This window comes from Tenacibaculum sp. AWR4_210 (assembly GCF_056160945.1).
Map to the genome: position 1 here is coordinate 115343 of NZ_JBSWYF010000010.1, position 47847 is coordinate 163189.

The 47847-nt window shown below is 35.7% G+C and carries 38 protein-coding genes and 3 tRNA genes (1 of these 41 running past the window's edge); 8 read left to right on the top strand and 33 right to left on the bottom strand.

Going from position 1 to position 47847, the window contains the following annotated elements; translation table 11 throughout:
* The 3 genes from ACXAG7_RS16910 to ACXAG7_RS16920 all read right to left on the bottom strand — a co-directional run.
* A protein-coding gene (locus ACXAG7_RS16910) for an APC family permease (RefSeq protein ID WP_476667558.1) crosses the window boundary here: on the bottom strand, positions 1-1032 show its 5' portion. 264 nt of this gene lie to the left of the window's left edge; the window shows 1032 of its 1296 coding nt (coding positions 1-1032); it begins with the start codon at positions 1030-1032; the stop codon falls past the left edge of the window.
* A 247-nt stretch (positions 1033-1279) separates the two neighbouring features.
* Positions 1280-2191: a hypothetical protein gene (locus ACXAG7_RS16915; RefSeq protein WP_476667559.1), complete on the bottom strand. Its 912-nt coding sequence runs from the start codon at positions 2189-2191 to the stop codon at positions 1280-1282.
* Positions 2181-3437 (bottom strand): hypothetical protein, encoded by a 1257-nt coding sequence (locus ACXAG7_RS16920; protein ID WP_476667560.1) that lies wholly within the window; start codon positions 3435-3437, stop codon positions 2181-2183. The genes ACXAG7_RS16915 and ACXAG7_RS16920 overlap by 11 nt, the downstream gene beginning before the upstream one ends.
* A 210-nt stretch (positions 3438-3647) precedes the next feature.
* Between ACXAG7_RS16920 and ACXAG7_RS16925 the strand changes: the two genes are divergently transcribed.
* Both ACXAG7_RS16925 and ACXAG7_RS16930 read left to right on the top strand, forming a co-directional pair.
* Positions 3648-5723, top strand: a complete 2076-nt coding sequence (locus tag ACXAG7_RS16925; RefSeq protein WP_476667561.1) for a hypothetical protein — start codon at positions 3648-3650, stop codon at positions 5721-5723.
* Between the two features lie 141 nt (positions 5724-5864).
* Complete coding sequence (locus tag ACXAG7_RS16930; protein WP_476667562.1) at positions 5865-6545, top strand: HAD family hydrolase; 681 nt, start codon at positions 5865-5867, stop codon at positions 6543-6545.
* Positions 6546-6598: 53 nt separating this feature from the next.
* Here the strand turns inward: ACXAG7_RS16930 and dmpI are convergent, their stop codons facing one another.
* Positions 6599-6796 (bottom strand): 4-oxalocrotonate tautomerase DmpI, encoded by a 198-nt coding sequence (gene dmpI, locus ACXAG7_RS16935; RefSeq protein WP_408044740.1) that lies wholly within the window; start codon positions 6794-6796, stop codon positions 6599-6601.
* 234 nt (positions 6797-7030) lie between these two features.
* Between dmpI and ACXAG7_RS16940 the strand changes: the two genes are divergently transcribed.
* Entirely contained in the window at positions 7031-7810 is a 780-nt protein-coding gene (locus ACXAG7_RS16940; protein ID WP_476667563.1) for a nuclear transport factor 2 family protein, read from the top strand.
* On the opposite strand, the gene ACXAG7_RS16945 is transcribed toward ACXAG7_RS16940, so the two are convergent.
* From ACXAG7_RS16945 to ACXAG7_RS16955, 3 genes are read right to left on the bottom strand one after another with little or no spacing between them, the layout of a single operon-like run.
* Positions 7778-9253 (bottom strand): FAD-binding protein, encoded by a 1476-nt coding sequence (locus tag ACXAG7_RS16945; RefSeq protein ID WP_476667564.1) that lies wholly within the window; start codon positions 9251-9253, stop codon positions 7778-7780. The two genes, ACXAG7_RS16940 and ACXAG7_RS16945, sit on opposite strands and share 33 nt — an antisense overlap.
* Positions 9253-10089 (bottom strand): TauD/TfdA dioxygenase family protein, encoded by an 837-nt coding sequence (locus ACXAG7_RS16950; protein ID WP_476667565.1) that lies wholly within the window; start codon positions 10087-10089, stop codon positions 9253-9255. The genes ACXAG7_RS16945 and ACXAG7_RS16950 overlap by 1 nt, the downstream gene beginning before the upstream one ends.
* Positions 10086-11105: an L-tyrosine/L-tryptophan isonitrile synthase family protein gene (locus ACXAG7_RS16955; protein WP_408044744.1), complete on the bottom strand. Its 1020-nt coding sequence runs from the start codon at positions 11103-11105 to the stop codon at positions 10086-10088. Before ACXAG7_RS16955 ends, ACXAG7_RS16950 begins: the two co-directional genes overlap by 4 nt.
* Positions 11106-13972: 2867 nt before the next feature.
* On the opposite strand from ACXAG7_RS16955, the gene ACXAG7_RS16960 reads away from it, so the two are divergent.
* A complete protein-coding gene (locus tag ACXAG7_RS16960; protein WP_476667566.1) occupies positions 13973-14791 on the top strand; it encodes an RluA family pseudouridine synthase in 819 nt (272 codons plus the stop codon).
* Between the two features lie 615 nt (positions 14792-15406).
* The gene (locus ACXAG7_RS16965) at positions 15407-15832 is read left to right on the top strand and encodes a hypothetical protein (RefSeq protein WP_476667567.1); all 426 of its coding nucleotides are present in this window, start codon (positions 15407-15409) and stop codon (positions 15830-15832) included.
* A gap of 115 nt (positions 15833-15947) precedes the next feature.
* Here the strand turns inward: ACXAG7_RS16965 and add are convergent, their stop codons facing one another.
* Together add and ACXAG7_RS16975 are read right to left on the bottom strand one after the other, a co-directional pair.
* Complete coding sequence (gene add, locus ACXAG7_RS16970) at positions 15948-16934, bottom strand: adenosine deaminase (RefSeq protein ID WP_476667568.1); 987 nt, start codon at positions 16932-16934, stop codon at positions 15948-15950.
* A gap of 222 nt (positions 16935-17156) precedes the next feature.
* On the bottom strand, positions 17157-17291 hold the full coding sequence (locus ACXAG7_RS16975; protein ID WP_476667569.1) for a hypothetical protein: 135 nt from the start codon (positions 17289-17291) through the stop codon (positions 17157-17159).
* 69 nt (positions 17292-17360) lie between these two features.
* Between ACXAG7_RS16975 and ACXAG7_RS16980 the strand changes: the two genes are divergently transcribed.
* The gene (locus ACXAG7_RS16980; RefSeq protein ID WP_476667570.1) at positions 17361-18008 is read left to right on the top strand and encodes a Crp/Fnr family transcriptional regulator; all 648 of its coding nucleotides are present in this window, start codon (positions 17361-17363) and stop codon (positions 18006-18008) included.
* Between the two features lie 354 nt (positions 18009-18362).
* Here the strand turns inward: ACXAG7_RS16980 and ACXAG7_RS16985 are convergent, their stop codons facing one another.
* The 23 genes from ACXAG7_RS16985 to ACXAG7_RS17095 all read right to left on the bottom strand — a co-directional run bounded on the left by ACXAG7_RS16985 (position 18363) and on the right by ACXAG7_RS17095 (position 44520).
* The gene (locus tag ACXAG7_RS16985; RefSeq protein WP_476667571.1) at positions 18363-19328 is read right to left on the bottom strand and encodes an NmrA/HSCARG family protein; all 966 of its coding nucleotides are present in this window, start codon (positions 19326-19328) and stop codon (positions 18363-18365) included.
* Between the two features lie 15 nt (positions 19329-19343).
* Positions 19344-19754: a hypothetical protein gene (locus ACXAG7_RS16990; RefSeq protein ID WP_476667572.1), complete on the bottom strand. Its 411-nt coding sequence runs from the start codon at positions 19752-19754 to the stop codon at positions 19344-19346.
* Complete coding sequence (locus ACXAG7_RS16995) at positions 19754-20251, bottom strand: VOC family protein (RefSeq protein WP_408044752.1); 498 nt, start codon at positions 20249-20251, stop codon at positions 19754-19756. The genes ACXAG7_RS16990 and ACXAG7_RS16995 overlap by 1 nt, the downstream gene beginning before the upstream one ends.
* Before the next feature lie 17 nt (positions 20252-20268).
* Positions 20269-21360 (bottom strand): alkene reductase, encoded by a 1092-nt coding sequence (locus tag ACXAG7_RS17000; protein ID WP_408044753.1) that lies wholly within the window; start codon positions 21358-21360, stop codon positions 20269-20271.
* Positions 21361-21467: 107 nt separating this feature from the next.
* Positions 21468-22382, bottom strand: coding sequence for a helix-turn-helix domain-containing protein (locus ACXAG7_RS17005; RefSeq protein WP_408044754.1), 915 nt, complete (start codon positions 22380-22382; stop codon positions 21468-21470).
* 499 nt (positions 22383-22881) lie between these two features.
* The gene (locus ACXAG7_RS17010) at positions 22882-23751 is read right to left on the bottom strand and encodes an alpha/beta fold hydrolase (protein ID WP_476667573.1); all 870 of its coding nucleotides are present in this window, start codon (positions 23749-23751) and stop codon (positions 22882-22884) included.
* A gap of 292 nt (positions 23752-24043) precedes the next feature.
* A complete protein-coding gene (locus ACXAG7_RS17015; RefSeq protein WP_476667574.1) occupies positions 24044-24748 on the bottom strand; it encodes an SDR family oxidoreductase in 705 nt (234 codons plus the stop codon).
* 14 nt (positions 24749-24762) lie between these two features.
* Positions 24763-25053 carry a putative quinol monooxygenase gene (locus ACXAG7_RS17020; RefSeq protein ID WP_408044757.1) on the bottom strand — a complete coding sequence of 97 codons (291 nt, stop codon included), beginning with the start codon at positions 25051-25053 and terminating at the stop codon, positions 24763-24765.
* Positions 25054-25058: 5 nt separating this feature from the next.
* A complete protein-coding gene (locus tag ACXAG7_RS17025; RefSeq protein ID WP_476667575.1) occupies positions 25059-26816 on the bottom strand; it encodes an ankyrin repeat domain-containing protein in 1758 nt (585 codons plus the stop codon).
* A 365-nt stretch (positions 26817-27181) separates the two neighbouring features.
* Positions 27182-27610, bottom strand: coding sequence for a MarR family winged helix-turn-helix transcriptional regulator (locus tag ACXAG7_RS17030; protein WP_408044759.1), 429 nt, complete (start codon positions 27608-27610; stop codon positions 27182-27184).
* 129 nt (positions 27611-27739) lie between these two features.
* The gene (locus ACXAG7_RS17035) at positions 27740-28639 is read right to left on the bottom strand and encodes a helix-turn-helix domain-containing protein (RefSeq protein ID WP_408044760.1); all 900 of its coding nucleotides are present in this window, start codon (positions 28637-28639) and stop codon (positions 27740-27742) included.
* A 116-nt stretch (positions 28640-28755) separates the two neighbouring features.
* The gene (locus ACXAG7_RS17040; RefSeq protein WP_476667576.1) at positions 28756-30216 is read right to left on the bottom strand and encodes an efflux transporter outer membrane subunit; all 1461 of its coding nucleotides are present in this window, start codon (positions 30214-30216) and stop codon (positions 28756-28758) included.
* Positions 30217-30294: 78 nt separating this feature from the next.
* Complete coding sequence (locus tag ACXAG7_RS17045) at positions 30295-33435, bottom strand: efflux RND transporter permease subunit (protein WP_476667577.1); 3141 nt, start codon at positions 33433-33435, stop codon at positions 30295-30297.
* 84 nt (positions 33436-33519) lie between these two features.
* Positions 33520-34698 carry an efflux RND transporter periplasmic adaptor subunit gene (locus ACXAG7_RS17050; RefSeq protein ID WP_476667578.1) on the bottom strand — a complete coding sequence of 393 codons (1179 nt, stop codon included), beginning with the start codon at positions 34696-34698 and terminating at the stop codon, positions 33520-33522.
* 485 nt (positions 34699-35183) lie between these two features.
* Positions 35184-35696 carry a hypothetical protein gene (locus tag ACXAG7_RS17055; protein ID WP_476667579.1) on the bottom strand — a complete coding sequence of 171 codons (513 nt, stop codon included), beginning with the start codon at positions 35694-35696 and terminating at the stop codon, positions 35184-35186.
* 897 nt (positions 35697-36593) lie between these two features.
* Positions 36594-37121, bottom strand: a complete 528-nt coding sequence (locus tag ACXAG7_RS17060; protein WP_476667580.1) for a DEAD/DEAH box helicase family protein — start codon at positions 37119-37121, stop codon at positions 36594-36596.
* A gap of 72 nt (positions 37122-37193) precedes the next feature.
* Complete coding sequence (locus ACXAG7_RS17065) at positions 37194-39974, bottom strand: DEAD/DEAH box helicase (RefSeq protein WP_476667581.1); 2781 nt, start codon at positions 39972-39974, stop codon at positions 37194-37196.
* A 2-nt stretch (positions 39975-39976) separates the two neighbouring features.
* On the bottom strand, positions 39977-41002 hold the full coding sequence (locus ACXAG7_RS17070; protein ID WP_476667582.1) for a Hachiman antiphage defense system protein HamA: 1026 nt from the start codon (positions 41000-41002) through the stop codon (positions 39977-39979).
* Between the two features lie 97 nt (positions 41003-41099).
* Positions 41100-41888 (bottom strand): phage integrase SAM-like domain-containing protein, encoded by a 789-nt coding sequence (locus ACXAG7_RS17075; protein ID WP_476667583.1) that lies wholly within the window; start codon positions 41886-41888, stop codon positions 41100-41102.
* A 206-nt stretch (positions 41889-42094) separates the two neighbouring features.
* Positions 42095-42168, bottom strand: a tRNA-Arg gene (locus tag ACXAG7_RS17080).
* 6 nt (positions 42169-42174) lie between these two features.
* Positions 42175-42249: transfer RNA gene (locus ACXAG7_RS17085), tRNA-Pro, on the bottom strand.
* Positions 42250-42272: 23 nt separating this feature from the next.
* Positions 42273-42355, bottom strand: a tRNA-Ser gene (locus ACXAG7_RS17090).
* A 101-nt stretch (positions 42356-42456) separates the two neighbouring features.
* The gene (locus ACXAG7_RS17095) at positions 42457-44520 is read right to left on the bottom strand and encodes an HD family phosphohydrolase (protein WP_476667584.1); all 2064 of its coding nucleotides are present in this window, start codon (positions 44518-44520) and stop codon (positions 42457-42459) included.
* Between the two features lie 106 nt (positions 44521-44626).
* On the opposite strand from ACXAG7_RS17095, the gene ACXAG7_RS17100 reads away from it, so the two are divergent.
* Entirely contained in the window at positions 44627-45802 is a 1176-nt protein-coding gene (locus ACXAG7_RS17100) for an acetyl-CoA C-acyltransferase (RefSeq protein WP_408044770.1), read from the top strand.
* A 21-nt stretch (positions 45803-45823) separates the two neighbouring features.
* Positions 45824-46591 carry a C40 family peptidase gene (locus tag ACXAG7_RS17105; RefSeq protein WP_408044771.1) on the top strand — a complete coding sequence of 256 codons (768 nt, stop codon included), beginning with the start codon at positions 45824-45826 and terminating at the stop codon, positions 46589-46591.
* Positions 46592-46666: 75 nt separating this feature from the next.
* Here ACXAG7_RS17105 and ACXAG7_RS17110 read toward each other — a convergent pair.
* A partial coding sequence (locus ACXAG7_RS17110) for an AAA family ATPase (protein ID WP_476667585.1) occupies positions 46667-47847 on the bottom strand: 1181 nt, incomplete at its 5' end.

Genomic DNA, 47847 nt, shown 5'->3' on the forward strand with positions numbered 1-47847 from the left:
ATAGGTCAATATGGCTTCAAAAGAACCTGTGACTACCATCAAAACTGCCATTACTGTTTGTAAAACCACAGCACGTAGCGGTACTCCTTTCTTGTTATTTTTTTCAAATACGGACCATACGGCAAAATCTTTTGCCATGGCTCGCGTCACTCTTGGCCCCACCCATACCATGGCACTGATACTGGAGATGAGCATCAATGCAATTCCTGCACTCATCAATCTTCCGCCGTTTGAACCAAAAACTCGATAAGCCACTAATTCGCCTACTTCTAAAGTTCCTCGTAAGGCCGAAATCGGGGCTTGTTTTAAGAATACTACTTGTAACAGCACATATAAACTACTGACAACCATTGTTCCCCCAATCAATGCCCTAGGTAGGTTTTTACGTACCTCCTTTATTTCATCGACAATATAAGCCGCTGCATTCCAACCAGAATAAGCATAGCTTACGTATACAAAAGAAACTGCAAAAGACGGAAGCACTATCTCCGCTGTCCAATGAGCGCTCCAATCCAAGGCATTTATGCTAGTATCTTCCCAAAGTCCAATGATGATAAAGACTGTGATAAGGACTAGCTTAAACGCTGTGGTTACTAACTGAAATCGGCTACTTTTTCTAAGATCGAACAGGTGGACGAGTCCTATCATTCCAATTAGCAAGCAGGCTATAACTCGTGAATTAACAGTGGTAAACTGTTGTAAATAAACGCCTGCTGCCATGGCTGCCAAGGCTATAGGAGCAGCAAATCCCACCGTTAAAGAAACCCATCCGGAAAGATACCCTATGTATCTATTGTACATTTTAGACAAAAAATGATACTCTCCGCCCGATTGCTGCATACTAGTTCCGAGCTCAGCGTAGGAAAAAGCACCACACAGGGCCATTACCCCTCCGAGTCCCCACAAAATCAAAATACTCCACGTATTCTGTAGGTATTCTAATTGAAACCCTAAACTCGTAAATACTCCAGTACCAATCATATTGGCTATCACCACGGCCATAGCCGTATTTTTAGATATTTTTGTCTGCATCTAACCACTCATAAATTCGTCCCAAAACTAATAATCGGTCCTAAGCCTACTTGTGGACAATAGATTGATTTTACTGGACAAAAGGACACCTCTTTTCTCTACAGTTCACCTTTCCTCCCTAATGAGCACAAAAAAAGTCCTGCATCATTGCAGAACTCTTTCAGAATAATCAAAACTCTGGGTACAGTTTTGCTATTACCCAATACTACGCCCCCTTAAATTATTACGTTGTTTTAACCCTAACGAACTATTGAAATTGATTTAGTTTTTCTAAAAGTTGTCTCGATGGGACTTTCATTATTTTTCCAACTGTGGTATCTACCAACTCAAATCCCATTGGTAGTTGGCGCTGTAGATCCTTACGAGTTTTTAATTTCCACTCATCTTCATCAGGTCCATACGTTTCCTGTATATTCCAATAGGTAGAAATTAGCCAATAAGCAAATTCCTGTACTACTACCCGTTGGTATATATTTTTCTCGCCCTTCATAGCTTCATAGCTCCCCACATCGTAAAAACCTTTAGCTATAGCCTCTTCCATTACTTTGTGTATGCTAGCATTTTTATCGGTAAAAGACCATTCCTCAGGAAATGCGTAATGCAAGCCGATATCCGATACGAAATGCAATAAATGCTCAACCACCTCCATAGTTTGCAAAGGCACCTGATACATGATAACATCACAAACGCTGCAGGTAGGTTCGTACAATTCTTGTAACTCTTCCATAACCTTTTCAGGCATCTCATCGTGATGACCTTTAATAACTGGTATAGTTGCCTTGTACTGTGCCAAATAGGTCAACACCTCATGTTGTTTCTTCAAATTGACCCCTTCTTCTTGTGGAAACATCTCTTGCATTGTCTTTCCTACCTCCGTTAAAAACTCATCGGAAACCGCTTCCATGGCAATAAAACTCATTCCATAAACAGTCATTTTCTTAGCAAAAGCCCCTTCAAGTTTTTCAATTTCAATTCGACCATTATTCGGTTTTACTTCCACGGTATTCTGAGGACTAACAAAAACACATCCTCCTAATTTGTTCGGTACTACCTCGGTCATTGTTTTAGTTGTTTTCGACGATACGTTCTCAGAAGTCACCTTACATCCGAGAACTGCGAGCATTACGCATAATCCTGCAACTATTGTACTATTTTTCATTTTTATATGATATTTTGGCTACAACCACCTTCTTATTGTTAAACACTAAGAACTCTATATTTTTTAATCGGTCTACCCCGTCTCTATCCGCATGGGTGTCGGTTACGACCACCCATTCACCTTCTTTACGGAGGGTGTATTCATCATCATTTCCTTCAAACACTGCTGAATCTGTACCTTCCCTACCATCAATGCTATCATTTCCTTTTCCTCCCTTTAGCCAATTTTCATTGGTGTTCCCATTCAAGGTATTGTCAAGCTCGTTTCCGTAAATACCGGCAACTTCATTTCCTGTTAAACTTAAATGTTGTAAATACTGTGCTTTAGCAGTATAGGCTTGAGAGGAATCTCTGTTCATATTAAAAATTCCCGTAAAACCAGGATCGACATCCATATTGACGTTGATAAACGGTGAAAAAAACTGTTGTACCACATGGTAACCCGCGGGATCTTTTAAGGCAATCTCCTTTCTCGTTTTGGCAATATACAAGCCCCACATACCTTTATCACTTATTTCCCAAGGCTCCCACAATCCGTAATAACTATCGATAACTGCTGCCAGGTACTCTTGTGACAAGCTGTTTTCTGCTTTTAACTCCCGCCTCCAATCAGCCACGGAAGGATGGTACAACATAGGCCAAATATCTCGTTGCTCTGCTAATTCTTGCGCCTTCCGAATTTCTTGTTGGTACGCAGGCAATACTCCATGACGACTCGGAACTCCTTCTTGGTCAACACCAATTCCCTTATCGTGCACCAAATGTAAAATTTCTTCAAAAGTGGCATCTCTGTGTTTGTAATCATTTGAAAGGTACCAGGCATCTCCCTCTACTACAATTTCATTTTTATACAAGGGTTGTGCATCAATCATCGGTGGGTTTCCATCATCACTCCCGTTCAACAACATTAGTATCGCATGATTATTGGCCATGGCATTGGCCACTGCTATTTTATTAGCTCCGTATTTACTCCCCGAAACGGGTGCTAGATAAAAACGTAAAACGTTTCTACAACGAAGTATTTGAGCAATTGAAATATCGTTTTGAGCCAATATATGTATAGCCTTTCCATTTGGAGCTGTGACTTTTGTATATTTTACAAAACCCGCCTTAACATACCGTGTCGCCATCGAGGTTGGCAACGGAATAATTCCATTCTTCGCCACGGAAACATCAATAGTATCGGGGATTTTTGGAGTACATCCCCCCAAGAGCGCAACTATATAAATTAAATAAAAGAATCGCATACAGTAAAATTTAATGCCCAAAAATGAGCAATCGCATGCAGAACAAAAAAAAGAACCAGTCCGACAAACGGTTACTCGGACAAATACGATACAATCGAGACAACTCAACACCTCAATAACCCTCTCATAATCAAAAAAGTAAAATCCACCTCTAAAAATCAATTATAATCCTATATTTGCTCGGCTATAAAATTTAACAGTATTCAACACATGAAAAAGTACCTCATTTTCATCCTTCTTCTAACGCTTCAGTTCGGTTATGCCCAGAAGGTAAGTTTATCAAAAAAAAGAGCTGCAATTTATTATGTACAGCTTCCGACAGATCCCATTTCAAATCTAGACGACCGTAATTTTTCAATTACAACCGATCATTGGTTGGTAAAAAAAAGAATTAATATTATTGGATTTACTAAACTAGAAAACGGAGGATCAATACAGATCAAAATCTCCAATGGTGAATTGTTAGCATCACCGGCTGTCGTTTCAAAAAGTGTAGAAGAGAAAAAGGACAAAAATGGAAAAGTGCTTACCACTAGTACTTTTTACCAAGCTACCAAAACTATTGCCCTCAAAGGGAAGTGGAGTTATCAAAAAGCTGGTGGCCCAGTGCGCACCTTTCCTATTACCATAAAAAAGAAATACGAAAGTAAAAAGTCGAGTAGTCATGACTATGCCAAAGAATATTTTAAAAACAATAGTGAACAACTCACCACCAAGCTCAGAGAGGAATTTCACAAGAAATTGATTTTTGAAATTAACGACTATATAAATCCCTTACACGGCTATCCTACTGAGTTGAAAGAAGTTCCTTTTTACATATTGGACCACAAGAAAAACCCAGATACTAAAGACTACAAGCGCCAGTTAAAACGCATTCGTGAAGCCTTTAGTCGAATGAAATCACACACGCGAATTACCAATACTCAAACGCAATACCTCGACGATTTCGAACGCTACTTTACGCTTATTGCCTCGCGTTATCCTGAAGACAAACGCAAGCATCGAAAAATGCGCTTTTCTTGTTACTACAATTTAGCAACATTGTACTATTACTTTGACCAACCGGACAAAGCTATCGAATACGCTCAAAAAGTTATTGACAACGATCACAAAAAATCACAAGGAAAAAAGATTATCAAAAAAGCAACTGCCCTCAAAGAGCTATTTGCCCTCAACAAAACGAACACCACTCATTTCCCTGTTAAGAGTATCGATCGCGTTAACTACCCTGAAAACACTGGAAAAAAGGCGACACCCTCTCCCGTAAGTTCTTCGCCATCAGAAAGCTCAACAAAAAAAGTTGCTAGTAATCCAAAAGATACCAAGAACCCAGATTGGTATACGCTGAGTAATGACATCGATAAAGACAATAAGGTTATCGAACAGCTGATTCGCGATGTTGAAGATGTATATAAAGGTATTGACAAAACTGGATTGAAATTACCTATTGCTTACATTCGAAAAGACGGCCGTATTACAGGTAAAACCTATTACTCTTTGGATCATGATAAGCTTCAAGAACTCAAAATCAACCTCAAAGACCAACAAATTAGCAGTGTAGATTTTAATAGAGGCCTTATGGAGTTGCGCTTTGAAAACAACCTACTTACAAACGTTACACACAACAATGGGAAATACGAACTAAAGCGCTCAAAAGACAAACGCATTAGTAACATCATTCACCATACCTTTTATGGAAAAGTAGAAAAAATTGACTTTGAACGCAACGGAACACAGCTTTCAAAGATTACGAAACGCATCAAAAAGTTTGGAAAAACAGAGATTGAACACCTAGAAAACACCGCCACGCGTCATCGTTCTATTTATGCAGAATACGATAAGGAAGGTAAACTTAAGATCAAAATTGAATTTGACTGCAAACTCGTTACTCCGAAAACTATTCAGTTCGATCAAACCTATACCTATCACACTCTTGAAAAAGCAATTACTAAACGAACCTTGGAGTATACTGACTTTGACAAAATCTTAAAAAAACACTTACATAAAGTAGACATTCACAACAATAGTTTTAAAGATATCAACACTTTTCAGTACGAGGGTACAGAGCTTACGAGGACGGTTTTTACAGCACTAAAAAACAAAAACCTAAACCACAAAAACATCAAAATCTACAGCGATATAGCGCCCAAAACAAAAGATGCCCCAGAATACGAATGGAAAAAAGGGTATTATCTATTTAACGAAAACGACGAACTCTACCAGGTTACGCGAGATGGTAAGACCAAGAAAAAGGTAAACGGTATATGGACTAAATGGAAAAAATAATCCGTTGTAACAAGCTCGACAAACTCGTATTTGTCGAGCTTGTTTTTTTATGACAACTGTCCTTCCTATGCCCGCTAATTAGTACTTACCACATAGGCTAATCCGCAAGGCTTTTCACTATATTTGTTACAAACCCTTATTATGTCACAAAAATTTGAAGCCGTCATTTTTGACTTGGACGGAACGCTACTCAATACTATCGGCACCTATCGTCATATTATGAACGAGCTGCTAACAGAACGCGGTTTTCCTAACCACGAGTTGGACAGTTACTGTCGATTTATAGGAAATGGCGCTCAGAACTTTATTCGATTATCGTTACCTGAACCTGAACGTAGCCCGCAACAAATCAACGAAATACTCTGTGATTTCCACCGCATTTATAAACAGACCTACTCCGAACATTCTCAACTATACACAGGCGTGACTCCCCTCTTAAAAAACCTTCAAAAAGGAGGTATTAAAATGGCGGTCTTATCGAATAAGGCCCATGATCTCACCCAAAAATGTGTAGCTCATTACCTTGCAGACATCCATTTTGAAACAGTTATTGGACAATCGGAAAAACACAAAAAGCCTGATCCCAGTGGGGTATTTGCCCTCGTTAAACAATTTGAACTCCCCATTGAAAAAATCGTTTTTGTTGGGGATACTGAAGTGGACTTAATCACAGCTGCTAACGCTGGAATGAGTAGTGTGGCAGTTACCTGGGGATATCGTTCTAAAAGTATTTTAGAAAATCACAATCCCAACTTTATCGTACAGCACCCGAATGAGCTGTATGCACTTTTTAATACTCCTGTAGTTCAACAAGCTCAATAGCACATGAATTAAAAAATGAAGGCCGTTAATTTCAGGCCTTCATTTTCTAGTTGTTACTGTTGGCTCACTTTTATTTCAGCCACTGTTCGGCCGCCAACAGCGACATTATGATCTGGGAACTCTTTGATGGAAACCATAAAGAACTCTTTAGGTATCCCTGTGACTTCAACGGATACTTCCGTCAATTTTTGAATGAGTTCACGTTTAACATCGGCGTTCAAACTTCCAGTTTCAAAAGATATATAAGGCATAATACGAATGATTAAAAGGTTACATGATTAGCGTTTCTATCACATAAGAAATTCACGTGACGTTACTTCATGCTACAGTTCCTTCGTTGCTCCTTTAAAAAATACTCCTAAAAACAAAACTAACAAAAATACGGCAAGTCACCAGGTTTGCCTTGCTTATAAATCTCTCCAAATCATTTCTATTAGTCTCTTCAAAATAGTACCTTAGTGAGCAAATCTAACCCCCTATAACCCATGATTAATTACAAACAAAAAGCAAAAAATTACCATACCGCAGTCAGTGAATACGACGTACCTACCATAGAAGAGATGGTAACCGAAAGTTATATTCAACACAACCCAAAAGTACCTACAGGACGAGCGGCTTTTGTTTCATTAATACCCAAATTAGCATCTTTCGGTAGTAAAATAAAAAATATACGTATGCTCAACGATGGACAACACGTAATTATGCACCACCAGTGGGATAATGCTACGCCTTTTGGATTTGATACTACCGCTGCCTTTCACATAATTCGTTTTAACGAACAGGGCTTTATAGCAGAACATTGGAACGTTATGACGGCACTAGGTGCCCCTAATACGTCAGGAAGAAACCTTATTGATGGTGAAACCACCATTGATGACTTGGACAAAACCCTCCAAAATAAAGCGAAAATAAGGGAGTTAGGCCACTTGCTATGTATTCAAAAGAATACCGTGATTGGCGCTGAACTCCCTCGTTTTTTCCACGCTGAACTGCAGCAACATTCACCGAATTTCGGTGATGGTCTTACTGCCTTACAAACTGTAATTGGCAGTGAGGAAATTTTTCCTTCTTATCATAAACAACACGCAGTTTTTGGCGAAGGTAACTTTGTACTCTCTATTAGTGAAGGTACTTATAAGCAAAGTCCTACTGCCATTTACGATTTGTTTAGACTTAGAAACGAACGCATTGAAGAGCATTGGTCTATCTATCAGGAAATTCCTTCAGAAGGACTAGCCAACGACAACACTATGTTCAACTTTTGAGAATTTAGAAACTAAGGCATCTATCAATAGTTGTGCTTGACCTAGATGCCCCATAGCCTCGATATACGAATCAGGACGCACAAGTAGTACCTGATTTGTATAATGGCTTGCTTCCGTCCAAAAATCATCGCGACTTTGTGTGCTCTTCACTTTTAGTACTGTCACATAGGGAGGCAAAATAAGCTCGGGTACATCTTCACCAAAATACAACAAAGTAAACTTGCTGTAGTCTAGTAAGCTATACAAACGTAGCTGCTCAGTTCCTTTAATCAATAAGCAATCAAATAGGCGTGTTCCTACAACTCCGGTACTTCCGTAACGAATTCCCATTCCCGTAATATTTCCTGCACGTTGTTCTACAATTTTTACATAATCTTTTGCATGGGTCCCCGTTTTTGAAAACTTGGTTGAACGAACGAGTTCTCCTGAACTCTTGATGACACTCAGTGCCACAGGCTTTCGCTCCTGTTCATAGGACTTTAAGAAAGATGAATTTGCTCCGTGATTCTCGATCATATGTAATTTCCAGATGAGATTAAAAGCATCTGAAAGTCCTGTATTTAACCCTTGTCCTCCATTTACAGAATGGATATGAGCCGCATCACCTGCCAGCAGTACCCTATTTCCAATTTGAAACTGCTCGGCTACAGACTCTTTGACTGAAAATTGTGAAAACCAAACCAACTCCTTAATCGTAATCGTATGAGGAGCCATAGCGATGTTAATGCGCTCCATGGCTTCTTCCAAACTAAAATCCTTTCGGTCCATACGAATATAAAATCGATCGATTGCTCCTTCTCTTGGAATCCAAGCTACATCGGAAGTTTCGGCTTGAAAGACGATGATTTCCGGTACGCGTTCAAAATCAGTCTCGAATACTGCATCAATCACTGCCCAAACAATTTGAGGACGTGTAATTTCAAAAGGAATCTCAAAATGATTACGAACAAAGGAACGTGAACCATCTGCTCCAATAATATATTTAGATCTTATGATGTCACCATTTTTCAACACACTGCGACACCCTTCGCTACCAACCTCGATGGTTTCAATTTCCGTGGTTCTCAATACTCCCGCTCCAGCAGCGGTTAACTTTTTATCTATCAGCTGCTCCACATAGGCTTGTCCTAACATCAAAAAATGTTTATGAAAACAACCTTCCAAAGCATCCCACCAAGTGGATTGTCGTGAAACAAACCTACCATTTTCCCAAACGGAACTCGTATTACAGGGCACCCCTAAAGGATACAACTCTTCAAATAAATCAGCGAGTTCTAATAACTGCAAAGTTCTTCCATTCAGTGCGTCTGCACGTCCTACCTCTAAGGGACCTTCTGACTTATCAATAATTACGGTTTGTAAACCGCAACGCTCGGCAAGATAGGCTGCTAATAAACCTACTGGTCCTGCTCCTATGATAAATATATCTGTTTCTTTAGTCATTATTTCGTATATATTAAATGAGGATTATCTAATGGTTTTTTACCCAACAACTGCACCCTTCTAATGTGACGGGGAGCATCTTTGGTAAACGATTCTCTTCCGTGTAACAGGGTGTGATTATCTGAAAAAACGACATCTCCTGTTTCCCAACGGTGGGTATACAAATTATCATCGGCATACAAAATGGCATTCAGGCCCTCTACGAACTGGGTCGCATCTTCTTTAGGAACTCCGCTAAGCTCAAAACCAGGATGGTTAATAAAAGAGGCATCATTACTAGTTGGTGGTTCACAATAGCGGATTACGTCATACTCTTTATCGGGGTGTTTGGTAATTAATGGAGCTTGAGTTTTACTGTCGTAATACTCCATTTTTCGAGTATAGGTACAGCTAATATCCGATAGAGAACTCACGTAATTCTCGGGCAATTTTTCCAATACTTGTTTGGTATTTACAAAGGTAGTTCCTCCTCTATGCTCTTTTCCTGGTGCACTAACGCAATGAAAGACCTGAGTGGCAGGCACCTGTGATCGATACATCCCATCCCAATGCAATGGGATATACGAGTTGTCGAAAATATGATCTTTAGGCGTTTCGTGGACTACCAATTCCAATACTTTTCCAAAAGGCCAAACACTTATAGCACTAAACTCCTCACAGTAGCTTACAAAATCGTCCGAATCACGGAAGCTCTTAAATCCTCTCAAGACAACTAAATGTTCGGTATCGATCAAACGTTCTAGGTATTCTTTGTTCACTGAAGTAATCACGGTATTGACCTCAACGGGCTCTACCAATAAGCCAAAAGGCTTCAATTTTGTCAATTTTACATTCATCTTGATTGGATTTCTGATGGTTCTACTAATACGTAATGACTGGGGCGTCCTTGTGCGTCTGCTACTAAATTCACCGCGAGCTCCTGAACTTCTTTGTGCTTCATTAGGACATAGTGTTTTCCGGTATTCAAGGCTACTCCATGCCAAGGAGTCATCCAGGTTTCTACGCCTAATAACTGAATTCCTATCTTTCTAGAACCGCAAATTTGTGGATGGATGGACAAGCGCAACGCCTCGGGAAATTTCTCTGCTATGAGATCCGTCCAAGCATTGCTTCGAATAATAGCCTGATAAGCATTGCGCTTACATTCTTTTTGAATGGTTGTTCTACTTTTAACTTGACCAGGATACATGGCATCTTCTACTAAAAAGCGAGTAAGTCCGAGGTACATTCTATTCGCTTCTTTGGCATCGGCATCGGCCGACTCCTTGCTCCCTCTTTTTACCTTTTCTTTTAAAGCCTCTAAATTTTGTCCGTAATTGGCCATCAAGTCTGCTCGGGCAGTTTCAAAACTAACATCGAGGTACACATCATCTAAATTAAATGTGGAGAGCGCTGTTAGCTCCAGCACTGAGATTAACCTATCAATTTCTGCCTGATACGCAGAAATATGTGCTTCACTAATACCGACAACGTCACTAAAAACTCTACCATCGGAACAAATCACCACCTTGGCTCCAGGTTCGTAAATAGCTTGAATTTGTTTGCATAAATTATTCAAAAAGATAAGGGCCTGTTTTTCTGCCATGTCGGGCATTACGCCTAGAACTTTAGACGGGTTGGGGGATTTTCCGGGAAAGGCTGGCAACACAAACTCTATGGGTTTTTGGGCATTAATGGCACGAATCACTTTCGCCAAATGCGGGCTATGACAGTGCGTACAGGAAGCTAGGCACTTCTCTTCACCTTCCATCATCCGGCGAAAATGCATTACCGTAGTAATGATACTTCTGGCGAGCAGTACTGTCTGTTCAGAATTACTAGCAATAGCTAGTTCTTGGTTCAATGTATTCATTGATATCAATTTTAGGGATTAGATACACTACAATGGGAACTGGGGTAGTAACCGATTTACGGTTTACTAGCTCAGTAATTAAAAAGTGTGCTATACAGCACAAAGGATAGCCGTCCTTTTCCGTACTTTACGGATAAGGATATTGAAGAACGAAGTGTAGGCACTTCTCAAAAAAGACTCTGAAGAATGGTTGAACGCGAATGCATCACTATATCATTAAAATCGCTGCAACTAGTTGCTCACGACATTTCGTTTTTCTTCGCTGTTCATTTTTCACATAAATTTCGGGGGCAAAAAACGGAGTATTTAAGAAAATCAATACTCACGAGAACTCAACATATTTTACAAGAGTCGATTCAAAACTATCGAATAATAGAGGCAGGCTACTTATGAAAAAACGACAAAAACGTATTAATTTGCGACCAAGGACTGGCGATGACTAGGGTGGTACTACAATACTTTGACGGCATTCCTGTTCACTAGTTTTAGCTCTTAGAGGATTATTCTTTCTTTATCCTACTGATTTACAAAAGCGTACTACCGTAACTAAAATACCTTTCGTATAGGCAGATACTATATCTCCAACTAGGGGAATGCCTAAACAAGATGAATAATCGATTTTGGAATTTTAGTTTTGTGATACAGGGGGAATATATAAAACCCACTATTACAAATTCATGGGCACCAGTACCAAGTAATTGTTATTTTTTCATCTGAATAGAATAGTTTCAACAAAAAATCGGGAATGAATATTCTTTTGACAACTTATGCCCTAAAAAAAAGGCAAACTCAAGAAAAGAAAGAAATGTATATTCTTTTGATAAACTGTACCTAAACTTGAAACTACTATTACAAAATGACTGACATCGCTAACAATCTATTATGCTCCATCATCTTAAAAAAGTAGTTTCAACAGAAAATCGGGAATGAATATTCTTTTGACAGCCTATACCCTTTATTGAACGATTAACACGAAAAAAGACAAGAATATATTCTTTTGATAAACTGTATCTATACTTGAAACTACTATTACAAAATAACTGACATTGATAACAATCCATTATGCTCCATCATCTTAAAAAAGTAGTTTCAACAAAAAAAGTCATGAATGAATATTCTTATGACAGCCTATGTCCTTGAAAAAAAGTTAGCTCGAAAAAAGACAGGAATGAATATTCTTTTGATAGCCTATGCCCTTGAATAAAAGGCCAACTCAAGAAAAGAAAGAAATGTATATTCTTATGATAAACTGTATCTATACTTTAAACTACTATTACAAAATGACTGACATCGATACCAGCCCATTATACTCCTTCATCTTAAAAAAGTAGTTTCAACAAAAAATCGGGAATGAAAATTCTTATGACAGCCTATACCCTTGAATAAAAGGCCAACCCTATAAAAGTCAGGAATCTATATTCTTTTGATAAACTATATCTATTCTTGAAAACTACTATTACAAATTCATAGGCACCAGTACCCAGCAATTGTCATTTTTCATCTCAATAGAGTAGTTTCAACAAAAAAAGTCATGAATGTATATTCTTTTGACAGCCTATGCCCTTGAATAAAAGGCCAACCCTATAAAAGTCATGAATGTATATTCTTTTGATGAACCACATCTATACTTAAAACTACAATTACAAATTCATGGGCACCAGTACCAAGCAATTGTCATTTTTTCATCTCAATAGAGTAGTTTCAACAAAAAAGTTGGGAATGAATATTCTTTTGACAACTTGTGCCCTTAAAAAAAGGCAAACTAGAGAAAAGACTGAAATGAATATTCTTTTGACATGTCATACCCTTTATTGAACGATTAACACGAAAAAAGACAAGAATATAATCTTTTGACAGCCTATGTCCTTGAATAAAAGGCAAACTAGAGAAAAGACTGAAATGAATATTCTTTTGACAGCCTAAGTCCTTGAATAAAGGCCTACTCGAGTAAAGAAAGAAATGTATATTCTTTTGATAAACTATATCTAAACTTGAAACTACTATTACAAAATGACTGACATCGATTACAATCTATTATGCTCCATCATCTTAAAAAAGTAGTTTCAACAAAAAATCGGGAATGTATATTCTTTTGACATGTCATACCCTTGATTGAACGATTAACACGAAAAAAGATGTAAATGTAAGTTCTTTTAATAAACTCTATCAAAACTTAAAACTATTATTACAAAATGACTGACATTGATAACAGCTCATTATGATCCATCATCTTAAAAAAGTAGTTTCAACAAAAAATCGGGAATGTATATTCTTTTGACAACTTGTGCCCTTAAAAAAAGGCAAACTCAAGAAAAGAAAGGAATGAATATTCTTTTGATAACTATATCTATTCTTGAAAACTACTATTACAAATTCATGGGCACCAGTACCAAGCAATAGTTATTTTTCATCTCAATAGAGTAGTTTGAACAAAAAATTGGGAATGAATATTCTTTTGACATGTCATACCCTTTATTGAACGATTAACACGAAAAAAGACAAGATGTATATTCATAAGACAGCCTATGTCCTTGAAAAAAAGTTAGCTCGAAAAAAGACAGAAATGGATATTCTTATGATATGTCATTCCCTTTATTAAACGATTAACACATAAAGAGCCAGAAATGTATATTCTTTTGATACCTAATACTCCTAAATGTATAGCCTTTTAATAAACTGTCACAATTCAAAACTTTAGTGTCCCAAAATTAGTAGTTCCCCGCTCCCCAAAAAAAAGAAGTACCGAATCCAACAATAAAACACTATTCTATGCCTGCGATTGCTTAATTTTGAGCACGTTTTAATAATTATACAGATAGCCATTGATACAGATTGCTTCACATACCTCGTCCACTCAAAACCCTCCTGTGCGAATTCAAGAATATGCCGTTGGAATTTTTGATACACTCCCTACTAAATCAGCTTTGAAAAAAGCTATTAAAAAAGGACTGGTATATGTCAACGGAATCAAAGCGAATACAGGAACCTATATTTATGGAAATGAAACCATAAGTTTGTACGCTTTGGCGCCTACCTCCAAGCCTTCTAAAACTTTCGACCTAGCATTGGAAGTTCTTTTTGAGGACGAATACTTAGCCGTTATCAACAAACCTGCAGGAATTGTAGTGAGCGGAAATTCCTTTGCAACCATCAACAATGCCTTACCACAAAACTTAGAAAAAAGTACACTTACTGACGCCACTGTTCCCAGACCCGTGCACCGTTTAGACTATCCGACCAGTGGAGCGCTCTTAATTGGTAAAACAACCTCAAGTATCATTCAGTTAAATGCTTTATTTGAAAAAAAGAACATTCAAAAAACCTATCATGCCATCGCCATTGGCAGCTTAAATAAGCAAGGAATTTTTGAAGCTCCTATAGATTCGAAAAGTGCTGTTACTCAATACCAGGTACTTCAACATGTAGCCTCTCAAAAATTTAATCGATTAAACCTGGTGGAACTTCGACCAAGTACAGGGAGAAAACATCAATTACGAAAACATCTCTTTGCCAACAAGACTCCTATTCTGGGAGATAAAACCTATTTTTTAGACGGGTTACTATTAAATGGAAATGGACTCTATTTGCATGCCTCCACGCTTGAATTCATCCACCCCTTCACCTCCAAACCAATCAAAATAACAGCAAAACTCCCTAAAAAATTTACTCGGATATTTCCAGTGTAAATGAAAAACATAGAGGTTTGCTTCCTTAAAAAACAACAACATAACATATAGAATTGAATTTAGAGAAGAACCAATGATTTTAAATGAATATCTCAGCCTCATTGATGAAATCATTCTTCAAAAATATTTTGCGCTGTATAAAGTTACTTTTAACAGTAATCTAAAAATAATACAGCTTAAACAATTTAGTTTTTTCAATAACAAAATTGATGTAGAAATTCGAAAGGTCCTAAAAATTACTAAATTGAATAATTACGAAAAAGGAATAAAAAACAGAGTTCCAGAAAATACCAAAATGTTGATTGGCATATTTTACTATAAAGCCCAAGAAAATAATTCGAGTTTTATTTCCAACTTTTATCTTTAACGTCTAGGATAAACTTTAAAATGAGTTCAAATCAACAGTCAACCGCATAAGCCGAAAAAAAACGAAAACGGGTATAAAAATTCAGGTAACCATGAGTGTATTAAAAATTTTAATTTTCGTAGTTACCATATCCTACTTCTCTCAAAAGAAAGCAGAATATGTCTATATTATTCTAAATCAAGAAGACGAGAATTATTTTTTATTTTCAAATGGCAAAAAAGTCAAAGACTTAAAAAAATTAAAACGGAATGAAAAACTCAGAAAAATATTTGACACAAAAAATACGATTATGTGTATTAGTAGTATCCTATTTTATATGTACTAATACATTAGTAGCCCAGGAAACAACTAAAGACCTTACAAAAGTATCCTCGATCCTTTTCAAAAAATTAAAAGAATCACCCAAAGGAATCGACTATGTACTTTACAACAAAGACAAATCATACAAACTAATTTCTTATGTTGAAAAATGCAGTATTATAACACTTCCATTGGATAAAATAGAGGCCTCATCTAATTTGATTGCAAAAGGTAAAGACCTTAATTTCATTGCTAAAACAGTAAAATTCATCAACAAAAATGATGGGTTTGCTCTAATAAAAAGGCATAAAGGCCTCTACTATTCATTCTTTTTATCTAATACGGAACCAGTTGCGCCAACACCTAAAAATTAGAACTTAAATCATGAGTGACACAGCGAAAACATCGAGAATAATTTCAGTAATAATAAATTTTAATTCAGTTTTTTACAACTCCCTAAATTTAACAACTACAATTCCAATTGCTATCTTATTTTTGATAAGCCTCAATAAGTTTTGATTTTATTTCTGCCTTAATCTCATTCGAGGTAAAAGCGTGATCTATTGCTTCCATATTACATTTAAAAAAATGCATTTTGGTCCAACCAAACTTATCTTTTAAAATAGTGTATTCATTTTCAAGCGTTGTATTAGAAATTGTACGAGCATCAGTATTAACACTCATTGAAAGTCCTTCGTTGTATATTTCGTTTATTTTATGATCTTCAAGCCTATCATATACATTGGTTTGGATATTACTAGTTGGACAAACTTCTAAATGAATATTCTTCTCTTTTAAAAAATTGACTAGATTTTTATCTTCGTAACTTCTAACTCCATGTCCTATTCTTTTTGGATACAAATTGTTTAGAGTTTCCCATACACTTTCTGGGCCCTTTGCTTCTCCTGCATGTGCTGTGCAGGAAATATTTTTTCTTTTTGCTCGTTGAAATGCAGTAACATGATTAGCTATAGGAAAACCTGCTTCATCTGCTGCTATATCAAAACCTACGACATTGGTCCCTTTAAATTGCTCTACCAATTTAATTGTACGCATACTTTGTTCTTCTGAAAAATGCCTGAGTGTACAAAGGATAAGGCCTGCTTTAACTCCAGATGTTTCCATACCGATTGTCATAGCATCATTAACTGTTTCAACTACTTCTTCTGGTGTTAAACCTTTATCTAAATGAATCAATGGTGCAAATCTAATTTCTGCATAAATCACGTTATCTTTTTTTAATTGATCAAAAAGATCTAATGTTACAAGCTTTAGTTGCTCCTTAGTCTGCATTAATTTTACTCCGCTAATAGCTCTTTCAATATAATCTGCTAAATCTGTACATTTTGGAGGAGCTATAAATGAAGCTTTATAAACGTCTTCCGTAATGTTCGGGGCTATTTTTTTGACGATATCATAACTCAAAGAACAATCTAAATGCAGATGTAATTCTATTTTTGGTAGCGTATTGCTCATATTGGTTCGGTTTTTATTTGATTGACAAGACATTATTATAAAAAGAATAGCCAAAACCTTGTAATCTCTTAATAATAAACTCATTAAAACTATTACTCTAGTACAAAATAAGGTTAAGTACATTTATAAATTTCTCTCTTGATACTGATTGAATTAACGATTCACTAGGTTACTGCTGACGTAAGTTATTGTTGTTATCAATAACTATTTGTCGGTATGTGGTTACGGTACTACTATCAATAGCTCCCCTACAAGAACCCTCGTGTATATTCTGTGCTTTTTTTTATCTTTCCTTGCTGGTAATAATGCAACAGCTCCATCTGAAGTCGCATCAATATCAAATATAGAATTCATCATCTTATATTTTTTTAATTAATTTGTAGTCAATATAAGACACTGTCAAGGACAATTGTCCAAGTTTAAAGAATGATAAAAACGAATATTACTTTACTTAATTATATCGAGAAACTTTACACTACCGGGAAATATGGTCTTGGGATAAGAAAAGAAAAATTTTCAAGAAATGAGGTGCTACTGTACAAAGACGATTCCTTAAAAAGAATTTACGTCATTATTCAAGGGTTGACGAAATGTTTTATCACGGAAGAAAATGGAAAAGATTATCTATTAGAATTTTTAGGAAAAGGAGAACTTGTTGGCGAAATCGAATTTTTGATTAAAGAAGACAATTTATCATCTGTAGAAACACTATCTACTGTTGAAGCTTTTAGTATTGATAGCGTATTATTCGAGAAATTAATTCAAACTGATCGTGAATTCGTCAATATTATTTTAAAAGAACTGGCTACTCGAATCTTCAGAACCGCAAAGAGAGCCTCGTTTCAGCAAATTTATCCTCTCAAGTTCTCAATAATAAAAATAATCCTAGCATTAAATCTTACCGATGAACGTATATCGAAGCAAGACTTAGCAAGCTATCTAGGAATCTCAATTAGGGTATTAAACAGAATTCTAAAAGAATTGATCAATGATAATTTAATAACCTTCGAGAAAGGCGTTATAAAGGTTAAAAGTCAAAATACACTCGAAAATTATATACAGTCTCTTCATTAATTATTCCGTTCAAGCAAAAAAATTAGTTCAAAATTCATCCCTTTTAAAGTTTGATTATTAATTTCATTAAACAATTACTATTCCTGGAAACGTTCCCGGTTTACACCTGAAGTCATACAAAGCTCACGGTGGTTTTTTATCTTCTTTTCTTATTAGAGATAGATGGATATGTATTAAATTCATTCCTTTATTCTAGTGAATAATCAATTAAATATAAAACAGATAAACGAGCTAGTTTTTCCAATGGAAAAGGAATAAAGAAATGATAATAGTTCCTATTATTTTTAACCGTTTTATTTGTCCACCGTAAGGATATTCTTAGCCTACTCTATGGTGGATTAACTTGATACATTTTTATTCTGCTAATTTCTTTTGAATTAGCCTTTGTTCTCCTTTCCATTGTGTTTTTTGCAACCATGAATCAAAACTCAACAACTCAGGATGTAACTTTTTTAAGGAATCAAAATTTCTTTTCATCCCTATTTCTCTATGAAACTTAAAATGATTCAAAGCATCATGAGCAGGTCCTCCTAGTTTTAAAAATTCTTCATCTGAAATAGGTTCGTACACTGATTTTATACCTGTAACACTTTCAAACTTTTGAGCAATTTCATTGCCAGATACGGTATCAGAACCAATAACTAGAGTTTTTCCTCCGTATTGGGACCTACGGTTTAAAATATAATTAGTAAACCATCCAATATCATCCAAAGCTACCATAGAAAACTTCCCATTTTCCCCCAATGGAAGCTTAAATACGATTTCATCTTTTCCTTTGTAAACTCTTTTTTGAGGAACAAAGAAAGACATCAAATTTTCAAAATAAGGAAGTGTTCTAAGCACTGTAACACTGGTAGAATAAAATCCTTTTAGTTGCTTGAAATGGTCTAATGAACGCTGCCAGTTTATCTCTTGTTCTACTATCGCTTTAGAATCAAAATGAGTAACTGGGATTTCTCCATTAGATAAGGTCATGCAGTTTTCTAACGAAGAAAATACAACATGCGCTATATTCTTTTCTTTAGAAATTTCTAAAATCCTATGCATTTGTATTCTTTCGTTTTCTGGATTGTTCACATTAGTCCAAAAATCGGTATTACAAAAAACTGCATCTACACCATCAATAGCACGTTTTAAATCGTCTACATTATCTGTATTCCCTTGAAAAAGTTCTAAGTTTCCATGCGCTAAAAGTGCTTGTGCTAAAGGTGAGTTTTCATTTCTTGTAAACGCTCTAACAGACCAACTTTTTTTATCTAAATTGGCAATTATGTATCTCCCCATTGCCCCTGTTGCGCCAAATACTACTATTTTTTTCATGACTGTTTTAATTTTCTAATTTGATAGGGTCTCTCCAAACCATTTAAAATATGCATTATCAGCTACTCTATTCACCAACAACAACTTCCCTTCTTTGTTTATTACAGCTTCGTCACCAAAGTGGCCTTCTCGAACCTCTCCTGTCTTTTTGCTTTTAACTCGAAGATATTCATGATAAAAAATATGTCCTGAATGCACTTCGACTACATGGTTCGCTTCAGCTTTTAAAAACCTTACTTTACTAAAAATAAAGCTCCATGTTTCTTCTTTGCACAAATCTGCAGCTCCTTCTCTTACTTCATCGTTGACGATATACGAAAGTCCGCTATGAAATAGACGTGCCATACGCAGAGCATCAGCATTTATTAATCCTTGTGCATATTCGTATAAAAACTGTTTACCAATAGAATTTTCTGTGATATTCATTACTCTTTTGTTGCTTTTATCTCCTGTAAAAATTGAATCATGTTCCCTTCTGGGTCTTTAATAAAGAAAAATTTCACTCCTAGTTCTTTATTTTGATATTCCCAATCAACAGCAACACTCTTGTTTATTAATTCTCGCTTTACCTTTTCTAAGTTTGCTGTTATAAAACAAAACTGTGTTTGTCCCCAAACTCCAGTATGCCTTTGAGGTGCTTTAGGATTTGTAATTTTCGGCACCGCCTCATAATCTTTAATCAGCTCCACTCGATAACCGTTTAATTCTAGAAATATTAAGTAGGTGTTAAATTCAGGGTACTTTTTTTCTTTTAGCTTTTTAAACCCTAATTTACTCTGATACCAATCTGTCATTTTCTCAATACTCGCTACAGAAAAAGTAATTGAATAAGGTTTTATTTTTGATAATTCTGAATTGCCTTGAGAAAACGATGTATTAATCGTAATGAAGAGAAAAAGCAGTATGTATAAGTATTTTGACATTTGTCCGATAGAATTTTCTAATTGTAATTTGAGTAACTTGTATACCCCTCAGCACCTCCACCGTAAAATGTTTGAGCCTTATCAGCACTAACTTCAGTTAATGGATGGTTGTATTTCATACGCTTTACTAAATCTGGATTGACAATAAATGGTCTGCCAAAAGCTACCATATCAGCATATTTCTTTTCTATAAGTTTATTAGCAATCTCTTTTGTTAATTGTCCACATATCATAATTGGATTCTGATAGACTTCTTTTACTTTTTCTCTAAATGAAGTTGCTACTGGTCTAAATGTAGCTACATTTTCCGACAAGTGAACAAATACTAAATTATGTCGATTGAGTTCTTTTAATAAGGCTATAGTTGTTTCGGGCATTTGAGAATCAAGCTCCGGAGCTTCTGATACAAAAGGAGACAATCGAATTGCAACTTTATCCGCTCCTATAGCTTCAATTACATCTTCTACTGTTTCAATTGTAAAACGAATTCTGTTTTTAATACTACCTCCGTAATCATCTGTTCTTTGGTTCACATCCGTTCGCATAAATTGGTCGAACAAATAACCGTGAGCCCCATGAATTTCTACCCCATCAAAACCTGCTTCCACAGCATTTTTTGCTGCTTGAACAAAATCCTGTTTAGTGCGTTCTATGTCTTCTAAAGTCATAGCTTTGGGGATGTCTGTTTCAACCATACCTAGGGTTCCATCTTGTAAAGGACCATAAACCTTATCGGATATCTTTACAGCAGAAGGGGCCAAAGGCACAGTTCCTTTTGTTGTACCTTTAGTTGCTCTTCTACCTACATGCCATAGCTGAATGAAAATCTTCCCTTTGTTTTCATGAACAGCTTGTGTTACTTTTTTCCAACCTGCAATTTGCTCCTCTGTATAAATTCCTGGTGTCATACTATACCCTCTAGCTTCTTTAGAAACGGGAACACCTTCGGTAATTATAAGTCCAGCACTTGCTCTTTGAGAATAGTATAAAGGGGCTAACTCTGTAATGACATCATTCTCATTAGACCTAGCTCTAGTCATGGGAGCCATAACTATTCTATTGCTAAGTTTTAACCCATTAAAAGAAAAGGGACGAAATATAGGATCCATAATCGTATAAGTTTTTTAATTATCTGCTCTATTATCATGAGCAAAATTAACTGACTTATGATTGTCTAAATCTTTGATTTCAAATTGAAAATATCAGATTTCAAAGACTACTTATTTTTCCTGTAGGTAATTGGAGTACTACCAGTATGCTTTTTAAAAAAAGCACCAAAATGACTTGGAGAATCAAAATGCAGTTGATAGGCAATTTCTTTAACACTTTTAGCTGTTTGTAACAGTTCTGCTTTTGCTAATTTAAGAATATGAGTATGTATCGTATTTAAAGCTGTCTGCCCTGTAATCGACTTAACTACTGCGTTTAAATGGTTGGGATGAATATTTAAAATACTTGCATAATACGATGGTGAATGAAAGTTCACTTGACCAACTATTTTAGTATCTGGATAAAAACTTTCTTTTATATGCTTTTGAAATTGCGATAATAATTTCAAATCTGTTCTATGAATGCGTTCATTGATTCTGTCAACCTCTATTTTTTTATTGAATAATCGTTTAATTTGATTCAGTAATTGTAATACATATACTTGAATAAAATCAAACTTATCTTTATTGTCACTGGTATACTCTTCTTTAATTTTTTTATACAAGGCCATGACCTCTGGTAAATCGTTCTTGCCAATCTTGATAGGAATGGATTCGTCTATTTTTAAAAATGAATAATCGTCTAATAACCTATCAAAATGAAAGGAAGACGCTATAAAATCCTGAGAGAAAATAATATAAAAACCCGACCAATCTTGAGAATGATCCCATGATATAATTTGAAAAGGACTATTGAAGAAAATCGTGATTCCATCAGGAAGGTCTGGGTTGTGCCCTAGAAGAGTTTCCCCCTTGCCTTCAATTTTAACAGCGATAAAATAGAATTCATGACGAAATGGTTCCATTTTTGAAAACACAATCCCCATATTTTCTTCAAAACTTTTTACATCAAATTGAGAATGTTTGGGTACTGACAAACCAATGGCTTTGTAGTAATCCGAAATTGTTTTAAAATGCTGCAATGTTTAGTAAATTGATTAGCTCTAATTAATCTTCTTAAAAAATAGTCTTTTTTTAACAAACCACATCTTAGGATTCCGTTATAACAGTTATTCTTCTGAAAATTTTAACACAAAACTTACTTCCCTAAAATTTCATTCCTTTCCTCTTCTTACTCCATTTCTTATAACCTTTCTCAAAAAACAGTGTTCCATTTTTAACAACTCTGTAATCTTTAATTTTTGTTTCTTGCTCGCCCCTACTTTGCTATAAGATTTTAGTAATTTATCACCTACTCTTCTATTGACTAAATAGGAGTATTGTGCATCTCTATCGCTGTAATAGACGTGGTTATTATATTAAAACAGTTAGAAATTAACGCTGTTTCCATAATAAACTCAGCATGGGATATTTTGAAACTATTCATACCGATTCTATCTTCACGCTAAACCGAAAGTACAAGCAGAGTGTCCATCGCCAACTAAAGATATTGAAGTACAAAGCATTCCTTCTAGGTAGCTCCTATCCAATTCTTTCCGTAATTAACTGTACGTAATCCTTTGTTCTTTCTAACTCCGGAAAATGTCCACAGTCATTAAATTCAATAATCTCGCAGTTGTGAATATGCGTCTTAATAGAATTCTTATCCGTTTTACGGTGTGTAAAATCTGCACCTCCCCAAACCAACGTCGTGGGAACTTCATTTAAATACAATTCTGTATGCCTGTCTTTTTTTAGTTCTTGAACTAAAGATGATAAACAAAAGCACCCTCCTTTATGGATAGAAGTTTGTGCTATCTCGGTAAAATTAAATCGAGAAGTACTAGATTTAGGCAAGGCATATTGGTACCAGATTCCAGCAAATTTCTTTGCGTATATTGCATTGGCCACCTGACCTATCAAAGGCGTTTTTATTAAACTAGGAATAGATTTTTCGGTCCATGTTAATAATCCTTCAGCAGAGGGAGTTTGGGATAAAAAAATATGACGGAAACGTTCGGGATTATTCATCGCTGCTTTCATGGCATAATAACCATTAGAACATGAAAATAGTAAGGATACTCTTTCAAGCTCTAAAATATCCATTATTTGATTCAATAAATTTGCACCACTCTCAAAGGAATAATCGTATTTACTATTGGGAAATGAAAAACCCAACCCCGGGTATTCAAAACAAATAACTCTATAATTCTTTGCTAAATTTTGAATTAATGTCGCTTGATGTTCAATGACATTAGGTCCGTCTGGGACATTGATAATAATGGGAAGATTTCCCTTAGTATCAAATACTCTAATTTTCCCATAATCTGTATCCAAATAGCAAAATCCTTCTCCAAATTTAGGAGGTGTTTTCCATTTGTATCTCAAATTGTCGATACTAGTTCCCGTCATACTTTTTTGTAAATTAAATTGAATTATTAATCGATTATTACTATTTGACTTTTAGGTACCGTAAACGCCATGCCTAAAATATTACCTCCAGTTTCATAGATCTCTATACCATTGATTGACCTCCACATGAAACAAGTCTACACAATTTACATTTCCAACCTGAACTCCTCCTACTTTTGTATTTTCTTCTGTAAAAAATTTTCTTATCTGTACCCTATTTACCTTAAACAATCAACACTTCTAGTACGAGTATCGATACCAACACTACAAAGGCTTTTTCAACACCTTACAGTTAAAAAGGTATTTCTTCTCTATTTCTAAAAAACTTTCCTGTGGGATCTCCATTTTCAAATAAAGCTACCCATACGATTGTATCTGCTCCTTCTTCCGGACTTTTAGTCGCACTATCTCCTCCCATGGCAGTTCGTACCCAACCTGGGCACACTGAATTTACCAAAATATTATAGGGTTTCAATCGATTAGCCAATTGCAGTGTTAAACCATTTAATGCTAACTTAGATAAACTGTAACCAGGTGTTCCTCCTGTCTGTGAACTCAATGATCCCGCTCCGCTACTCACGTTTACAACACTGGCACTGGTTGCTCTTTTTAATAAGGGTAATAAGTTTTGCGTTAGTTGCCAAGGGGCTAAAAAATTAGTTTCTAATGTTTCTCTAACTTCTATTAAGTCAGCATCTTCAACAGTCTGCCAAGTATCATAATTTATACCAGCATTGTTTACCAAAATATCCAACTTTCCATAAGTCGATTCAAGAAAATGGTAACAATCCTGAATATTCTTTGGATCGTTTACGTCTAATTGACAATAGACAACATTTCCAAAAGCGGAAAGTTTACGTACCGCTGCTTTTCCTGTTACCTCCGATCTACTTGTAGCAATCACGGTATGTCCCTTTTGCAGCAAACCTTTGGCTATGGCAAAGCCAATACCTCTATTCGCTCCTGTTACTAAGGCTATCTTACAATTTGATTTCATTAACTATATCAAATTTAGTATCGTTGAACTTCATAAACTTTCATTGCTGTTTCTTGAACAAACCAAGGTTCAATTTTTTTAAAAAAAGCAATCATATGTGCTGTTTGTATATGATTTTCTTGTGCTTCTTTGGATTCCCAACGCTCAAAAAGAAACAAATCATTCTGATTCCTAGTGCTTTGATGCAGTTCGTACTCCAAACAGCCTTCTTCTCTATGTACTTCATCAACTATTTCATGAAAAGCATTAATAAAGTCTTGCTTGTGTTCTTGGATTGGTCTTGCTTTTACAGTAAGTATAATCATAAGTATTAGTTAGCGGAGTTCTTTGCTATATACCTAACAATCTCTTGATAGTTATAACGCTTTGCCAAATCTAAAGGTGTATCACCCTCGTAGGTTTTTAAATCTAGTCTAGCACCGGCATCGATTAATAGTTTGGCAGCCTCAGTATTCCCGTGCCAAATAGCATCGTGTAAGGGTGTATATCCATTGTTCAACCCTTGATCATTGATGTATTTTTGAGCATCTTTATGAGCAACCAACATCTTCATAATTTCTGCATTCCCCATGTATCCAGCTTTATGAAAGGCAATCGCATTCATTAAATATCCTCGTTGCCCAATAGCTGCTCCTGCCTCTAGTAATACCTTTACGGTTTCTGGATAGTTATTACGTGCAGCTACTAATAATGGGGAATGTTTATCGTTACCGCTACCAACAATGTACGATTCGGTATTTACTGACTCACCTGAGGCAATCAGTGCCTTGATCTTTTCAGATTTTTCGTGATCAGATAATTTATTGTCTATGACTACTTGATAGACTTTTTGATTTTCAATCTTCTCCTTTAGTTGTTTTTCGTATGCATCAAAAATAGCAGTAAGTACTGCATAACGCTGTTTTTCCTCCTCCGTTTGGTTTTGGTCAAATCCGCCTATGACATCTCTTGCCATTCTGCCTCCAAAAGGTGATTTTGCATAGATATTGATGTCTTTGGCCTTTAATAACTCTTTGATGTTTTCTGCTTTAGAATACCAAGCTGCCACCATTAATGGCGTATGTCCTGCATGTGGTGTATGTAAATTGACAAAAGCACCGTTATCGATTAAAATTTTAATCATTTTCGGATTATCTAACTGAGCGGCTATATGCAAAGGCGCATTTCCCATTCGTTTATCTAACTGATTGATATCAGCTCCATTTTTAATCAGTTCAAGTACTTTTGCTTCATCATTTTCTATTATAGCCTGATGCAAATCAGGTAATTCATTCACCAGCTCTAAGTTTTTAAGCTCTTGTAAAATGGCCTTTCCTACTCCATGTGCAGATTGCGGATTTTGACCTGTTACTACTCTTTGGTCAACGGTGACATGAGCTTGCCAAGGAGCTGAAAATTCAAATTTCGCACCTCTTTCCTTCAAAGCATCCTCTAGAAGATAAGGCACAACTTTATCCAATTTTACTAAACGCTCCTCCTCATTGGTAAAGCCATTTATTTTTTTATCCTGTATTAAATACTTCCCATTACTTAATTTGATATTTAATAACCCAGAAGGCCCATGACAAACGGCACTCACTACTCCGTTATTTTCATAAATTTTAGCTGCTATTTTTGCTAATTCTTGATTTTCTTTAAAATCCCACATAGTACCGTGTCCTCCAGCGTAATGGATGGCAACATAGTCTTCCGGATGTACTTCCTCGGGCTTCAAAGTATTTTCAATTTTTTTTCGATATATCTTATCTTCCCAAAGTTTTTTATTTATAGGATCTTTTAAATCGAATCCGTCAACTGGCGGATTTCCTCCTTTAGGAGAAACAAAATCTATTTCATATCCTGCCTCTGTTAAAACCTCCCAAGGATGACTCACTTCACTTAAATAAAACCCTGTTTTTTCTCCAGTATTTCCTTTTTCTTTATGACTTGTAAGTACGAATAGTATTTTCTGTTTGCCCATCCCAACTTTGACCAACTGCTTTTCAAAAACTTTTACTGAATTTAAGTTTTTAAAACTAAATAGTACCAGTGACAATAACACAACAGTTATAATTTTAGGTGTTTTCATTATATATATTTTATACTTCTTTTACTAAATATTTATGGATTTTTAGACCTCCTTCGTCTGTAACTTTCATTTCCCAGTTTTCTTTTACATGCCTATAATTCGTTTCATTGGTATAGGTTTCTTAATTTTTGTACATACCATGCTACAATCATATATAGCGAGTTAAACAATTGACTTTCAACAAATATTCAAATACTCAAGTACTCAAATAAGCACAAAAGCTCTCTGACTTGAAATTGGTTATATCCTAAACCTGCATAAGCGTCTGCCGGACCTCCAACATTAGTATTGCTTTCATCCCTAAAACAATTAGTTGTACATACAATTTTAAGTTTTAAAAAAAACAACTTTTTATCGTTGTTTACTTATTTTAATATCTCGTTGGCTTTATGAATATCCGCTGTTAATTGTACGGCAAAATCTTTCCCCAATACTTTACAATACTTCCCAAACAAATCAGATAAAGCCTCATTGAGCTTTTCTTTTAATTTCACTCCTTCTTCCGTTGGAAATACAAATACATTTCTGCCTTGTTGTTGACGTTCAACATAACGCATCACGATGAGTTTATCTATTAATCGCGTCATTGTTGATGCCTTTACATTCATTTTCTTACTCAACTCATTCTGTCCCATTCCCGGATCATTGATAAGTAAAAGCATTAAATGTGCATATGATGGCGATAACCCTGTAATTCTAAAGGACTCTTCTGCCATCGCACTAATATGCCTTGACAATGAGTTCACTGTAAAATAAAGACAACATTCTTGAAAGGTATTTTTCGATTCGCTCATCTACATCCTTTTTGAGTACAAATCTACATCTTATTAGTTGTACATACAAATTTCATAAGATATTTGAAGACGCTATTTCGTTAGTAGGGCGGCTAACATCAATAAACGAACTCACTTAAATTATCGAAATCACATATGTTTTTCTCTGTACTGTTTCGGTGTTTCATTCGTATATTTTTTAAAAAAACGCGTAAAATGAGTAGGTTCTTGAAAATTTAATCGATAGGAAATTTCACTTATGTTGTATTCCGAATACAGAAGTAGATTTTTACTTTCCAAGAAAATTCGTTCATGAATAATCTCTTTAGCTGTTTTCCCTGACACTTCCTTTACAATAGTTGTCAAGTAATTAGGTGTAACATTTAGCGCTATTGCATAATTGCTAACCACTCGTGTCCCTAAATACATTTTGTCTACCAGTTGCTGAAATTGTTTCACCAAAATTTGTCCTCTCGACAAGTTGCCTTCCTTCGTTTTGTAACGTTCAAAAATCGCTTTACAATTGTATAACATCGCCACCAACATTGCTTGCAACATTTTCTCTTGATAAGGATGTTCTGTATTGTAAATAGTAAGCATGCGTTCCATGTCAATTTCTAGAGATATTCTCTCTTCATCTGTCATTAAAAAAACACTGTTTTCAGAAAGTTTAAAAAAAGGAAATTCTTTAATTAGATTTTTTTGCAAGTATTCAGGTAAAAACTCTAATTGAAATTGTATGTGGTGCCCTTTGTTTTTGACATCTCTAATCCAAGAAAAAACCTGACCAGGTACCACAAACCACAAAGGACTATCCTGTAAGGTTATTGAATCGGTATTTAAGTTAATTTTACTTTGAGCGCCTATGTTTTTTAAAATCCCTACCTGATAAAACCCTTGACGGTAAGGTGGCATGCATTTTACACTCGAGGGCTCTAATGATTCAATGGTAAATATATCAAACCCGTCAATATGACTTCTGTGATCAAAGCCTGTCGCTGCATGTAATTCATTACTTGTGGCATACACTGGTATTCTTCTTTCTGACATAATTTAAACTAGAATTTACTATTTACGAACAACAACGGCCTGATAATACTGAAAAACGCTAGCATCGTTATCAAACAGTAACTCTAGTAGGACTAGAGTCACTGCTTGTTTAGGACTTACCTTCTCGTTTGATCCGTATGTTTGAGACGTTCAAATTTTTGCGCACTAACTTCTTCACTGATAATCTCCCAACCCCCTCCTAAACTTTTATAAATGGCTATTAAAGATGTTGCCGTGAGCATTTCACTAGTAGCGAGCTCATGTTCTATCTGTAACAAGATACGATCTGCATTTAAATAATCAATAAAACTGTCTAAGCCTGCTTTGTATCTTTCACGGGCAAATTTAGCTGATTGAGCACTTGCTGCCGCAGAACTGCGAAGAAACTCTCTTTGCTTGAGTTGTTGCTGGTAATTATTCATAGCGGTTCTAATTTCTTCCAAGGCTGTTAATACAGTCTTTTTATACTGTTGTAGTGCCGCTAACGTCAGTGCATCATCGCGATTAATTTGCTTCTTAACACGCCCTAGGTTAAATGCAGCCCAATGAATATTTGGCATAATACTCCAAGTAAAAGATTCTTGTTTACCAAAATTAGAGAAATCTACTGCTGAAAAGCCTATACTCCCATTAAAACTAATTTGAGGGTACAACGTCGCTACTGAGATATTATATTTAGCTATTTGTTGTTGCAATTTGGCTTCAGCGATTCTGATATCAGGTCTTCTGCGCAGTAATTCTTTTATCCTTCCTGTTAGTACTGTCTTTGGCAAATTGGGCAAATTCTTTTTCGATGTAAGCAGCGCTCCTAAATTCCCAGGCTCCTCCCCTATAAGTATACTAAGACGATTTTCTATGGCTGCTATTTTTGCCTTTAGTATTGGAAGGCTACTTTTTGTCTTTTCCAATTGCGCCTTTGCTCTAGTAGTGTCTAGATTACTACTTCTTCCTACTTGAAACAGTTGTTCTGTAAGTTCGTAAGTTGCTATTTGGTCTTTCAAATTACGTCGTGCTATATCCAATTGGTGTTGGGTTCCTCTCAAGGCGATGTAATTTCTTGCTACTTCAGCAAAAATACTAACGTATACTCTTTGCATATCTGCCAACGCTACTTTCTGAATAGCATATGCTTGTTGCACTTTAGCAGAAACCCCTCCAAAAAAATCGAGCTCCCATGCCGCATCAAAACTCGCATTATACGTATTGAAAGTCGGGTTCACCCCTTGGACAAATACATTTTCACCCAATCGAGTGCGAGTAAAGTTGCCATTGGTTGTGAGTGTTGGGTATTGATCAAACTTAGTTCCTTTGAGCAAAGCTCTTGCAGCAAATAAATTTGCCGTTGCTGTATTAATATCTAGGTTATTGATTCTTGCTTTTTGGATAAGCGTATTCAACGTAGTATCATTAAATGCTTCCCACCATGTTGTAATTGGGGCGCTCGCTTTAAATAGTTCATCGCTTTTTAGATAGTTTTTATCTACCGGGATGGCTATTTTTTTCTTAAAATCTCTTTTGGTTATTCCACATGAAAACAGCAACAACGAGAGATTTATGAGTAAAATTATTTTTTTCATTATGAGTATATTAACTACTTCTATATGACAAGTATCAAAATAGAAAGATCTATTAATTTAATATGTTAAGTAAATGCTTTAGCTACGTCGTCTTTTCTTCGCGGTTAATTTTCTTCCTAAGTAATAGAATACGGGAGTTAAAAACAGTCCAAACAAGGTGACTCCTAGCATACCACTAAACACGGAAATCCCTAATGAAACCCGCATTTCAGCCCCAGCTCCTGTAGCTATTGCCAACGGTACCACGCCGAGTATAAAGGCTAATGCAGTCATTAGAATTGGACGCAATCGCAAACGAGCAGCTTCAATAACAGCTGTTTTTAAGCTAGTTCCCTGATCTTCTAATTGCTTCGCGAATTCCACAATTAGAATTGCATTTTTACTCGCTAAACCTACCAGCACGACAAGTCCAATTTGGACTAAAATATTATTGTCCAACCCAGCCATATCAACTCCTATCATCGCAGAAAGTAATACCATTGGAACTATAAAAATAACAGCCAGTGGAAGGATCAAACTTTCAAATTGTGCAGCGAGTAATAAGAATACAAAAACAACAGCCAGTAAAAAGGCTATAAAAGCAGTATTTCCAGCTTGTTTTTGTTGATAAGCCATTTCTGTCCATTCAAAAGATATTCCTTGTGGTAAAATTTCATTCGCTAACGCTTCCATTTTGTTCAATGCTTCACTGGTACTATACCCAGGTGTAATATCTCCCACTAATGAAGCTGCAGGATATAGATTAAATCTGGGGATTCTAGCAGGTCCAGCGATATTTTTTTGGGTGCTTATGGTTCCTAGGGGTACCATTTCTCCTTGATTGTTTCGAACTCTAATTCTCGAAATATCATCTGGTGTTAACCTGTTAGGTGCATCTGCCTGTGCTGTAACTCTATAGGTTCTTCCGAGGTAATTAAACTCATTGACAAAAGCAGATCCTAAATATACTCCTAACGATTCGAATACTTGATTAACAGGAACCCCCAATTGTTGGGCTTTGGTACGATCAATATCTAAATATAATTGCGGGGTTTGGTTGTCAAAAAACGTAAATACATTGTTCAGTGCTGGATCTTCATTGGCTGCAGCCGCCAATTTGTAGGTAGCAGCTATCAAAGCATCTGTTCCTAAGTTGGCTCTGTCTTGTACCATCATTCTAAACCCTCCAGCATTCCCAATTCCTGCAACTGATGGCGGTGGAATAACCACTATAAATGCATCGTCTATTTGAGCCATTTTACTGCGCAGTGTGTTCATCAATTCGTGATAATCGATGTTCTTTTTTTCCCGAACACCAAAGTCTTCTAAAGTCACAAAAATAGCAGCTGTATTAGATGCATTGGTAAAAGAGGCAGCATCAAAACCAGTAAAAGAAATGGCTGTCTCTACACCATCAACCTCTAGCATGATATCTAATGCCTCATTGATTACCTCATCAGTTCTACTCAAAGATGATCCTGGAGGTAATTGGATGGCTGTGATAAAATACTGCTGATCCATTGCAGGAACAAACCCTGTAGGGACTTTATTAAATTGAATTCCTGTTAGTGCTATTAGCCCTCCATACACCAACATCACAAGGACACTAGTTCTCAACAATTTACGAACACTATTCCCGTACCTAGAAGCCAGTGTATCCATAAATTTGTTAAACACATTGCCTATGAAGGAAAAAGGTTTTAAGTAAAATGCCGTTTTCTTATTTGTGGGATCCTCATGCCTCATCAAAAGTGCTGCCATCGCAGGACTCAAGGTTAAGGATACAAATACAGAAATGGCCGTTGCTACTGCAATAGTCAATCCGAATTGTTTATAAAACTGTCCAGAAATTCCATCTAAAAAAGTAGTTGGTATAAATACCGCTATTAATACTAAGCCTATTGCCACTAAAGCTCCCCCTACTTCATCCATGGTTTTTTTTGCAGCGTCTTGCGGAGAAAGTCCTTCCTTAAGATAACGCTCCATATTTTCTACTACTACAATAGCATCATCTACCACAATACCTATCGCAAGCACCAATCCAAAAAGTGTTAAATTATTCAATGAAAATCCAATGGCCTGCATAACCGCAAATGTCCCTATCAAAGATACAGGAATGGCCAAAATAGGAATAATCGCCGCTCTCCATGATTGTAAAAACAATAGAATTACAAATACCACTAATAAGATAGCTTCAAAGATAGTATGATATACTTCATCAACAGATTTTTGCACAAATTCTGTAGGATTATAGGCTATTTTATACGCAAGATCTTCTGGGAAGTACTGCGAAAGTTCAGCCATTTTTTCTTTGATTTTAGCAGAAGTTTCCAGTGCATTTCCCCCGGGTTGTTGGAAAATAGGCATTGCAATTGCAGGGTTCTTGCCCAGATAACCCTTCGTGGCATAATTTTGAGCTCCTAGCGCTACACGTCCTATATCTTTTACACGAACGATACGACCATCTCCATTGGTTTTTACGATAATATTTTCAAACTCTTCAGGCTGTACTAGTTTTCCTTGTGTTTGAATGTTCACCTCAAAAGCAGTTTGAGAACCAGACGGCAACTGGTTAAGAGTACCACTTGCTACCTGCGCGTTTTGGCTACGGAGTGCCGCTACAACTTCTCCTGCAGTCATGCCAATATTGGCAATTTTATCAGGATCGAGCCAGATACGCATTGCGTATTCGGAAGCACCAAAAATTCGTATTTCTCCCACTCCCTTTATTCTAGATAATTGATCTTTGAGTTGTAGCGTTACATAATTGGCTATAAAGATCTGATCATAAGTTTTGTTTGGAGAGTACATATTGACCACCATTAGAATATCAGGTGCTATTTTTTTCGTAGTTACTCCTAGTCTTCGTACCGATTCTGGTAGTCGAGGCTCAGCAAGCGCTACTCGGTTTTGAACTTGAACCTGAGCCTTGTCTAAATCTGTTCCTAACTCAAAAGTGACCTGAATAGTTACTACCCCATCAGCAGAAGATTGCGAGGTCATATACAGCATATTCTCGACACCATTAATTTCTTGTTCTAAAGGAGTCGCTACAGTTTCCGATAAGGTTTTAGCACTAGCTCCAGGATATGCCGCAACGATTTCTACCGTAGGTGGAGCAACTTCTGGGAACTGCGATACTGGAAGCGAAATATAAGCTAAACTACCTACAATGACTACTAAGATACTTAGTACTGCTGCAAATATGGGTCTCTTTATAAAAATGTGACTTATTTTCATGATTGTTTACTTTATTTTAGGCATCAGAATGCCTGTCTCCGTAGCTATACAGAGATGACTTTATAATTACTATTTAATGTTTAGTTATTCGGTAAGAGAAGAGGCTGTTGGAGCAATCGTAATTCCCGGGCGAATTTTTTGAATATTATTGATAATTAATACATCGTTTGGAGATAAACCCTTTCTAATAATACGAAGTCCATTACTGTGCAAAGGTCCTAATTCAACATTTACTGATTTCACTTTATTTTCTTTGGTTACGACATACACAAAACGAACAGATTGATTTGTTCCAATAACCTCATCGGGAATCATAATTGCCTCGTGTTCATCACTCACTTCAATTTTAGCTTTGCCAAACATTCCGGGTTCTAGCAAGTAATCGTCATTTTCTAAAATTGCTCTTCCTTCAATAGTTCCTGTATTCCTATCAATTTGATTGTCTATAAAGTCCATTTCCCCTTTGTGTTGATAGCTAGTTTCATCTTGTAGTTTAATCAGAACCGGTTGTTCTGCAGTACGCATAGCAGTAGTTTTGCCGTTTTTTGATCGACGGGTATACTTTAAAAAATCTGCTTCACTTTCGGAAAAATAAAAGTATATGGGATTTGTTGTTACAATAGTTGTTAATAGTGTCGCATTGGCGGTTCCTCCATTAATTAAATTTCCTCTGTTTACAAAATCTCGACCGACGCGTCCTTTAATAGGGGCTTTGACTTTGGTAAATTCAAGATTTAGCTCCGCAGCCGCAACGGTGGCTTCGGCTAATTGAACATTTGCCTTTGCAGCAGCTAAGGCTTGAGCCCTACGGTCATACTCTTCCAGTGACACCGCCCCAGATTCCTTTAAAGACTGTACTCTATTAAAATTATCTTGTGCTTGTTTTTGTACGGTAAGAATTTGCTCGTATCTCGCCATAGCCTTACGCAATTCAATTTTAAATGAACGTTGATCAATAATAAAGAGCACGTCTCCTTTATTTACAATTTGACCATCTTTAAAATTAACCTTTTCTATATAACCATTTACTCTAGCACGAACCGCTACCTGATTGCTTGCTTCAAACCTTCCTGTGTATTCATCCCATTCCTTGATTTTTTCAAATAGAGGTTTTGCCGTTTTAACGGCCATTGGTTTTTGATGTATACTTGGACTTTTTTCCTCTTTTTTATTAGCAAAAGCTAGTGAAATAGCAGTTAATATTGCGATTACAGTAGCTGTCAAAATTATGAATCTACCTTTTATTGCTGTTCTTTTCATCATTATCGTTTTCTACTTAATAAGTATCTTTAAATTATTTAGACTGCAAAATTATTGTCTCCCTCTCAAGTACAACTAACCATAATCTTCAATAAAATGACCAAAATCTACGATTTATTAAGAAATGATCATAAAACACAATTTTCAAATTTTCATTACTATATGTCTTAAAGCGCGAAAAGGCTTCTCAAAATCCTCCTCGCCAACAACACTCCTATTCTGGGAGATAAAACCTATTTTTTAGATGGGTTACTATTAAATGGAAATGGACTCTATTTGCATGCCTCTACGCTTGAATTCATCCATCCCTTTACCTCCAAACCAATAAAAATAACAGCAAAACTCCCTAAAAAATTTATACGGATACTTCCACTGTAAATGAAAAAACACAGAGTCTTGCTTCCTTAAAAAACAAAAGCCCTACCCCATTCGGTAAAGCTTTTGATTTTTATAAGATTGGGGCACTCAAATAATCGTCCCCTTATTTATTAGGCTATATCTCCGTAATTACAATTGTTCATAGTAGATTGAGTAGCCAAATCGGCAGTGGTGAAAGAACTTTGTCCGGTGTCTGTGTCGTACGAATAGTACCCGTATACATAACAATTGGTAGCATTATCAAAAACGTATCCTGGCCATGTAATGACCAGTCCTTGTACAGGAGGAGTATCCACACCTCCAGTATGAATAACGACCTGTACTTCCTCTTTGGTCTTCGCATCTTTGGTAAGTACCATCTTTAATGTTGGGGAGCTACTCTCTAAAGGTGCTTCAAAATTATACTTGATCAAATGTTTATCGGAATACTCCAGTTCTCCATCTTCCGTAACAGGTCCGAATTCCAGTTCAACAGTGACAATGCCTCTCGGTGTTTTCTTGTTCTTCTTGTTAACTAGGCTCAAAGCAGGTTCATTTGCCCTGGCTTCTGTTGGCAATTGCTCAGCAGTACAACCTACCAGCAAAGCCACCAGTACAAGAGCTCCTAAGTGTAAAGTTTTCATGATTCTTTTTTTTGGTTAATAACGGCAAACTAGTATAAATTACTAATTTCCAATACATAAACTTTCCGAAACAATGCTTTCAGCTTCCTAAGTGCTTTTTTATGAGCACCATAGCACCTCAGCAACCGACCACCTTGATCACGAAAAGAAATTCCCACAACTTAGGCACCATAAACCATAAGTATCCCCTTCGATACACCTAAAAAGGTACTCTTATTACATTTCATTTTGCTTTAATCCCTAAACATCATACCTTCCAAAAAAAGTAGTTATATGATAATTTATAGACTATCCCTTTCAACATAGGAAACTATAGGATGGGCTGGTTTGGGTAAATTAGAAAATAACCAAGGTACTATTGCTTGGGAAATTTTACTTCGATAGAAAAAGAAGGTATTACAAATACCTTATACTAATATTTTTAGAATAATACAACGATCAGATTTTGAAATATAATGTTGATTGACCCCATATAGAAACAAGAAGATTTAAGTCATATTAATTCCATTTAGAAATGGTAACAAAAATACTCAAGCTGACCTAGCTGATTGTAGATCTAACCAATAAAAAGTATGAATAAAAGAATAATTTATATACCACTAATATTATATTTATTCACAGACATTTTTGGAGGATACTCCAAAGAAAACTTTTTTGGGTTAAATTAACCTTATTCATTTCAATCGTTATTATTGGACTCTATTTTAAAATCTCAAGTAGAGAAAAATAACTTGTATATAACAAGGTATCTAAAAATTTGATCTCCTCCCGTATTTAGGAATTTTCCCCCAATAAAATACGCAGTAATCAATTCTTTAAGGAGTAGTTCCTAAAGAATTAAAAACAATTGTAATTTTGAGAAAATTCTACAGTTAAGCAGTTCTAACTTTGGGAAGCTTACACAAAAACAACTTTCTTACCATATTCTATATAGTAATTAGATAATGTTTTTAAATAATGTCTTTTATTACTAGAATTAATAAATGCTTCTTCTCCTGGATTACCCAACAAGCAATTAGCTGTTACTATATGAACTCTTTGCCTTGTAAAGTCTGGCAATTCATTTTGATTTAAAGTTTCATATCTAAAGACTTTATTCTCGGGTATTCCTTTCTCTATAACATCATTATAATATTGTTCTACTAAACTTACAAATGGAGATGCTATAAAGATTAAATAATCCCTATCCAATTCATAATATTTCTTAACTATTTCAATGATTGAATAAGTTTTTCCTTGTCCCACAGCAGCGTTTATAACAACTGTATTCTTTTCTTCTAAATCTATTTTAGATTGAATAGCATCATTTATATATCCTTCAGAGTTTGGCTGAATAATACTCTTCTCACCTACCAGGAACTGAGGAAAGTCTTCTGGATTTATTTTTTTAAACTCTATTGGGTAATTTTCAAATTCACCATTCATAACTAACTTTTATTAAGAGCCCTAAAATACCACTTTCCTAAAAACAAAAAGGAGATCATAAACAGATCTTCTTTATTTATCACTTAACAATCTTAGTCTTTTTAAATATCTATTATATATTGGTTTTAATCCCTTAATCTCATTTTGAAGAGATAACCAACCGATTATATCTAATTTCTCTCTATCACTCTTACCTACTGTACTTACATATTTTTTAGCCACTTTAATTGCAACTGTTCTAGAAATACCACTAGAAATTAATTTTTTTACATTTTTATCCCTAGTACCTAACTCTAAGGCTAATGGTAATCCAAGGGTCATTTTATACGTTTCCTTCTCTTCTTCTGATAAAATAACATTCAAAATATCAACTAGTAATTTTGTATACTTTACTAAAACAAAAGTTACAACAGAAGAGTTTATCTTGATAATTCTATTTATCAAGCTATTAACATCTTTAGCATCATTAGGATTAATCCTTTCATTTAAAGGCACTCTTTCATCCGTAGAATAATATTTTAAATCACTATCTATTAATTCTTTAAAACTTAATCCTTGTAACCAAGTTGTTGCGTGTATTGCCATGACTGTAGAGTTAACACTACCAATCCTGTACCTCTCAAAAATTTCACTATTAATATTAAAAATAGAATCTAAACCTTCAAAAATCGTTAGTAACTGCCAAAACATTGGTTTCTCTTCATTGGGCAACATCTCGACCCCCTCTTTTTTTCTTCTCTTTTCTAAAATTGAATTAGGTGTTATAACCCAATTTTTTACTGAGTTATTTTTTAACTCTAAGTACAATTCATTCTGTAAAATTGGATCTATAGATTGATTTTCTAACACTATGGACCTAGGGATAGATAAATTATCTAATTGCTTCCTTAATACTTTTAAACTCTCATTAATAACAACTTCAGGTAAACCTTTCATTTTTAAATACTGAAAAATTTCATTGTTATTTTTCACATATTTATTTCTAATAAAAAGTGTTATTTGTTTTTGTCTCGATGTTTTTGCATAGTCTTTCTTTCCATTTTTTTTAAATTCTTCAATCTCATGAATTGATTTACTCAAGTGCTCAAAATCATATATTGGAAGAGATTTACTAGAAAAGGTTTCTATTTCCTTTTTATAGTCAGCATCATAATAGTCTTCAATTTTTTTACCTTTATAATTTGGCTTCTCAACAAAATAAATAGTTCCATAAAGAGATTTGTTCAACCTACCTGCTCTTCCTATTAAGTTACCAAATTCAAAATCTGTGAGTTCATCAATATTCTTTTTAGGTGTTAAAATGAATAAATTATTAGCTGGTAAATTTACACCTTCTAATAAAGTAGAAGTACAAAATAAAGACTCTATATCCCCCATTTGAAATAATTCTTCAACCTCTTTTCTAATTATATCAGGAAGTTTTCCATGATGAAAAGCAATTCCTTTCTTTAAACAATCTATTAAGTAATATTTTGAATTAAACTCATCTTTTAAAAAGGAAATTAACTCTTTTACTCTTTTTGTTTTTTTAATATTCTCTTTACTCTCTTGAAATTCTCTTGCCCATTTTTCTGAATAATCTCCTCTGTTACAATAAATCAAATTTAAGTCATTAGGGGCTATTAAATTAATTACCTCTTGAAGTATTCTACCATTAGTATTTATTTTAAAAAGAGATAAACTATTGAAAGTAGTATTAATAGTAAATATTTGAGAAGAATTAATGCCATCCCTATAAATTACTTCTAATTTACAATCATTAATAGGTCTAACAATTTTTTTCAATTGAATAACTGGGGATAGGCTTGTTTGAATAGAATCTGAATCCCTGTAAAACAATTCTTGAAAAGTTTTTTCTGGTTTGTTTATATTAGGACCAGCAGTAACTATTTTTGCTTTTTTAAATTGTCTAGATAGGTCTTCAAAAACATTTTCAAATGTAGCTCCTCTTCCCTGCTCATCTTCAACCCCTTGAATTTCATCAATAAAAATAAAATTCAATTTAATTTTATTCTCTCGATCCGCTAATAGAAGTTTGATACATCTTTCAGGAGTTAAAATATAAAGAGTTTTCTTTATTTTCCTTTTACTTTTTTCATGGAGATTCTCATTTAAAGATTCATTCTCATCTATATAAGCTGTTTTGATATCAATTTTTCCATCATTTAACTCCCCTCTAAACTCCTCGCTCACTTGATTGATTAAAGCTCTAGAAGGTACAATATATAAAGCATTGAATTTTTTTGAAGTGTTAAATTTTTCAATTAAGTATTGCTTGATTATGAATGATTTTCCAGATGAAGTTGGAGCTGAAACTGATATATTTTTATCTAAAAGTAATTTCCTCCAAAGTGTCTTTTGAAATTCTGTTACTAAATAGTTTGAACTAGACGTAGATATGATTTTATCCTGTCTTTGATACAACAATTCTAGAGATAGTAATTCTCCAAAATCAAATTTTGACTCCAAGTTCATAGGGTTTGAAATAACTTCCGCGCTCCAGTTTTCATAAAGTCCTTTAAAAAATTTAGTTCCTGTTAAATTTCCTAACCTAGAAAACAACACGTAACAAGCCCTAATTATATCTGGATAATTATCATCCTTTTCTGAGAAAGTTAAAAACAATAAAGAAGCAAACCTTTGAGCTCTTTCCTTATAAAGTTCATTCTCACTACTTGATAAAATGGAGACTAACCAAATTGCTTTCTTCAGAGCCTTAAAATCAACTTCTAATCTAAGATTAGGTGTATAATTGAAATTATTACTATTAATAAAGTTATTAGTTAATACATTAAAAACACTTTTAAGTGTTGGGTGATTAAATGCTTGCTCAGTAATTCTATTATCAACCATTCTTATAATAAATTATCATCTAATGAATTCCTAAACCTTTCTACTTTGTCCACAGGAATCAAAAAGAAATCTAAAAAAACATGCTCTAAATGAGATTGTTTAACTTTTTCTTTTATTAATTCAATGCCTCTTTTCTTTTCCTTTATCTTTTTCAACATCATTTTATTTAGTTTCTCAATAAACTCTTCTTGCGAAGTTGATTTTAGCTTTAATTTCTGAATAAACTCTCTTTCATACATTAAAAGAATTGGATGTACTAAAATTTGTTTTCTATATGAATCTTCTTCAACATCTAATCTTTCATATAACTCATCTATATCATTTACTCCATCATCATACTTATTGATGTCCCCTCTAGCGATTAAGAGTTCATGGCTTAAATTATGAGCTTGTTCTTTATCTGAATGATACCTATTAATGGACTCTAAAGCTTCTTTTATAGCATCCGAAAAGCTTTGCATCACTTTAGACTCTCCTATTAGCAAAGCTTTTTTATTTTTATAATCCCCTATAAATATGCCATCACTACCTTTAACCTCATCATTAACATTAGATAAATGTGATATCTTATGGGCTATCATTTTGCATTTTAGAACTCCTTCTACCAAAGCAAATAGGAGAAGCTCTCCATATTTACCACCTATATATTTTTCTGATTTTTTTTTAAAAAACTTTCTACTCTCATTAAATATCTCAAACCAGGTTTCTTGAGTTGTTCTTTCTGATTCAACCTTTATTAAAGTATCCAATTCATTTAAAGACAAGTGACTATTTTTCTTTTTAATTTCTTTGACCTTCTTTTTAATTTTTCTTTGCAATTCGGCATCAATTTCTTTTTGACTTTTAACATAATGAGGTAAAATTTTAGTTAAAAATTTACTAAGAGAAATAAAATTAAAATCAATTGATGATGGTAAAATAGTATAAACCCTAAAACTAAGTTTAGAGTTAATCTCTTCAGTTAAATGGTGAGTTAACTCACTATCTACCCAATCTTTTCTTATCTGGATAATATTTTCCCATTCCATTAATAGCTACATTTTTTAATAATAAAATTATCAAATTTATTTCATTAATAATTCTTATCATTACGGTTATCAGTAATACTATTAAATTTAAAAACCATTATACCTTCTTTTTAAGCTCAGAAATTTCAGTACTAACTCTAGTTTTGAGTACCCTAGCATAATGCTCCTGTGTTACTTGTAATCTAGAATGCCCTAATAATTTTAGTTCTTGAACTGATAGATAAACAAGTTCAATTTTATAACTAGTTGCTTTATATAGAGCAAATGGATTTCTTTCTAAATAATTCTCATCTATTCCAAATTGAATAATCTTTCTAACCCTCTGTAAACTTCTATTTATAGTGGCTTGACTTAGTTTGAGTTCTACTTTAAAATAGTACTCTAAATCTTTTATAAATTTTAAATCAAGCTTACTTAATTTAATATCACTTTTCTTGTACTTGAACTTTATATATCTTTCAACCTTTCTCTTATTTTCAACATACCTACTCCAAGAAACCTCTTTAAAATCAATTCCAATAAGCTTTTTAGTTTTCTCATTATGTATATCATACAATTCTAATAAAGTTTTCTCAACCCTAGTATTTTTACCTTTGTACTGACTATATATATCATCAACACTAAAATCTTTATGTTGTAATTGTAACAATAAAAAAGCCTCATTAATCTTTTGACTAATAAGGCTCAGTTTTGAATTTACAATTTTAGAGTTTTCTACTTTCTTTAAAAGCATTTGTTTCTTACTATCCCAATGATTAGGATTAATGAATAATCCTGTAGCAAACTCTATTCTTTTCTTATTATAGGTAATTCTACACTTCATAGGACAAAGTCCTTTCTTATTAATCTTACTCCCATTACATATAAACAGGACACTTAATTTCATACTCATAATATCTTACTCTATTATGTTAGTAAAAAATGGGACACCTAGAATTTAAAAGTGGGACACCTAAAAGGACACCTTAAATACTTTTATCTAGATAATAATTAGAGAAAGGAATAGCAATACACTATTTTGAGTAAACACACTACAGATACTATTAACTCTAGAAAACAAAAAAGCCTTACTAAAACTAGTAAGGCTTATTGTGATCGCGACAGGATTCGAACCTGTGACCGTCTGCTTAGAAGGCAGATGCTCTATCCAGCTGAGCTACGCGACCATTGTGTCGGGGTGGCAGGATTCGAACCTGCGACCTCCTGCTCCCAAAGCAGGCGCGATGACCGGGCTACGCTACACCCCGATTGGGTCATCTACAATTGTTTGCGGAGAGACCGGGATTCGAACCCGGGCAACGAAAAACGTTGACAGCTTAGCAGGCTGCTGCATTACCACTCTGCCACCTCTCCTTAATTCTTAATTTTTGTTTCCGATTATTGAATTAAAAATTGCGAGTGCAAATATATAACGGATTAACGTATCTGCCAAATTTTTTTGACGTTTTTTTTCGCTAATCTGGATACTCAACACGTAAGTGGTAGATATTCATCAACTTATTCTTTATAATTTTTTTTATTTTTTCTATCTCCCGAAACGTGATATCCGAATTTATGAACTGATTGTCGCTTTTTTGCTTGTCAACTATCTTGTCAATCAATTCGTCGATTTGCTGTGCCGTTGGCTGTTTTAAACTTTTCGATGCCGCCTCCGCAGCATCACACATCATCAAAATCGCCGTTTCTTTCGAAAAAGGTATCGGACCCTGGTATTGGAATTTTTTGATGTCTACCTCCGTGTTAGGGTTGTTTTCCAATTCCTGCTTGTAAAAATAATAAGTCACATTCGTTCCGTGATGCGTGCGTATAAAGTCAATAATCCGATCCGGTAAGTTGTTTTTCTTGGCAATCTCAATGCCCTTGATCACGTGATCCAGAATGATACGCGCACTGTCTTTCGGCGATAAGTCGTTGTGGGGGTTAACACCCGTTGCTTGGTTTTCCGTAAAGTACATCGGATTAACCATCTTTCCAATATCGTGATACAACGCGCCCGTGCGCACCAACATCGAGTTCGCCCCTATTTCATTCGCAGCCGCCTCTGCTAAATTAGCAACCTGCATCGAGTGCTGAAAAGTTCCCGGTGCTTTCTCGTTCAGCTCCCTTAAAAGTTTGGAGTTCGTGTTGGACAATTCCAACAAAGTCACATCCGAAACCAACCCAAATAGCTTTTCGTAAAAATAGATAAAGAAAACCGCTAAAAACGACAACAGGCCATTCGCGGCAAACAGTCCGAAGTACAACCAGTTTATTTGATCGGCATTTCCCTCCTTGATAATCGAAAAAGCAAAATAGGTAACCATGTAAATCAGGGTAATCTGACCTATCGAGATAAATAAGTTAGCGCGTTTATACAATTCTGACACCGTCAAAATGGTCACGATCCCCGCAATTATATGCAAGTAAATAAATTCAAAACTGTTCGGAACGATAAACCCGAGTAGCAGCACCGTCAAAACATGCGTAAATAAACCCAAACGAGCATCGAAAAAGGCTTTGAGTACTATGGGTAGGATACTGAGCGGAACGACGTACAAATAGGCTGAATTGGTCTTAACCACCATCGTCTGAACTAAAATCATGACGAATACGTTGAAAAAGATAAAAGTCACTTTGTTGTTGTCGTTGTAAATAGACAAACGGTAACGCTGTAAAAATAACAATAACATGAGCAATGCCAAGGAAACGAGTATGGTATAGCCAAATACAATCCAGTTGTAGTTCGATTTGGACCAAATGGTCGACTGTGACGCCTGCTTATACGATTCCAGCACGCTCAAACGCCTCCCTTCGACGATGTCTCCTTTGAGGATAATCAATTCTCCCTTGGCTACCCTACCCTTGGTATACGAAATCTCGTCCAAGGTCGCTTCTAGCTCTTTCTGGGTGAATTTTTCATCGAACCGCACATTAGGACGTGCAATATTGGCCAAACTGGCAAGCAACAATTGCTGATGTCCTAGCGACAAATCTTGAATTTTTTGATGTATGGTAGGGAGTATCTTTTCCGATCGCATTAGCTTGGAGGCCAGCACCTCTTCTGCAGAATTTCCTTTTCGTATTACTATGAGATCGTTTAGGTTTTGCAAGTGATTTTCTACGGTTTCGTTATCGACAAATCCGTATTGATAAATCAGACGTAAAATGGCATTTGCGCGCTTTTCTAAAGCTACCTTTTGACGTATGCGCAACGAGTCGGACAAGGTCCATTGCCTCACCTGATTTTTTAAGGCACTCAGAATTTCTTTGGGAATCTCTTGGTCGTAAACGAAGTACTTTTTAGCCTCGCTCGTCAGCTGTGCTTTCTCTGCCTGTATCTCTGCCTCGGTTTTGTAAATCGCAAAATCAAACGGGGCTATCAGATTGTCGTATTGCCAGGGTTTTCCCGAAACCACATCGTATTTGAACTTCCCTCCTTTCGGAAAAAGATACACTATCGCCACCGCCGTAAATAAGAACAATAGTACTTTGTATACAATTGCATTGTTTTTGTATAACCTATTGATAATTCGATTCATTCTTTTTGATTAAAACGTAAAGATAACCTTTCTATATTATTTGAGTACTTGGCATAAAATAGTTATTTTCGCAAGACTTAATTTAACGCAAATATACATTCAAGATATGAAAGAAGTAGTAATCGCATCAGTGGCAAGAACCCCTATCGGGAGCTTTCTAGGTACCTTATCTTCAGTACCTGCGCCAAAACTTGGAGCTGTAGCTATCAAAGGAGCTTTGGCCAAAATAAACTTAGCACCAGAGCAGGTGGATGAAGTTTTTATGGGAAATGTGGTTTCTGCTGGATTAGGACAAGCACCGGCACGTCAGGCAGCAATTTTTGCTGGAATTCCTGAAACGGTACCTTGTACAACAGTAAACAAAGTATGTTCTTCAGGAATGAAGTCTATCATGTTAGCTGCACAGAGTATTGCCCTTGGTGATGCCGATGTAGTCGTTGCTGGAGGTATGGAAAACATGAGTATGATTCCACACTACCAACACGCTAGAAAAGGAGCTAAATTCGGTCCTGTTACCTTAGAAGACGGGATGCAAAAAGACGGATTAGTAGATGCTTATCAAAAAGTAGCCATGGGTGTTTGCGCCGATGATTGTGCTACGGAATACGAAATTTCAAGAGAAGATCAAGATGCCTTCGCAGTAGAATCATACACGCGATCAGCGAAAGCTTGGAGCGAAGGAAAATTCGCTGACGAAGTAGTCCCTGTAGAAGTACCTCAGCGTCGTGGTGAACCGTTAGTTTTCGCAGAAGACGAAGAGTACAAGAATGTAAAAATGGATAAAATCCCAGCGTTACGTGCTGCTTTTACCAAAGAAGGTACTGTAACTGCTGCCAATGCTTCGACGATTAACGACGGTGGTGCTGCACTAGTGCTTATGTCTGCTGAAAAAGCTGCTGAACTCGGAATTACTCCGCTTGCAAAAATCAGAGGATATGCAGATGCTGCTCAAGAGCCAAAATGGTTTACTACTGCACCGGCAAAAGCTTTACCTAAAGCCTTAGCTAAAGCAGGAGTAGCAATGGAAGAAGTAGATTATTTCGAGTTAAACGAAGCTTTTTCTGTAGTTGGCTTAGCGAATATGAAAATCTTAGGACTGACTGCTGACAAAGTAAATGTAAACGGTGGAGCGGTTTCTTTAGGACACCCATTAGGAGTTTCTGGAGCGCGTATCGTGATTGCTTTGACCTCTATTTTAGCGCAAAACAACGCAAAAATTGGAGCTGCCGGAATTTGTAACGGTGGTGGTGGTGCAAGTGCAATGGTGATTGAAAGAATCTAACAACTTGTAAAACTCGTGTCGATGTTCGGAATTTGTAACCTAAGTATTGTTCCCCTACGCTTAGAACCTTCAGACCTGTCTGAAATGGTGAATCAAGTGCTCTTTGGTGAGCATTTCACCGTGTTAGAGCAAGGAAAAAAATGGAGCAAAATAAAATTAGCTTTTGATGGTTATGAAGGCTATATTGACAATAAACAGTACCGTGAAATTGCGGAAACTGATTTTAGAGAACTCGAAGAATCTGCCAAGCATTACGCCGGCGATTTGATCGATTTTATCACGGATAATTCCAATCGTTTAACGACGATTCCACTCGGAGCTCACCTGCCTTTTTTTAAGGACAACAGCATCCAAATCAATCAGCAACGCTATACCTACGAAGGGAAGTTTAACGCAGGTCCATTGCCAAAAAGCGATATCGTAAGAATCGCGTATATGTTTTTAAACGTCCCTTATTTATGGGGTGGAAAATCACCTTTTGGTATCGACTGTTCTGGATTTACCCAAACGGTGTACAAGTTGTGTGGTTACGATTTGCTGCGTGATGCGAAACAACAAGCAACACAAGGTGAAGTACTGAGCTTTATCGAAGAAAGCGAACCCGGAGACCTCGCCTTTTTTGATAACAAAGACGGCGTAATTACCCACGTCGGAATTATCATGAACGATTACAATATTATCCACGCCCATGGAAAGGTGCGTATCGATAAGCTGGATCACAGTGGTATTTACAATGTAGACACCCAACAACACACACACAAACTGCGCGTGATTAAGCGCTTTTTATAAGTCGTGTTTTGTCAACTTACAACATAAAAAAAATGGATTGCCGAGGCAATCCATTTTTTTGTTAACTATTTTTTTCTATTCTTCATCAATTTCCGTTCGTGTCTCTTCAGGTTTTTCACCTTTTTCGATACTGATACGCAATCGTTTGGTCTCTGAGTCTAAGTCCATAAAAATAGCGTCTCCTTCTGTTAATTTCGAATTGACGATTTCCTCTGCCAAGGCATCTTCAATATACTTTTGAATCGCTCTTTTTAACGGACGTGCTCCGTACTGCTTGTCGTATCCTTTGTCTGCGATATAGTCTTTAGCTGCATCGCTTAACGTTAACTGGTATCCTAAGTCACCAATACGTTGGAGTAACTTATTCAACTCGATATCGATAATCTTGTGAATGTCTTCACGCTCAAGTGCGTTAAAGATGATCACGTCGTCAATACGGTTCAAGAATTCCGGTGCAAACGACTTTTTTAAAGCCCCTTCGATGATGCTCTTCGCATGTGCGTCTTCTTGTTCTTTCTTCGAAGTCGTTCCGAATCCAACACCGCCTCCAAAATCTTTTAACTTACGTACCCCGATATTCGAAGTCATAATGATAATCGTATTTCTAAAGTCGATCTTTCTTCCTAAACTATCAGTGATATGTCCGTCGTCTAAAATTTGCAACAACATGTTGAACACGTCGGGATGCGCCTTCTCAATCTCGTCTAACAACACTACTGAATACGGCTTTCTTCGAACTTTTTCTGTCAACTGGCCACCTTCTTCATATCCTACGTATCCCGGAGGTGCTCCAATTAAACGAGAAATGGCAAATTTCTCCATGTACTCACTCATATCAATGCGAATCAACGATTCTTCCGAATCAAACAATTCACGAGAGAGTACCTTCGCCAATTGGGTTTTACCTACCCCTGTTGATCCGAGGAATATAAATGAACCAATCGGTTTGTTAGGATCTTTTAACCCTACTCTATTTCGTTGAATGGCCTTTACTACTTTGGTCACTGCTTCGTCTTGCCCAATTACCTTTCCTTTGATCATGTTAGGCAATTCAGCCAAACGGCTGCTCTCCGCTTCTGCAACGCGATTTACAGGGATTCCTGTCATCATCGATACTACCTCAGCCACGTTTTCTTCCGTAACTGTTTCTCGGTGAAGCTTTGAATCCTCTTCCCATTGCGCCTGCGCTGACTCCAAGGCCATTTCTAAATTCTTTTCGTCATCGCGTAACTTCGCTGCCTCTTCGTACTTCTGTC

Excerpts from the sequence above, each read along its gene's own strand:
- ACXAG7_RS17060 (WP_476667580.1), bottom strand. The coding sequence starts at position 37,121 with ATGAATGGTGAATTTGAAAATTACCCAATAGAGTTTAAAAAAATAAAT.
- ACXAG7_RS16965 (WP_476667567.1), top strand. The coding sequence starts at position 15,407 with ATGAAAAACTCAGAAAAATATTTGACACAAAAAATACGATTATGTGTA.
- ACXAG7_RS16950 (WP_476667565.1), bottom strand. The coding sequence starts at position 10,089 with ATGAATGTAAAATTGACAAAATTGAAGCCTTTTGGCTTATTGGTAGAG.
- ACXAG7_RS17065 (WP_476667581.1), bottom strand. The coding sequence starts at position 39,974 with ATGGTTGATAATAGAATTACTGAGCAAGCATTTAATCACCCAACACTT.
- ACXAG7_RS17015 (WP_476667574.1), bottom strand. The coding sequence starts at position 24,748 with ATGAAATCAAATTGTAAGATAGCCTTAGTAACAGGAGCGAATAGAGGT.
- ACXAG7_RS17040 (WP_476667576.1), bottom strand. The coding sequence starts at position 30,216 with ATGAAAAAAATAATTTTACTCATAAATCTCTCGTTGTTGCTGTTTTCA.
- ACXAG7_RS16940 (WP_476667563.1), top strand. The coding sequence starts at position 7,031 with ATGATTAATTACAAACAAAAAGCAAAAAATTACCATACCGCAGTCAGT.
- ACXAG7_RS16915 (WP_476667559.1), bottom strand. The coding sequence starts at position 2,191 with ATGAAAAATAGTACAATAGTTGCAGGATTATGCGTAATGCTCGCAGTT.
- ACXAG7_RS16995 (WP_408044752.1), bottom strand. The coding sequence starts at position 20,251 with ATGTCAAAATACTTATACATACTGCTTTTTCTCTTCATTACGATTAAT.
- ACXAG7_RS17020 (WP_408044757.1), bottom strand. The coding sequence starts at position 25,053 with ATGATTATACTTACTGTAAAAGCAAGACCAATCCAAGAACACAAGCAA.
- ACXAG7_RS16925 (WP_476667561.1), top strand. The coding sequence starts at position 3,648 with ATGAAAAAGTACCTCATTTTCATCCTTCTTCTAACGCTTCAGTTCGGT.
- add (WP_476667568.1), bottom strand. The coding sequence starts at position 16,934 with ATGAGCAATACGCTACCAAAAATAGAATTACATCTGCATTTAGATTGT.
- ACXAG7_RS17035 (WP_408044760.1), bottom strand. The coding sequence starts at position 28,639 with ATGTCAGAAAGAAGAATACCAGTGTATGCCACAAGTAATGAATTACAT.
- ACXAG7_RS16990 (WP_476667572.1), bottom strand. The coding sequence starts at position 19,754 with ATGAATATCACAGAAAATTCTATTGGTAAACAGTTTTTATACGAATAT.
- ACXAG7_RS17010 (WP_476667573.1), bottom strand. The coding sequence starts at position 23,751 with ATGACGGGAACTAGTATCGACAATTTGAGATACAAATGGAAAACACCT.
- dmpI (WP_408044740.1), bottom strand. The coding sequence starts at position 6,796 with ATGCCTTATATATCTTTTGAAACTGGAAGTTTGAACGCCGATGTTAAA.
- ACXAG7_RS17025 (WP_476667575.1), bottom strand. The coding sequence starts at position 26,816 with ATGAAAACACCTAAAATTATAACTGTTGTGTTATTGTCACTGGTACTA.
- ACXAG7_RS16930 (WP_476667562.1), top strand. The coding sequence starts at position 5,865 with ATGTCACAAAAATTTGAAGCCGTCATTTTTGACTTGGACGGAACGCTA.
- ACXAG7_RS17045 (WP_476667577.1), bottom strand. The coding sequence starts at position 33,435 with ATGAAAATAAGTCACATTTTTATAAAGAGACCCATATTTGCAGCAGTA.
- ACXAG7_RS16920 (WP_476667560.1), bottom strand. The coding sequence starts at position 3,437 with ATGCGATTCTTTTATTTAATTTATATAGTTGCGCTCTTGGGGGGATGT.
- ACXAG7_RS16945 (WP_476667564.1), bottom strand. The coding sequence starts at position 9,253 with ATGACTAAAGAAACAGATATATTTATCATAGGAGCAGGACCAGTAGGT.
- ACXAG7_RS17100 (WP_408044770.1), top strand. The coding sequence starts at position 44,627 with ATGAAAGAAGTAGTAATCGCATCAGTGGCAAGAACCCCTATCGGGAGC.
- ACXAG7_RS17055 (WP_476667579.1), bottom strand. The coding sequence starts at position 35,696 with ATGAAAACTTTACACTTAGGAGCTCTTGTACTGGTGGCTTTGCTGGTA.
- ACXAG7_RS17105 (WP_408044771.1), top strand. The coding sequence starts at position 45,824 with ATGTTCGGAATTTGTAACCTAAGTATTGTTCCCCTACGCTTAGAACCT.
- ACXAG7_RS17030 (WP_408044759.1), bottom strand. The coding sequence starts at position 27,610 with ATGAGCGAATCGAAAAATACCTTTCAAGAATGTTGTCTTTATTTTACA.
- ACXAG7_RS17075 (WP_476667583.1), bottom strand. The coding sequence starts at position 41,888 with ATGAAATTAAGTGTCCTGTTTATATGTAATGGGAGTAAGATTAATAAG.
- ACXAG7_RS16985 (WP_476667571.1), bottom strand. The coding sequence starts at position 19,328 with ATGAAAAAAATAGTAGTATTTGGCGCAACAGGGGCAATGGGGAGATAC.
- ACXAG7_RS17000 (WP_408044753.1), bottom strand. The coding sequence starts at position 21,360 with ATGGATCCTATATTTCGTCCCTTTTCTTTTAATGGGTTAAAACTTAGC.
- ACXAG7_RS16955 (WP_408044744.1), bottom strand. The coding sequence starts at position 11,105 with ATGAATACATTGAACCAAGAACTAGCTATTGCTAGTAATTCTGAACAG.
- ACXAG7_RS16975 (WP_476667569.1), bottom strand. The coding sequence starts at position 17,291 with ATGATGAATTCTATATTTGATATTGATGCGACTTCAGATGGAGCTGTT.
- ACXAG7_RS17095 (WP_476667584.1), bottom strand. The coding sequence starts at position 44,520 with ATGAATCGAATTATCAATAGGTTATACAAAAACAATGCAATTGTATAC.
- ACXAG7_RS17050 (WP_476667578.1), bottom strand. The coding sequence starts at position 34,698 with ATGATGAAAAGAACAGCAATAAAAGGTAGATTCATAATTTTGACAGCT.
- ACXAG7_RS16980 (WP_476667570.1), top strand. The coding sequence starts at position 17,361 with ATGATAAAAACGAATATTACTTTACTTAATTATATCGAGAAACTTTAC.
- ACXAG7_RS17070 (WP_476667582.1), bottom strand. The coding sequence starts at position 41,002 with ATGGAATGGGAAAATATTATCCAGATAAGAAAAGATTGGGTAGATAGT.